This is a genomic window from Thiohalophilus thiocyanatoxydans (assembly GCF_004366735.1).
Taxonomy (GTDB): domain Bacteria; phylum Pseudomonadota; class Gammaproteobacteria; order UBA6429; family Thiohalophilaceae; genus Thiohalophilus; species Thiohalophilus thiocyanatoxydans.
Window position 1 is genome coordinate 17,501 of record NZ_SOQX01000005.1, and the last position, 56,063, is coordinate 73,563.

Consider the following 56,063-nt stretch of genomic DNA (forward strand, 5'->3'; position numbering starts at 1 on the left):
ACCTTAAGAAACGACTATAAAAAATTAAGATAATTTAGTGAATTACAACACATTCTTAACAAGAGATTATAAGTCTATGGGACATCCGATGCGGCGCCAGGGGCCCCGCTGGTCGCGCCTGCACACTGTGCTCGTGCTGGCGGTCATTATCGCTGCCGGGACCCTGCTGGCCTTTCTCTCCACCGATGTTTCCGCCTCGCGTAACGCGGCGCAACAACCCCCACTGGCCCGGGCCCTGCCGCCGGCGCAAATCACGATTCCTCTGGAACTCCCCCAGGCCGACGCCGCCGAGGCGGTCCAGACAAGGGAGGTGTCATTGCCGCGTAATCCCCTGGCCGATCAACCGGTCGTCGCCCAGCCCGACGAAAGCTGGCTGCGAATCACGGTCCGCCGGGGAGACAGTCTCGCCGCCATCTTCAAGCGCCACAAGATTCCCGCGCAGGATCTTCACGAGATAATGCAGCTCGGCCGGATCACCCGGAACCTGAGCGCCCTGCATCCCGGCGATACGGTGCGCTTCAAACTGGATGACGATCAGAAAATCCGGCAAATGGTTTTCGATATCGATCGGGTCACCTCCCTGCAGGTTACCCGTCAGCAAGACGAACAGTTTTCCGCCCGCATTGTGGAGCACGAACTGGAGAGTCGCCGTACCCAAACCAGCGGAGTCATCAACTCATCCCTGTTCAAAGCCGGCAAGGCGGCGGGCCTGAAGGACAAGCTGATCATGGAGATGACCACCATCTTCGGTTGGGATATCGACTTTGTGCTGGATATTCGTCGCGGGGATCACTTCACCCTGATTTATGAGGAACAGTATCTCAACGGCGAGAAAATCCAGGACGGTCCAATCATCGCCGCCGAGTTCGTCAACCAGGGACGCCGGTTACACGCCATTCGCTATACCGATGAACAAGGGCGCAGTGATTATTATTCCCCGGAAGGCTATTCCATGCGCAAGGCCTTCCTGCGCACGCCGGTAGACTTTCGCCGGATCAGCTCGCGCTTTGGCAAGCGTCATCACCCGATACATAACCGCATGCGCATGCACAAGGGTGTCGACTACGCGGCCCGATCCGGCACCCCGATCCAGGCCGCCGGCGACGGCAAGATTGTCTATCGTGGCTGGAAAGGCGGATACGGCCGGGTAGTCATCCTGCAACACGGGGGCCGTTACAGCACCCTCTACGCGCACATGGCCAACTTCAAGAAGGGCCTGCGGGTCGGCAGCCGCGTCCAGCAGGGCCAGACGATCGGCTTTGTCGGCAGTTCCGGCAGTGCCACCGGCCCCCATCTGCACTATGAGTTCCGGGTCAACGGAACTCACCGCGATCCCTTGAAGGTCAAGCTCCCTGACGCCGAGCCCATCAAGGCGGCCTATAAAAACGACTTCTTGCAACTGGCGGAAAAACGTCTCGCCCAGCTGGATGCCGCCCGCCCGTCGATGCTGGCCCTGAACCAACCCCGCCCCGCCGAGACACCCTGAGCAGGACAGGACCCACGCCTCTGCGTGAGCCCCCGCCTGCATCAGGAGCGGATTGTCGGCCCCGGTCGTTTTGCTTAGCATAAGCCCATGACAACCTATTACATCGGTCTGATGTCGGGTACCAGCCTGGACGGCATCGATGCCGCCTTGCTCGATTTGCGCCAACGCCCCCACCTGTTGGCACAGCACAGCCACCCGCTGCCCGACCCGCTGCGCCAGCAACTCTATCAATTGCAGACACCCGGCGAGAATGAACTAAGCACCATGATGCGCCTGGATGTGGAACTGGGCCGGCTGTTCGCCGAAGCCGTTCACGCCCTGCTGGCAAAAGCCGACAAACGCGCCGGCGAGATCGCCGCCATCGGCAGCCACGGGCAGACCTTGCGCCATTACCCCGACGGACCGACTCCCTCGACCTTGCAGATTGGCGATCCCAACCTGATCGCCGAACTGACCGGGATCACCACCGTCGCCGATTTACGCCGCCGCGATCTGGCCGCCGGCGGCCAGGGCGCCCCGCTGGTCCCCGCCTTTCATGCCGCGATGTTTCACCGGGACGGGAGCAACCGGGCGATCCTGAACCTTGGTGGCATCGCCAATCTCACCCTGCTGCCGGCGGACAACCAGGCCGCGGTCACCGGCTTCGATACCGGACCGGGCAACGGCCTGCTGGACAGCTGGATCGCCCGACACCAGCAACAGCGTTATGATCGCGACGGCGAATGGGCCGCCAGCGGCCACGTGCATCCCGGCCTGCTGGAGCGCCTCTTGCACGATCCCTATTTTGCCCGTCCCCCGCCCAAAAGCACCGGTCGTGAATACTTCAACCTGAACTGGCTGCAACCAGCGCTGGAACCCTTTGCCGACCTGGCACCCCGCGACGTGCAGGCCACCCTGTGCGAACTGAGCGCCCGCAGCATCGCCGAGGCACTGCAAGCGGCGATGGACCCGGTGGAGGAAGTGCTGATCTGCGGCGGCGGCATCCATAACCGCGCGCTGTATCAACGGCTGGAAGCGTTGCTGACCCCGGCCCGCCTCGCCAGCACCGCCGAAGCCGGCCTGGATCCCGACTGGGTCGAAGCCGCCGCCTTCGCCTGGCTGGCGAAACAAACCCTGGCTGGCGATCCCGGTAACCTGCCTTCCGTGACCGGCGCCTCGCATCCTGTCGTGTTGGGGGGTATCTACCCCGGGAAAGGGCCGAGGGCCGAGGGACGAGTAACGAGGGACGAGGAAAAGCTTCACCACGAAGACACGAAGGCTTGAAAATGAAATTCTTCATGGCCTCACGTCATGATAGCTAAACAGCGTAAAACAGCTGCCTCTGAGAACAGGGATGAAAAAAGTTCCGGGTTTCCTCGTTACTCGTCCCTCGTACCTCGGCCCTGAGAAAAGCGCTGGCGCGCTTTTCTCAGCGCTTGTTAATCGGGACGTATTTGCGGATCGGTTCGCCGGTATAGACCTGGGTGGGCCGGAAGATACGGTTGTCGGCCAGTTGTTCGCGCCAGTGGGCCAGCCAGCCGGCGGCGCGGGCCATGGCAAAGATGGCGGTGAACTGATCGGCGGGGATCCCCATCTCCGTATAGAGAATGCCGCTGTAGAAATCGACATTGGCGTACACCCCCTTGTGCGCCAGACGGTCCTCACAGACCTGCTCCACCGCCTTGGCAATATCAAACATCGGATTGACGTCGCCCGCCTTGGTTTCCATGTACTGGTCGATCAGTTTCTGCAGGATGATGGCACGCGGATCCTTGGTCTTGTATTCGCGATGCCCCATGCCCCAGATCACCTCCTTGTTGGCCAGTCGCTTGTCCACGTACTCTTCGGCCTTCTCGGGCGAGCCGATCTCTTGCAGCATTTCCAGCACCCGCTGGTTGGCGCCGCCGTGCAACGGTCCGGAGAGGGCCCCGATCGCCGAGGCGATCACGCTGTAGGGGCTGGAGAGGGTCGAGGCGTTCACCAGCACCGCGAACGTCGAGGCATTAATCGTATGCTCGGCATGCAGGATCAGACAGACATCCATGATCCGCGCCAGCAGCGGGTCCGGCTCCTTGCCGGTGAGCATCCACAGGAAGTTTTCGGCATGACTCAGATCGTCGCGCGAGTCGACCGGATCGTAACCCTCGCGAATGTGTTGCCACATGGCCACGATGGGGGCGATCCGGGCGATAATCTTGATCGACATGTTATGGATGTAATTGATGTCCTCGCAGGCGTCACTGCCGGTCAGGCATTCATTACCGGGATAGAACATCCCCAGGCTGGCCACCACCGTCTGCAGCATCTCCATCGGATGGCCTGTATTGGGCAGATTTTTCATCATGCCGCGGGTATGGAACTTGAGGCGCCGGTTCTCCTTGAGCTGGTCGCTGAAGGTCTCCAGTTCCGAACGGGTCGGCAGGCGCCCGTCGAGCAGTAACAGGGTGGTCTCCTCAAACGTACTGTGTTCGGCCAGCTGTTCGATGGGATAGCCGCGATAGGACAAAATGCCCTGTTCGCCGTCGATATCCGAAATATTGGATTTGGTGGCGGGAACGCCGGCCAGCCCCGGAAGATACTCACTCATGGAAGACTCCCTGAATTTGGTAATTAATGGTGCGCTACGTCAAGAATAACAAAAAATAGTCGCGGCATTGGCAGGGCAGAGAGAAAAGTTGCCGGATCCGGCGAGGGGCAGCCCGGGTTTTTACCCGCCGCAAACAAAAATGGCATGACCTGGAGTCATGCCATTTTGCCGTACCGTTCCGGGTCGGATGAAATCAGACGCCGAAGGACGAGCCGCAACCACAGGTGGTAGTTGCATTCGGATTGCGGATCACGAACTGAGCACCGGAGAGATCTTCCTTGTAATCGATTTCCGCGCCCATCAAATACTGGAAACTCATCGGATCGACCAGCAGGGTCACGCCCTCCTTGTCCACCCGGGTATCGCCATCCTGTTCATTCTCCTCGAAGGTAAAACCGTACTGGAAGCCGGAGCAACCGCCGCCGGTTACAAATACCCGCAGCATCAGATCCTCATTGCCCTCATCCTCGATCAGCTGACGGACCTTGTGCGCAGCGGAATCGGTGAATACCAGGGGACTCATCGTATCGACCGTCTCGTTTGTCTCGGTTGCTGTGCTGCTCATTGTGCTATCTCCACCAGAATTGACGTCTACAGGGAACCATTATGCTATTCCTGATTGTTTTAATCAAGAATCCTCTGTTCCACTGCCGGTTTCTGAAGGTGAGTGGTTACTACTCTTGTGCACCAGGTTACCATTGACTTCCGCGCCCATCGCCATCTCGATCAGGCTGTAATAAACATTACCATCAACCCGGGCATGCGCTGCCAGCTCCACATGGCCCTGGGCATGCACGTCGCCGATAATCCTGCCGTTCACCACTACATTCGGTACCTTCACTTCCCCCTCAATAGTGCCGCGTTCACTCAAAGTCAAGAGGGAGTCCTCGCCCGCGCCCTCGGCAAGCACGCTGCCCTTGATGCTGCCATCCACATGCAGCCCCCCGCTGAAAATGACATCCCCCTGGATCTCGGTATTCTGGCCGATCAACGAATCGATCTGCGCGGTTCGATTCGGCTTTTTATTCTTAGCCCACATTACCCTTTCTCCTCAATCGACCAGTCGATGGTTTTCTCGATGCTGTTGCGCGCCTTCCCTCCGGGCAAGATCCGCAGGGTCGCCCGCAGCAGATTGAAATTCTCCGGCAGCCGGATATCTCCTTCCAGCTTTTGAAAATACTTGAAGCGGTAGCTTAATGCGTTGACGGAATTCTCGGTTACATCCTTGAGCGTCAAGGATCGGGACTCCCCTTCCTGAATCCCTTCGAGCTCCAATTGTACCCGGCCGCGAGCCAGCCTGTCATTGCCCAGCACCTGGGTCAGCACCACCCGATAGCGAAACCGGCCGTCCGGCCCGTCCGGTTCGAAACTGAATTTTTGTAACTGCAAACCGGTCGAGGCTTCCCGGGGGGAGACAATGCCGCGGTAAAAAGCCAGCTCCTCCTTGAGCTCGAGTATTTCCGATTGCAGGTTTTTAATCGTACTGTCCAGATCATCATAAGCCTGGCGTTCGATTTGCCGGGCGCGTTGCAACAGGGCTTTTTCCTGACGCAGCGCGTCGTTTTTTCTTTTGATACGCTCTTTAACCTCGACCAGCTCTTTTTTGACCCGGCTGGCCTCGTCACTGTCGTAACCGGCCAGATAGCGCCCGTAATCAAACAGCGTATATCCGCCGGCCAGCATCAGCAGGGCCGCGAGTAGCCACAACGCCCGGGTCTTCCACGGGTGATGGGGTTTAACCACCAGACTCATTGATTCATCCTAGGGCATCAATCCGATTGCATTGAGGCCCGCGCGCTCATCCAGGCCGAACATGAGATTCATATTCTGCACAGCCTGGCCCGAGGCGCCCTTGACCAGGTTGTCGATCACCGACAACACCACCACCGTATCACCATCCCCGGGGCGGTGCAGGGCAATCCGGCAGTGGTTGACACCCTTGACGCTGCGGGTCTCCGGGTGCGAGTCGGGGGGCAGAATATCGACGAACGGCTCGTCGGCATAGCGTTCACTGTAGAGGGTCTGCAGGCCTTTCGTCGGGTTGGTGAGCCGGGCATAGAGCGTGGCATGAATACCCCGGATCATCGGGGTCAGATGGGGTACAAAGGTCAGCCCCACCGGCGCACCTGCGGCCCGGGTCAGCCCCTGGACGATTTCCGGCAGGTGGCGATGGCCGGCCACGCCGTAGGCCTTCATGCTTTCGCCGGCCTCCCCCAGCAGCGTCCCGATACTGGCCTTGCGCCCGGCACCGCTGACCCCCGACTTGGCATCGGCCACCAGCTGCCCGATGTCCACCAGTCCCTGCTCGATCAAGGGCAACAGACCCAGCTGGACCGCGGTGGGATAGCAGCCGGGGCAGGCGATCAAGCGGGCCTCACGGATCGCCTCGCGGTTTACCTCGGGCAGCCCGTAGACCGCCTCGGCCACCAACTGCGGCGCGCTGTGAGCCATGCCGTACCATTTTTCCCATTCGCTCACATCCTTGATGCGAAAATCGGCCCCCAGGTCGATGACCCGCACGCCCTGATCCAGCAGCTCGGCGGCGCTGTTCATCGCCACACCGTGCGGCGTCGCGAAAAACACCACATCGCACTCGGCCAGTTGCCCGGGATCGGGGTCGCTGAAGATCAGATCGACATAACCGCGCAGGTTGGGAAACATCTCCGCCACCGGCAGGCCGGCTTCGGAGCGGGAGGTGATCAGGCTCAGCTCGACCTCGGGATGCCCGGCCAGCAGCCGCAGCAACTCCACCCCTGCATAGCCTGTACCACCGACAATGCCTGCCTTGATCATGATTCCAACCCGCTTATACAAGAAACGTTAATGATAAGTGCTGGCGAGTTAAAGGAAAAGAGCGGACTGTGATGAATCTCCCGGCTTCGCTATCCGGCAGATTACAAAGCAAACAACTTTCAATTATTGCCCTTCACCGCTGCATGCGGTCCGGCGGTGTATAGGCGTATTTTGGCGGTTACCTCGTGCCGAGACGCCAGAAAGCCTCGCCCGCCAGCGGGAAAGAGAAACAAGACTAGCGCCCTTTATTGCCGCCTCGCGACCGCGAGCCGCCGTAGCGATTGTTGAAGGCATTTTTCTTTTGCCTCTCAGCACCTCTCTATTTTGTCAGTCGGCTGGAATAGGATACGGCGCGCACAAAAAAGCGGCTGAAAAGCCGCTTGAGTTGGGTCGTGCTTGATTGTTGTTATTAAGGCTTGGCGGTTACTCCCCTAAGGGATTTCTAGCCTATTCCACACATTTCGCAAGGTCAAGAGTTTTTCCGGTTATTTGCCCCGCACCGCCTGCTCGGCGTTCGGCTGCGCTGTCGGTGGTGCGCCATGCTAGAATCCGGCGTTATGTACCGACAGCACCTCAAGCGCACCAGGCGCCGGTTTTTTACCCTCAACAAGTGGAAAATGCGCCTGCTGTTCTGGGGCAGCGCCCTGAGCGTCGGGGCGATTGCCGCGCTGTTTGCCCTGGCCGCCGGGTTCGCGGATGAAAGCTTTCACCATTTACATCAGCAGCAGCCGTGGCTGACCTACCTGCTGCCGCCCGTCGGGCTGGCCTTCATCGCCTGGCTCACCCGGCGCTTTTTCCCCGGTACCGAGGGCAGTGGTATTCCCCAGGCCATCGCCGCCCTGTCGATGCGCAAGCACGCCCTGCGTCACAAAGTGCTGTCACTGAGGGTGGCCCTGGGCAAGATGCTGCTGACCACCCTGGGGCTGTTTTGCGGCGCCTCCATCGGCCGTGAGGGGCCGACTGTCCATATCGGCGCCTCACTCATGTACTCCCTGCGCCGTTTTGCGCCGCAGCCGCTGCGGGGCCAGGATATGCTGCGGGCCCTGATTCTGGCCGGCGGGGCGGCCGGCATCTCCGCCGCCTTCAATACCCCGCTGGCCGGGATTCTGTTTGCCGTCGAGGAGATGAGCCGCTCCTTCGAGCAGCGCACCAGCGGCACGCTGATTATTGCCGTGGTACTGGCCGGTCTTACCGCGCTGGTGATCCTCGGGCCCTACACCTATTTCGGCAGCACCGACGCCACGCTGCCGCTCTCCGGCGCCTGGCTGGCAGTCCTGATCTGCGGGGTGGTCGGCGGATTGCTGGGCGGTCTGTTTGCGACGGCGCTCATTCTAGGCTCGCGCCGTATCGCTCCCCTGGCCTGGCGCTATCCGGTGCGGATTGCCTTCGCCTGCGGGCTGCTCATCAGCCTGCTGGGCTTTGTCTCCGACGGCCAGAGTTTCGGCACCGGGTATCTGGAAGCGCAACAGCTGGTCGACGGCGGCGAGGCCTCACTGCTGTTTCCATTGTGGAAGCTGCTGGCCACGCTCTCCTCGTATCTGAGCGGCATCCCCGGCGGCATTTTTGCCCCCTCGTTAGCGGTCGGCGCGGGGCTGGGCGCCGATCTGGCGCTGCTGTTGCCCCATTTGCCGGTCGCGGCCCTGATCATGCTGGGCATGGTCGGCTATTTCAGCGGCGTGGTACAAACCCCGATCACCGCTTTTGTCATCGTGATGGAAATGACTGACAATTCAGGTATGCTGCTGCCGCTGATGGCCACCGCACTGATCGCCCGGGGTGTCTCGAGTCTGGTCTGTCCCCGGCCGATTTATCAGGCTCTCGCGGATGCCTATTTACATAAACAGGATACACAGGAAAACGCTGGCAAATATGAAAACCCGTGACATCTTTATCGCCGTATTTATGGTTCTGCTACTCGGCGCGCTCGCCTGGCTGTGGTTCAGCCCGTCGGGATTACAGCGCGCGCCGGATATCAGTTTCAAGAATGTCGAGGGCGAGACAATGGAACTGCAACAGCTGCAGGGACGCCCGGTGCTGGTCACCTTCTGGGCCACCTCCTGTCCCGGTTGCATCGAGGAGATGCCGCATCTGATCGAGATGTATCACGATCTGGCCCCCCGGGGCCTGGAGATCATCGGCGTGGCCATGGCCTACGACCCGCCCAACCACGTCATGCGCATGCGTGAAGAGCGCGACATCCCCTATCCCATTGTGCTCGACATCGACAGCGAGATCGCCCGGGCCTTCGGCGACGTCAAGCTGACCCCGACGCACTTTCTGATCAACCCGCGGGGTCGCATCGTCCATCACAAAATTGGCGAGCTGGACATGGACAAGGTACGCGATCGCATCCTGGCAATGCTGGAATCACGGGCGCAGGGATAAATCCGTATGCTCTGGGTCAAAGCGTGGCATATCGTATTCATGGTGACCTGGTTCGCGGGGCTGTTTTACCTGCCGCGCCTGTATGTCTATCACGCCATGAGCGAAGATAAGCCGAGTGATGATCGTTTCAAGATCATGGAACGCAAGCTGTTCTACGGGATCATGACACCGGGCGCGATAATCACTATCGTTCTGGGGTTCTGGTTGCTGGGCGATTACGCCTGGGCGGCTTACAGGGAAAGCGGCTGGCTGCACGCCAAGCTGGCGCTGGTTACGATTCTGGTGATTTATCACATCCACTGCGGCAAACTGCTTAATGACTTCAAGCATAACCGTAACACCCGCTCGCATGTTTTCTATCGCTGGTATAACGAATTTCCTGTGTTAATTCTGATAGCGGTGGTCCTGCTGGCGGTCGCCAAGCCCTTCTAATTCGCCACACTTACAGTGCACAACGAAGACAAGCCACCATCATGCATCCCAAAGATGATCTGATTCGCCACTACCGCTGGTTGCGCCAGTACGGCATCAATGACTCACACAGCGGCAACGCTTCGGTGCGCGAGGGCCATACCGTCTGGGTCACACCAACCGGCGCCTGCGCCGACACCCTGGCTGCCGACGATCTGGTGGCCTGCGATATCGACGGCACCCTGGGCGACGGCGCCTCGCTGGATGCCCGACTGCATGTGATGGTCTATCAAAAGAATCCCGCTACGCGGGCGGTATTGCATGGTCATGGCGCACACACCGTGGCGCTGACGCTCAACGGCCAGGACTTCACACCGCCGGATTTTGAAGGGAGTTATTACTTTGGCACGGTACCGGTACTGAACATCGCCTACGCGAACTATCTGGCCGAAGCCCCCGAACAGGTCTCCGCCATCCTCGCGCAACACAAGATCACCGTGGTCCGCGGCCACGGCGTCTACGCCCAGGCCGACACCATCAACCTGGCCTACAAATGGAACTGCTCACTGGAACTGTCCGCCAAAACCGCCTGGCTGGCGCAGCTGGCCGGCACACTGCCCGGCTAAAGCAGTATTTATTGCTGATGTACTCTGGAATAAAAACGCGGAGTTCGCAGAGTCGCGGAGACGCAGAGAAAATATTTGGCAATGACCAGAGATGCCATTGCCTGAATAAAGTATACAAATTCATCTTACATGCGATGCATGCATACCCCGTTATCCTCCGCGTCTCTGCGCCTCCGCGAACTCTGCGTTAAATAACCAGCATTAGAAAAATTGATAAGCAGAAAATACTAGATTTCGATCATTTCGAAGTCTTCCTTGCCCACGCCGCATTCGGGGCACTGCCAGTCTTCGGGGATATCATCCCAACGGGTACCGGGCGCGATGCCCTCTTCGGGCAGACCCTGCTCTTCATCGTAGATAAAGCCACAGACGACACACATGTATTGCTTGTATTCCATGATTACCACTACATCGTTGACTGTTTGAATCAACTATTATCGCATTTTACGCGGCCAATAGGAATCGCTTGAATTGTCCGTGCTAGACTCCATGTCGTTGGATTACAGTCATTTTTACCCAGGTTGCTATTATGTCCGAGTCTCCGATCCCCGTGGTGATGTGCTTTTCCGGGCTGGATCCCACCGGCGGTGCCGGTATCCAGGCCGATATCGAGACCCTCGCCAGCATGGGGGGCCACGCCGCCCCGATCATCACGGCACTGACCGTGCAGGATACCCGGTCGGCCCGCCGGTTCGAGGCGATAGACCCCATGCTGCTGATCGAGCAGGCCCGCGGGGTACTGGAAGACATGCCCGTTGCCGCTTTCAAGCTGGGCATGCTCGGTAGCGTCGAGGTGATCGAGGCGATCCATTCCATTCTGGCGGACTACCCGGACATCCCGCTGGTCCTGGATCCCGTGCTGGCCGCCGGTGGTGGCGGGGATCTGGCTGACGATCCCATTATTAACGCCATGAAAACCCTGTTGATGCCGCAGACCACGGTACTCACGCCCAACAGCGAGGAAGCCCGGCGCCTCGCTCCCGAGGCGGACAGCCTGGCCGCCTGCGGCCAGGAACTGCTGGATCTGGGTCCCGAATATGTGCTCATCACCGGTGGCCACGAACCGGGCCCGCATATCGACAACATGTTGTATGCCAATCATCGCCAGCTGGAGACCTTCAGCTGGGATCGCCTGCCCCATTCCTATCACGGCTCGGGCTGCACCCTGGCCTCGGGCATCGCCGGCCTGCTCGCCCAGGGACTGGACCCCTTCGCGGCAATCCACGAGGCCCAGGAATTCACCTGGCACGCCCTGCAACAGGGCTTTCGCCCCGGCATGGGCCAGCATATTCCCAACCGCCTGTTCTGGGCCCGGGGCGACGAAGAATAATGGGGGATCCGCGCCTGCAGGGGCTGTATGCCGTCACCGACGGCCGGCTCACGGGCGAACCGCTGTTCGCGGCCGTGCAGGCCGCCCTGGCCGGCGGGGTGAGGATCGTGCAGTACCGCGACAAATCCGGTGAGACACAACGCCGTCATGACGAAGCGGCCCGACTGGCCCGTCTGTGCCATGAACAGGGAGCGCTGCTGTTGATCAACGACGATACCGATCTGGCCCAGAGCGTCGGCGCCGACGGCGTCCATCTGGGCCAGAGCGATACTCCGCTGGCCGTCGCGCGTGACCAGCTGGGCCCCGACAGACTCATCGGCGTCTCCTGCAACAACCGCCTCGAGTGGGCGCTGGCAGCCCAGCAGGCGGGCGCCGACTACGTCGCCTTCGGCCGCTTTTTCCCCTCGCAGACCAAATCCGACGCCCCACAGGCCGAGCTGACGCTGCTCGAACAGGCTCGCCAGCAGCTCGACCTGCCCATCGCCGCCATCGGCGGCATCACCCCCGACAACGCCCCGCAGTTGCACGCCGCCGGCGCCGACATGCTGGCCGTGGTCCACGCCCTGTTCGGCCAGGACGACATCGAAGCCGCCGCCCGCCAGCTCAGCCGCTGCTTCGACTGAAGTCGACTGTAGTGAGATCGGCTGATAACGCAAAGGCGCAGAGTTCGCAAAGGGAATTACTCTAGAACCCGCGTGGGACAGTTCATTTTGAGGCGCCCTGCTAACGCTTGGATATATTATTCAGATTTTCTTAGCGTTCTTTGCGCCTTTGCGTCCTTTGCGTTACTTCCACCCCTCTTGCTAAGACCGCCCCTGTCGTCGCCCCGGGGATTTGGTTATCATTCAGCCTGTCCAGACCAGATTTGTCATTCTCGTAAAAATTGAAGGAACCACGTTATGTCCCGTTCGCATGATCTGTTTGTTGCCGCCCAGAAACACATCCCCGGCGGGGTGAACTCCCCGGTCCGTGCCTTCAAGGGCGTCGGCGGCGATCCGTTGTTTTTCAAGCGGGCCGAAGGGGCCTACATGTTCGACGAGGACGACAACAAGTACATCGATTATGTCGGCTCCTGGGGGCCGATGATCCTCGGCCACAACCATCCCGAGGTGATCAGGGCGGTGGAGGCGGCACTGCACAACGGGCTGAGTTTCGGCGCGCCGACCGAGCTGGAAACGCAAATGGCCGACAAGGTCTGCGAGCTGGTGCCCTCGGTGGAGATGGTGCGTATGGTCAACTCCGGCACCGAGGCCACCATGTCGGCACTGCGCGTGGCGCGCGGCTTTACCGGCCGGGACAAGATCGTCAAGTTCGAGGGTAACTATCACGGTCACTCCGACTCGTTGCTGGTCAAGGCCGGCTCCGGGGCACTCACCCTGGGCGTACCTACCTCACCCGGCGTGCCTGCCTCGCTGGCCGAGCACACCCTCACCCTCACCTACAACGACAGCGAGCAGGTACGGGAGACCTTCGACAAACTGGGCGATGAGATCGCCGCCATCATTGTCGAACCGGTGGCCGGCAACATGAACTGCGTCCCGCCGGTGGATGGCTTCCTGCAAACCCTGCGGGAAGTGTGCGACCAGCACGGCAGCGTGCTGATTTTCGATGAGGTGATGAGCGGCTTTCGCGTGGCCCTCGGCGGCGCCCAGGAATACTTTGGCGTCACGCCCGATATGACCACCCTGGGCAAGGTGATCGGCGGCGGCATGCCGGTGGGCGCCTTTGGCGGCAAGCGCGCACTCATGGAGCAGGTCGCGCCGCTGGGGCCCATCTACCAGGCCGGAACCCTCGCCGGCAACCCGATGGCCATGGCCGCCGGGCTGGCCACTTTGAATCTGATCAGCCAGCCCGGTTTCTTCGAACAGCTCGGTCAGCGGGTCGATCAACTGACCGGCGGACTGCGCCAACGAGCCAGGGCCGCTAACATCCCGTTGACCACCAACCAGGCCGGCGGCATGTTCGGCTACTTCTTCAGCGACGAGGAGACCATCACCCGCTTCGAGCAGGTCAGCAACGGCGACATGGAGCGCTTCAAACGCTTCTTCCACGGCATGCTCGAACAGGGCATCTACCTGGCCCCGGCGGCGTTTGAAACCGGCTTCGTCTCAAGTGCACATACCGAACAGGACATTAACGCGACGCTGGATGCCGCCGAACGGGTCTTTGCCGACCTCTAATCTCGGCGTCTGAATTCACCACGAAGTCACGAAGACACGAAGCGAAAGAAACTTTAGACGACTCTTGCGCCGACATCCGGACAAAACCGGATATGCGCCCAAGACCGCTGCGCGACCAATGTCATTGAACTTCGAGACTTCGTGTCTTCGTGGTTAACGCTTTTCATCGGTCTGTACTCCCTATCCGCCGTTTTCAGGTATTATCCCGCCTATGTCGATGGCCAGTTTTGTTCAGCTATTTGAGTGGTTGAGTCAGCATCCGGTAATTGCCGCCTTGCTCGTGTTTGCTATTGCGCTGAGCGAGTCGCTGGCTGTTGTCGGGCTGATCGTGCCGGGCATTTTTTTTATGGTGGTGTTCGGTGCGCTGATCACCACCGGCTATCTGGATTATGGCTGGACGGTTAGTGCGGCGATTCTCGGCGCCATCGCCGGTGATGGTATCAGTTACTGGCTGGGACGCCGCTATCACAAGCAACTCTATAATATCTGGCCATTTCGCAATCGACCGCGGCTGCTGGAGCGCGGGGTCACGTTCTTCCATCGGCACGGCGGCAAAAGCATTCTGTTCGGCCGTTTTGTCGGCCCCGTTCGCCCCATTATCCCCGCCATCGCCGGCATGCTGTCGATGCCGCGTCGGCGATTCATTTTAACCAATGTGGGGTCGGCATTGTTGTGGGGGCCGATCGTTTTGTTACCCGGCATGGCGTTTGGCCTGTCACTGGAATTGGCCGCCGAGTTTGCCGGACGTCTCTCCGCGTTACTGGTAATTCTGCTGTTACTGTTGTGGGTGACCTTATGGATTATCAAACAGCTCTACTTTTTTCTGGTACCGCGTACCGAGGTGCTGTTCAGTCACCTCATCAACTGGATTAATCGTCATCCTGTGATCGGTCGTCTGCCAGCGGCGTTGATCGATCCTCATCACCCGGAAATGCGGGTACTGACTCTGCTCGGCCTGATGCTGATACTGGCGGCTGTCGCATTCACCGCATTATCACAATTTCTTGATCAGCGCTCACTGGTACTGGGACTCAACGACCTGATTTACTTCCAGCTGCAGCAACTACACAACCCGCCTTTTGATCGTCTAATGCTGTTTTTCAGCACCCTGGGTGACGATCTTTTTCTCGCTGCCCTGGTCCTGATCCTGTTTGTCTGGACAATGCTCTATCGTAATTGGCTGGCCGGCGGGCATCTCCTGGCCGCGTTTATACTACCGCTGATTGTCGTGCAAACCCTGAAGTTTCTGTTTAACGTTCTGCCGCCGGATCTTGGCGCCAGCTATTCCAGTCTGGGTTTCCCTGGCGGGCATATTATGCTGCCTACCGCCGTGTATGGTTTTATTGCCGTGGTACTGAGCCGCGATATGCCACACATATTGCGTAGCGCGGTTTATATCAGTGCGGCACTGATTGTGCTACTCATCGGCTTTGCCCGTTTGTATCTGGGGGTGCACTGGCTGAGCGACGTAGTCGGCGGAATACTGCTGGGGCTTGTCTGGGTGGGATTGCTGGGCATCGGTTACCGTCGACATGTCGGTCTGTCGCCTCTGCCGCTCAAAAAACTCAGCTACCCGATCACGTTGATCCTGATACTGCTGGTGATTTACCCTCTGAGCCAGTTCGATAGAGGTCTACCAAAGCCAATAGGAACTACACCTCAGTATCGGATTAGTCTGGATGGCTGGAAACAAAGCGGCTGGCAGGTTTTACATCAATTTCGCACCGACTTACAGCAACAAAAAAAGTTCCCGTTTAACCTGCAATGGGTGGCCACGCAAGAACAGATCGAAACAGCTCTTGCAGTGCATGGCTGGCATCGAAGTGACGAAACAAAACTCGAGAACTGGCTGCGTTCCTCAGCGACGACGCAAGAGTTACCCATTATTCCACACTTGCATGAAGGCCGTTACGAGCGACTGCGTTTTATCCGTGTCAACGACGCGCAACAACGTATATTGACCCTGCGCCTTTGGCAGACGAATGTGTTTGTGCAGCACAATATTGATGAGCGGCCATTATGGATCGGGGAAATCTCCTATCTGAACCCAGTGCGCCTTGGGCCGTTAAGATATCTTAAAACCGAAGTCACTTTTGACCAGGCCGCCGAGGCATTCAAAGACAATATTGACCCGACATTGATTCTCGGTCAGGAAAATGCGGGCGCGTATCAATTGTTGCTGTTACGTAGCGATTCAGAAGCGAACCAGCGCCCCGAAGAATAGACCGCTACCGGATAGATCCACCTCCTCTCCGGAGCCATCATCCGGCTCGGAAGAGATAAATTTATACTCGGCGACCAGGCCAAATCGATCAAACGGGAATTCCACTCCAACCATGCCCTGCAGGCCCATGCCAGATGCATCACCACCAATCGCTCCAGACATCTCGACTCTTGAGAAACCCAGTCCTCCGCCGAAATAGGGTTTGACATGTTGTCCCATATCAAAATAGCGACGGGCGTTGACCATTAGCAACTCGCTATCTGTTTCACCGGGCGTATCCAAAACGATGAAATTCCCGGTGAAAGTGGTGTATTCAACCCCTACTCCGACATGGTCATTAATACGGTATTCGTATTCCAGGGCAAGCTCGGAATCGACATCGTCTTCATAAGTTGTTTTGTTCGAAAGAATCGTCTGACGGGTAGTGTCCAGCGTATAAATCCCTGATTTCAAAACTATAGAATGGTTTCTCTCTACCGCCGTGGCGCTCAGGGCCAACCCCAGCAAGCCCACCAATAAAACTGTTTGTTTGATACTGCTTCTCATCGTCTCATCCCTCCGGATTCTGGATATAATTACGTACATTCCCTGACGCTCACTCACCAGAGTGTTTTGACAAGACCTGAACATTGCACTCACTTACCAACAAACCTTTTCAATCAAATGGTCATTGGCAAACATCCTGTTCTCTCAATCGATTCTAACCACCAGGACACACTGTACCCGCTACTCAGGCCGCACACTGAAGCTCGACTATTTATCCCTGCTTTTTAATATTTCATCGATCTCAGCCAGCTTCTTCTGTGCGCTATCGAACATAAGCAACCTTTGTTTTAGTGAAAGATCCAGCGGGAGCAACTCGATTAACCGCGACACGACCCAGTCAGCGTCATCGAGTTGTTGCTTCATGGTCGAATAGGGCGGTTCAAGTTGACCGAGAATATTTTTTAATATTCGTGCCAGATAGTGCTGCGGCTCGGGTAACGGAAAACTTGTCACATCAGGCAATAATTCCACCTCGGCCTGCACAGACTGATCCTTACTTATATTGTGAGAGAGAATCCTGAACCGCTGTTGACCTTCCAGAGTGACCCCCAGCATCCCGTCAGGACGCCGGTTCCAGTAGCGGATCTTGCACAAGGTTCCGACATTACAGGTCTCGGCCGCCTGGCCGACTTCTTGCCCCTGCCGGATCAGCACCACACCGATGCCACAGTCAGTTCGCAGACATTGACTCACCATGTCCAGGTAACGTGGCTCAAAAATGCGCAGGGGCAATACCCCGCCGGGAAAGAGGACCGTATTCAGTGGAAAGAGGGGGATGGTCGTGTGCATACTGCGCGTTGTACCGGTGTTAACCCGGAGCTTCACCCCAGCGCGTTACCAGGGTATGCTCCACCTCAAGATGATCCAAAATGCGCGCAACGACAAAGTCCACCAGATCCTCGACACTCTGTGGCTGATAATAAAACCCGGGATTGGCCGGCATGATCGTGGCGCCGGCACGCGCCAGACGCAACATATTTTCCAGGTGGATTACCGACAGGGGCATTTCCCGTACTACCATAATCAGCTTGCGCTGCTCCTTGAGCATGACATCGGCAGCCCGTTCAATCAGGTTATCACTATTGCCATTGGCCACTGCCGCCAGTGTCCCGGTGGTACAGGGACAAATCACCATATGCCTGGCATTGTGCGAACCGCTGGCGATCGATGCGGTCCACTGTTCCCGCCCGAATACAGTTAACAGGTTGCTGTCAGCCTGGTAATACTCGCTTAACCAGGTTTGCATCTCGGCCGGCCGGCCGGGAATATCCAGGTCGGATTCCATCTGCAACACCATCTGCGCGGCCTTGGAGACCAGCAGATAGACCGGCCGCTGTTTTTCCAAGAGGCATTGCAGCAAACGCAGGGCATAGGGTGCACCCGAGGCGCCCGTCATGGCGAGAATCACGGGACGATCAACAGAATTCGACATAATTACGTGCCTTGGTAGTTATTCTTGCCAATTTTTTGTTGCAACCGCTCCAGCAGGCGCGCATGCAGATTATCGAACCCGCCGTTACTCATGATCAATACATGGGTATCGTTATCAATCTGTTGCAGAATATGTTCAAGAATCGCCTCGGTACTGCCAGCGAGCGTCACTGGTGGATCCGATTCTTCAAATATAGCAGCGATATCCCAGGATAACCCGTCCGGTTGCAAAATGATCACCCTGTCCGCCTGACTCAGGGCCGCCGGTAATGCGTCACGTTGCACGCCCATACGCATGGTGTTGGAACGCGGCTCCAGCACGGCAATGATCGGTGCGGTACCCACACGCCGACGCAAACCGTTGAGCGTGCTGGCAATCGCGGTGGGATGATGGGCGAAATCGTCATACACGGTCACACCGTTGATCTTGCCGCGAATCTCCATACGTCGTTTGATGTTGCGAAAATCGCTCAATGACTCAATCGCCAGGCCCGCCGGCACGCCTGCATGGCGGGCGGCCGCAATCGCCGCCAGCGCGTTTTCCACATTGTGTTGACCGAACAGTGACCAGTTGACCCGCCCCTGACAAACGCCCTCAAAGCTGACCTCAAACACCGAGCCGTCTTCCTCAAGTAGCTGCGCCGACCAGCCCCCGGCATGGTTGATATATTCATGGGGAGTCCAGCTGCCTCGCGCCAGCACTTCGTGCAGGGCGGGACTGTGCTGATTGACGATCAACAGGCCATTGCCAGGTACCGTTCGCACCAGGTGATGAAACTGATCCTGGATAGCCCCCAGATCCGGGAAAATGTCCGCATGATCATATTCCAGGTTGTTCATGATCAGGGTACGCGGCCGATAATGGACAAACTTGGAACGCTTGTCGAAAAAGGCAGTATCATATTCATCGGCTTCGACCACGAAAAATGGCAACTGCCCGAGGCGGCTGCTGACACCGAAATTGGCCGGTACACCGCCGATCAAAAACCCGGGTTCCAGCTTGTTGGCTTCCAGCATCCAGGCCAGCATGCTGGCCGTGGTACTTTTGCCGTGCGTCCCGGCGACGCCCAGCACCCAGCGCGAAGCGAGCACATGCTCCGATAACCACTGGGGTCCCGAGGTATAGGGGATGTCGTTATTGAGAATATGTTCCACCGCCGGGTTACCGCGCGACAGCGCATTGCCGATTACCACGCAATCGGGACGGGGTGCCAGATGTTGCGGCTCATAGCCCTCCATCAGGGTGATCCCCTGCTCTTCAAGCTGGGTGCTCATGGGCGGGTAGACATTTGCATCAGAGCCCGTCACCTTATGCCCAAGTTGACGGGCCAGTATCGCAATACCGCCCATAAAGGTGCCGCAAATACCGAGAATATGAATATGCATGGCTTGCTCAGTAACGATCCGGATTAAGTTTTAGTTCGTCGCCGGCAACAGGTAATCAAGTGCTGCCAGCCCCAGAATCAGGTAACCGATGGCAATAATAACACCTGTGAGCCGATGAACCGACAGCGCATGGGAGAGAATGTGTCCAAGAATCACCAGGCTCCAGATTTGCACCGCAATAATAATCAGCAATACCATTGTAAACTTTTCGGGATTGAGGCTGCTAATATAATTAAACGGCAGAATCAGAACGGAAAGAATGATGCTGGTACCACTGAGTGCGGTGAGAGTCTGGATAATCCGCGCCCGATAGCCAAACAGGGACAGAAGCCCGACGGTAACCAGTACCATAAACAGGGTATGTACCAGTAAAATACCCGCCAGCTGGAAGGCGGTTATCTCGGGCAACAACAAATTGGTGCGCAGGTTATCCAGCAAGTACCCGGCCACCAGCAACAGCACGAGTAGCAGCGGCGAATATGGGGTATCCTCCGGGCCCTTGCGCAACAAACAGATTTCCCAGAACCGCGATACCAGCGGCCGGGCATAAACCAATAACCGGCTATTCATGGCAACCATCCGTCTTGCATCTGTTGTCCGTGTGTAACACCATAAGTCAGTAGATAATATCTGTTGGAGCTGGTAGTGTCCTCATCCATGTCGAATTACCAATATATCGAAACTATACCGCAACTTGAAGCGGCCTGCGAAACACTTCGTCACAGCCCGGTACTGGCGCTGGACACCGAGTTCATGCGGGAGAAGACCTATTATGCCCGGCTTTGCCTGATTCAGATCGCCACCGAGCAGCAGGTTTATATCATTGACCCTCTGCGGCTCGAACATCTGCAACCACTGCTTGACCTGCTCTATAATCCGGACATTCTCAAGCTGGTACATGCCGGTCGCCAGGATCTGGAACTGTTCTACGACCTCACCGGAAAAATTCCCGGACCGATGTTCGATACCCAGATTGCCGCCACCCTGCTCGGTTTTGCCGATCAGGTCGGTTATGCCGCCATGGTGGAAAAAATCCTGGGTGTTCAGCTGGACAAATCCCATACCCGCACCGACTGGGCCCAACGCCCGCTCTCCAAAAAGCAGCTTGCCTATGCCGCCGATGACGTGGTCTATCTGATGCAACTGTACCCCGAAATACTCGAACGCCTGAAAAAACTGGGACGTGAACAGTGGTTGCAGGAAGATTTTGCCGCTCTGAGTAAACCGGAGCAGTATGTCAATGATCCGTCCAATAGCTGGCAGCGAGTCAGTGGTCATGGTCGCCTGAAACCCCGACAACTTGCAGTCCTGAAAAACCTGGCACACTGGCGCGAAAAGCGCGCCCAACAACTGGACAAGCCACGCAAATGGATTATGAGTGACGATGTTTTATTAAACCTCGCACAACGTCAACCCGATAAACCGGAAAAACTGGCCGGTATCCGGGGGCTTCCGGAGTCGATTGTTCGCGACTGTGCTGAGCAATTGATCGAACGGATACAGCAGGCCCGTAACCTGCCCGACTCGGAACTTCCTCAAGCCCGGGATCGTTTCATTCCCACCCGGGATCAGGAGCTGCTGATTGACAGCCTGCTGCTCTATCTTAAACAGCTGGCCTATGATAACCAGATCAGCCCCGCAACCCTGGCCAATCGCAAGGAAATCGAACGCCTCATTCAGGGAGAACGTGAACTTGAACTCCTCAGAGGCTGGCGGCGGCGTATTGCCGGCCAGCCATTGCTGGACATGCTCGAGGGAAAAATACGCCTGTTTATCCGGAATAATGAACTGCAAGTCGAACATCAGCATTGAATCGGTCTGCTCACGAAATACACCGATTGGGGCAAACAGTAGAATTCTACCAGGGGGTTATCCCCAGTGGCAGACCGGATGGATCCAATCTATACTTCTGAAACAAAATCGTCATCCATCATTATTTCAACATAACTATCTGCCGACCTGCTCAATTGATGACTTATGCCATCGCGTCATAACAAAACTTACCGTTTTGACTGGCATGCGGGCTGCCGATTCAGCCTGCTGATTGATGGCCAGCGGTTCTTTCCGGTCATGCTGGATGCCATCGAACAGGCAAAAACGTTTGTACTGCTCGAGCTCTATCTGGTTGAGTCGGGACATGTTACCCGGCGGTTTATTGATGCGCTGGTGGCGGCTCGCCAACGCGACGTGACCGTATATCTGCTGCTGGATGATTACGGCTCGCAGGGGCTTGCTTTGCTGGATCGGGAACGACTGCTCGCCCAGGGTGTTCAGCTGCGGTTTTACAACCCTCTGAACTATCGGCAGTTTTATCGCAGTCTGCGCCGCGATCACCGCAAGCTGCTTTTGATCGATAATCGGATCGCCTTTACCGGCGGCGCGGGATTGAGTGATGCCTTTGAACCGCCGTTCAACCCGGAAGGCGCCTGGCATGAGGTTATGCTGCAAATCGAAGGCCCCGTGGTTACCGACTGGATGCGGCAATTTTGTACAACCTGGCAATCGAGCAGCGGCAACTCACCCGAACTGCCCGCTTCACAAGAACAGTACTTCACTCCCGGGCAGCCGGGTCGCGTGGTGCTCTCCGCCGGATTAAGTCGGCAGGAGATCAAACGTGCCTTTATCACGCGCATGCGCAATGCCGGGCAACGCATCTGGCTGACCACACCTTATTTTATCCCGGCGCGCAAGGTTCGTCGGGTATTGACGCAACGCGCCAGAGCCGGGGTCGATACCCGCTTGCTGCTGCCCGGCCCGATTAGTGACCACCCCTGGGTCTCCCATGCCGCGCGCGGGTTTTATCACCGCCTGTTACGCAACGGCGTACGCATCTTTGAATATCAACCCCGCTTTGTCCACGCCAAGATCGGACTGTGTGATAACTGGTGTACCATCGGCTCAAGTAATCTGGATCGCTGGAACCAGCGCTGGAACCTGGATGCCAATCAGGAAGTTGATGCAACCGATTTCAGTTCAGACGTGGCACAGTTGTTTGAAACCGACTTTGCACAGAGCATCGAGATCACGCTGTCCCACTGGCGAAAGCGCTCAACAATGCAACGTTTGCGAGAATGGCTGGCGGCCCGGCTGGTGATGCTGATCGAGCTTGTCATTCGCGGCTATCGAAAATGACCCTGTAACCGACAAGAAAAAGGGGGCCGAAGCCCCCTTTAGCGATTAGCGCCGTTTTCTGGCGCTTTTCTTTTTGGCTTTCTTTTTCGCCTTCTTCTTGGCGACTTTTTTCTTGGCTTTCTTCTTGGCCACTTTCTTCTTCGCGACCTTCTTCTTGGCGGCCTTCTTCTTCGCGACTTTCTTCTTGGTGGCCTTTTTCTTCGCGATCTTCTTCTTGGCCGCCTTCTTCTTCGCGACCTTTTTCTTCGCGACCTTCTTCTTGGCTATCTTTTTCTTGGCAACCTTCTTCTTGGCAGCTTTCTTCGCGACCTTCTTCTTGGCCGCCTTCTTCTTCGCGACCTTTTTCTTCGCGACCTTCTTCTTGGCTACCTTTTTCTTGGCAGCTTTCTTGGTGACCTTCTTCTTGCTGCCGCTCTTTTTGGCTGCCACCTTTTTCCTGGTGGTTTTCTTACTGCCGCCAGTTTTCTTCTTCGCCGCAGTTTTCTTCTTGGCCGTCTTCTTCTTGCTTGCAGCTTTTTTGGCCGCCGGCCTCGCCGCCGCAGTTTCCGTACCGGGCAGGCTGGCCAGGATGCGCTCCACGGCAGCGAAGATGTCGCTGATCTCGCCCACGCCCTGAACAGTCCGCAATTTCCCCTGGCGACGATAGTAATCGATCAGCGGCGCCGTCTGTTCCTGATAAACATCCAGACGCTTGCGAATGGTCTCTTCGTTGTCGTCCTCACGCTGGGTCAGCTTGCCGCCACACTTGTCACACACCCCCTCGATCCGTGGCGGGGAGAAATAGATGTTATACATCTGGCCACAGGAACTGCAGGTACGGCGCCCGGTCAGGCGTTTGACCAGCACATTCTTGTCCACGTCGATCAGCAGACCGACCTGCAGGGGCTTGCCCATATCGCCGAGCAATGTGTCGAGGGATTCGGCCTGGGCCGTATTGCGCGGAAAACCGTCCAGAATAAAGCCCTTGTCGGTATCCGGACGAGAGAGACGATCGCGAATCATACCCAGGACGATGTCATCGGAGACCAGCTGGCCGGCGTCCATCGCAGCCTTGGCCTGCATACCCAGCGGGGTGCCTTTGGAAACCGCCTCGCGCAGCAGATCGCCGGTTGATATCTGCGGTATTCCGTATTTTTCTACCAGCAGTTTGGCCTGGGTGCCTTTACCGCCACCCGGCGCACCAATTAATACGATTCTCATTGTTATCTAACTCCGTTGGCTGTATTTGTCCGAATCAGGATTACATTGAAAATTCTTGTCGTTAACAGACCGGGGCCTGTTTGCATATGTTGTTTAAAACTAATCCCTGACATTGTCCAAGTCAATGTGAATCCGCCGCAATTTTGACCAGCTCGGCTAACTCAACAGCGGCGCAATCACCAGACTGACAATCGCCAGCACGTTGATCAGGATGTTCATTGAAGGCCCCGACGTATCCTTGAACGGATCACCTACCGTGTCACCGACGATCGCCGACTTGTGGCTCTCGGAACCCTTGCCCCCGAATTCGCCGCCCTCAATATACTTCTTGGCGTTATCCCAGGCACCGCCGGCATTGGACATCATCAACGCCAGCAACACGCCGGTGACCAGCGCGCCACCGAGCATCCCGCCCAGCGCCTCCGGACCGATCAGAAAACCGACCAGCGGTGGGGCCGCCACCGCCATGCCGCCGGGCAGCAACATCTTGCGTAACGCAGCATCGGTGGCAATCGTTATACAGCGCGCCGTGTCCGGTTTGGCGGTGCCTGCCATTAACCCGGGGATCTCCCGAAACTGTCGCCGAATCTCCTGAATCATCAGAGAGGCCGCGTCGCCCACGGCGGTCAGGGTCATGGAGGTAACCAGAAACGGGAAAACCCCGCCGATAAATAATCCCACCAGGACCTCCGGCTGGCCCAGATGCAGGCTGAAATCGGGCCGATTATGGGCCACTGTCTGGATAAACGCGGTGATCAGGGTCAGGGCGGCCAGCGCCGCGGCGCCGATGGCAAACCCCTTGCCAATGGCGGCGGTAGTGTTACCGACGCGATCCAGCGCATCGGTGATCTCGCGGGTCTCTTCGCCCAGCTCCGCCATCTCGGCGATGCCGCCGGCGTTATCCGCCACCGGTCCATAGGCATCGATGGCCATGGTCATGCCGACGGTGGCCAGCATCCCCACCGCGGCAATCCCCACACCATAGAGTCCGACCCAATGGCTGGCGAGGAAAATAATCACCGCAATACTCAGCACCGGAAACAACACGGAGCGAAAGCCGGTCGCCAGACCGGTAATCACAACAGTCGCCGCCCCGGTCAGGGAGGCCTCGGCCAGATGTCGTACCGGTTTGCCGGCGGTATAATATTCCGTGGACAGCCCGATCACCATCCCGCCGGCGGCCCCCAGCAAGACACAGAACCAGACATCGATATGCACATCGAGCGCGCGGATCACAAACCAGGCGCCGAGCATGAACAACAAGGCAGTGCCGAGCAACGAATAACGAATCGCCTGCTGGGCGCCCCGGTTCTGATAGAGGCGCATCGCGGCGATCCCGACCAGTACACACAACAGTCCCATACTGCTCAACGCCAGCGGCAGGAACATCAGGGTTGACTGGGTTCCCAGCCGGGCCAGGGCGGTATCGGACATGACCGCCGCCAGGGCCAGGGTGGCGATCATCGCCCCGCAATAGGATTCAAAAATATCCGAGCCCATGCCGGCGACATCACCGACATTATCGCCCACGTTATCGGCGATCACTCCGGGGTTACGCGGATCATCCTCGGGGATACCGGCCTCGAACTTGCCCACCAGATCTGCCCCGACATCGGCCGACTTGGTATAGATTCCCCCGCCGACACGGGAGAATAACGCCACCGACGAGGCCCCCATGCCGAAGCCGTGAATGACATGGGAACCCTGGGGATCGCCGCCATAAACCACAAACAGGACACCCAGTCCCAGCAGTCCCAGCGCCGCGACGGTCAGTCCCATTACCGCCCCGCCGGAGAAGGCCACGCTCAGCGCCCGGCCGGCACCAAACGTGTTGGCAGCGTGGGTGGTGCGCACATTGGCATAGGTGGCCGCCTGCATGCCGATATAGCCGGCACCGGCCGAACAGACGGCCCCGACCACGAATGAGACCGTGGTGCCCACGCCCAGATAGATATAGAGAAGTACCGCTACCACCACGGAAAACAGAGTCAACTGCAGGTATTCGCGGCGCAAAAACACCATGGCGCCACGATGGATTTCTCCTGCGATTTCCTGCAGACGACTATCGCCGGCCGGATGGCGACTGATGCGATAGAAAACCAGCAGCGCCGCTATCATACCAAAGGCCCCGACAATCGGTGGTACCAGTGTGAGCGACATATCTCCCCCTTATGATGAATTTTATTATTGATTCGGACGGGTACGGCGATACGGCTTCTCCACATTACCCAAAGGGAGACCGGCTGGCAATCACCCGGCGTTTCTGTTTTGGCCCCGGGCTGGTAGAATGCCCTCTTTTGCTGCCCGTCGCGCCGGACCTTCTGCCGAGTTCGCGGCCCTGGCAGCCCATCAGACACCATTTCGAGGCTTGAGCAATGAATCTGGACAGAGTCGATCCCGGCAAGCATATTCCCGAGAACATCAATGTAATTATCGAGATACCGGCACACAGTGACCCGGTCAAATACGAGGTGGACAAGGACACCGGCGCCATGTTCGTGGATCGGTTCATGAACACCGCCATGCACTATCCGTGCAACTACGGTTACGTTCCCCATACCCTGTCCGAAGACAGCGATCCGGTCGATGTACTGGTGGTGACGCCTATGCCCCTGATCAGCGGCTCGGTTGTACGCTGCCGTCCCGTTGGTATCCTGAAAATGACCGATGAAGCCGGCCCCGACGCCAAGCTGCTGGCCGTGCCAATTACCAAGTTGTGCCAACTCTACGAAAAGGTCGACGCCCCCAAAGACATGCCGCAGCAACTGCTGGACCAGATTGCGCACTTTTTCGAGCACTACAAGGATCTGGAAGAGGGCAAGTGGGTCAAGATCGACGGCTGGGGCGACAAGCAGGCCGCCCATCAGGAAATTCTGGATTCCATCGAACGCTATAATAACGCCCCGGAAAAACCGTGCTTCTGATATGAAAGTCTGTATCGTCTCGGACAGCCACGATAACCGCTTTTTGCTCAAGGCGGCGGTGGAAGATGCCAAACAGCGCGGTGCCGAAGCGGTATTGCACTGCGGTGATGTGGTCGCCCCCACCACCCTGCGCATTCTCAATCCCATCGGCCTGCCGGTCCATGTGATTCACGGCAACAACACCGGCGACATGTACAGTATGGCGCGGCTCTCCCACGATCCCGACAGTGTGATCCAGTATCACGGCCAGGACGCCGGTCTCGAACTGGCCGGGCGCAAGATCTTCATTGTCCACTATCCCCACTACGCCCGGGCCATGGCTACCACCGGCGAGTGGGATCTCGTCGGCTGCGGCCACGATCATCGGGCCCTGATCGAACCGATCGTCAACATCCGCGGGGGCCATACCCTGTACGTCAATCCCGGCACCGTCGGCGGCGTCGGTGCCGAGCCGACCTACGCCATGGGCAATCTGGACACTCTGGAATTCGAGATCCTGCCGGTCCCGGTGGGCGAAAGCCTCCAGGTCAACAAAGTCTCCGTCACCCCGCACGACTAGAGCCGCCAAACACGGACTCTGCTCAACCCCGGATTAAAACGCGGAGGTCGCAGAGGCGCAAAGACGCGGAGGAAAAACAGGTTTTGTTTTGGTGACTGCTCAGGCCGATTAACATTCTTCAAGACACTGTTTTTTTATCTCTGCGACTCCGCGGCTCTGCGACCTCCGCGTTAAATAACAGGTTTTGAAAAAAGAATCTTACCCTGACGACCACCCCATATCGGTCAATAACCGGCAGTGTTGTTTTCGACCCAGCGTTGGCCCTCGGAGGTCTGTTCTTTTTTCCAGAACGGGGCTCTGGATTTGAGTTCTTCCATCAGGTAACGGCTGGCTTCGAAGGCGTCCTTGCGGTGCGTGGACCAGACGGCCACCAGGACGATGGCGTCATCGGGTTTGACCCGCCCGACGCGGTGGAGGATCAGGCTGTTGATCAGATCCCACCGGGCGGCGGCCTGTTCGCCGAGGTTGTGCAGGTACTTTTCGGTCATCCCGGGATAGTGTTCCAGCTCCATGGCCGTAACGGTCTCATCCTCGTTGAACTCACGCATGCTGCCAACGAAGACCGCGGTCGCCCCGTAACGCCCGGCAGCGTGCATGGCCTGCTGGTATTTGAGCAGCTCGGCATAAGGCTCGAACGGTTGCTCGCGAATTTCACTGTGCATCGTCAGCCTCCGGTCACCGGCGGGAAAAAAGCCACTTCGTCGCCATCGTTGACCGTCGTGTCGGCGGTCACATATTCCATGTTCAGCGCCATCAGCACATTGGCCGGCATCTCGGCATTGTCAGTTGCCTGCGACCAGACCTCGGCCACGCTCATCGGCCCTGCGGCCGTCAGGCGGGTCTCACCACGGCCCAGCTGTTCACGCAGGCTGGCAAAGAATTTCACCTCGATCGTCATCGTTCCTGTACCGGATTGCGGGCGGGATTGCCCAAACGGGGCAGGCAGCCTATCATGGATTTTGGCACACTCCCAACCGGATAGACTCTACTATCATTATATTATGAGCGAACTGACCCATTTCAATCAGGACGGTGACGCCCACATGGTCGATGTGGGAGAAAAGTCCGTCACCCTGCGCGAGGCAGTGGCCGGCGGCGCGATCCAGATGCAGCCTGACACCCTGCAGCTGATTATCGAGGGCGGCCATAAAAAAGGCGATGTACTGGGCATCGCGCGTATCGCCGGCATCATGGCCGCCAAACGCACTGCCGATCTGATCCCCCTGTGTCATCCGCTGATGCTGACCCATGTGGAAGTGGAACTGACGCCCGATCCGCAACACAACTGCGTGCACTGTCGCAGTATTGTCGAAACCCGGGGTCAGACCGGTGTGGAGATGGAAGCCCTGACCGCCACCCAGGTTGCACTGCTGACCATCTATGACATGTGCAAGGCAGTGGATCGAGGCATGCAGATGCAGAACATTTGCCTGCTGGAAAAAAAGGGTGGCAAATCAGGCCATTGGCAACGAGACACGGCCTGATCGTTCTTCCCGGACTCCCCGTCCATACGCTGCCCGTAATTCAGTATTCGGGCCGATTGAATAAAATTACTAAAATAGCGGGGTTATCTGCCGACAGTACAAAGAGCGCCATCACACCAGGAGGAGGTGAGCCATGCGTCGTTCACTGATCAGGCAACTGCTGTCCCTCAGTCTGCTCGGTTTCTCCCTGATCACCCCGCAACCCGCGCTGGCCAACAGTTCGGACTGGTTACAGGTCGAACGCTTCAAGGAAGTATTGGAGGAGGCCGAAAAAGGCAAACTCCAGGCCATGTATGAAGTGGGACTCAAATACCAGCGGGGCCGGGGAACCGAGCGTAATATCCCAAAAGCCGCCGAATGGTATGGCAAAGCGGCCGAGGCCAACCACGCGCTTTCCATGGCCCGGCTCGGTATTCTGTATGTTGAAGGAAACGGTGTTGAGCGCAATCTGAACAAGGCGATCGAACTGTTGAGCAAGGCCGCTGATCAGGATATTGCCAGCGCCCGATATCAGCTTGCCAATATGCATGAACTGGGCACGGGATTCGACAAGGATCTCGAGCAGGCAATTCGTTTATACCGCCAGGCCGCCAACGGCGGGTACTATCCGGCACAGGACAAAGTGGAAGAACTGTCGGCCCTGCTCAAGCAGAAAAAGCGCCGCAACGCAGCGGTTAGTACACCGCAACCGCAACCACAACCACAATCACAACCAGAGACCACTGTTGCGATTTTAAAGGGTAACTGGCAACGCAGTGGTCGTTACGCCGCTTACCTGCCCTCCAACATCAGTCGGTGCCGGGAACAGGACGACATTATAAAATGCATCTCCACCCCCCAGGAACGCAGTACCGGCGCGCAAATCATCACCTACAATACCGAGGCCACCCTGTCGAACTTCAACGAGAAACAATTCCATATATCTTATGTGAACAACGTACTGGAAGTTGAACAACAGGAAAACACCCGGATAGACGTGTACGGCGAGGGGGAAGCCCGGACACCCACCAACAGTGGCATCCAGCCCGGCCAAAAGAGCTCTCCCCATCAACTGGAATGCACACTGGAAAGTCGCGATACTGTCAGTTGTGTAAAAGATCAGTACCGCCAGGTTAGTTTCACTAGCCAGTAATACCTGGCTGAAACGGATTCGGGGATTTACAATAGCGGGCATGTCACGCTCCGCTTACACTACACCACCGGACAGTGAGCAGGCGCTTCTGGAACGCGCACGCGCGATCGCCGGCCAGCGGTTTGCCGAACTGGCCGAACAACTCGGCGAGCCGGTGCCCGCCGAACAACGCCATGCCAAGGGCTGGATTGGCCAGTTACTGGAACGGGCCCTGGGCGCCAGTGCGGCCTCCCTGCCCGAACCCGATTTTCAGCAACTGGGCGTGGAACTCAAAAGCCTGCCACTGAACGCCAATGGCCTCCCGCGCGAGTCCACCTACGTCTGTACGGTCCCCATGAACGAGACCAACCAGCTGCGCTGGGAGCGTTCCTGGCTGCGTCTGAAATTGCAGCGAGTGTTATGGATCCCGATTGAAGCCGATCCCCGACTGCCGTTGGCGCAGCGCTGTATTGGTAACGCCCTGCTCTGGTCGCCAAGTCCCGGCCAGGAAGCGATGTTACGGGATGACTGGGAAGAGTTGATGGAGCTTGTTTGTCTGGGCCGCTGGGAAGAGTTATCCGCCCGCCACGGCCGCTATTTGCAAATCCGTCCCAAGGCCGCCCATTCGCGTGTACTCACTGAAGCCCATGACAGTGAGGGGAATCTGTGCCGGATTCTGCCGCGCGGTTTTTATCTGCGTACCGACTTCACCCGCCAGATTCTCGAACAACATTATGCCGGCTGATTCAAGAGACTCGTCTTTTGTAAAGCCCGCTCACCCGTAACCGTCTCTCGCTGAACCCTGAAAACCCTGTTTGTCGATGCAGCGAGTCCCGGCCACTAGCCTCCGGAAGGAAACAGGTTGAACTCCCGCACCTGGCCGGTTTGCTGCAGGGACTCCGACAGGGTGTGAAAGTTTTCGGGGTTGAGGGTAAACATGGTCAGCTTGTACTCACCCATCCTGTCTTTTTCATACATGTGATAGCTCATATTGGCACAGGTAATCTTGTGTTCCTTGAGTATCTCAATCAATCGCGTGCGAGAGAGGCCTTCATCGCGGTTATACCGAATTGACAAGCTGGCAAAATGGCGGTTCGGCATGACTCTTTCACTCCAGCCAAACAGACCCAGAACGATCAAGGCAATCAGGGTAGTCAGCAGGCTCGCACTATAGAACCCCATGCCGACCATAATGCCAATGGCGGCGGTCATCCAGATAGAAGCCGCCGTGGTCAGGCCGCGAACCGTCAGTTTCTCCTTCATAATCACCCCGGCTCCCAGAAAGCCGATCCCGGTCATAATCCCCTGGGCCATACGCGTGGGATCCACCCGAATGGTTTCCACCGGCACTCCGGCCAGCAAATCCCATTGATAGACCGTTAACAACATCAACAAACAGGAAGACGTGGACACCAGTGCGTGGGTACGCAGCCCCGCGGGCCGCCCGTGAAAGGCCCGCTCCAGTCCGATAGCACTGCCGATAACCAATGCCACCAGCAGTCGACTGACCATGGGTAAATAATCCTGCATATATAAATCCCTTCCTGATTACGGGTTATAGACTGGTGTCATGCCCGTGTTCGACAACCCGATCCGGTATCCGGACGCGCGCAAGCACCTGTAAAAATCGACGAATAGTCATTATAATATCGCCCTTAATATGGCATATACACACAACGATTGCACGGGGGTTAGTGATGAGCGACTTTGAGATTGATGAGGCCATGTTCGGCAACAAGGCCCAGGCTGCTCACCCCGAAATGTCACTGGAGGAGCAGCTTCAGCTGCATCAGCAGCATGTAGCTGAGTTGCCCGAAGATGCTCCAGCAATAGATCGGGCACGCGCCCGGCTGGATGTCGCCGAACTGTTGCTCGCGCTGGAACGCAAGGATGAAGCCTGGCAGGAGGGCCGGGATATCATTGATACATTTCTGAATGAGGAAGCCTGGCAGGATGCAGTGGAAACATACAACGTCCTGTTTCAGTGCGAACAGCCTGCATCACTCTCTGCTCTGGGCCAGGGTGTCTGGCTGGCGGTTACTTTTCCGATTATGCCGCAAACCACGATTACCATGCTAAACCATATTATCGATGAAACTCCCGCCGATGCGGACGGCGCCGCCGTGGCCGCCATAACCTCGCATTATATTGCGGATCTTCGCGCCCCCGAAGACAAGCATGAAAGCCTGACCTTTCTGACTTCGAAAATCCTGGCTGATGTCGCCCGGCGTCATAGTAACGTGGAGAGTCAGGAGCAGATGGATATGTGGCTCAAGAAGCTGGAGCTAGAGGATCCGAAGGCGTTTCTACCACGCCTGTCGATGGTTATTGATGTGCTGGTACAGGATGACTGGTGGTTTGATCGGGAAGCCGTGCGAGAAAAACTGCCAGTACACTAAAGCCGCTGTCACGCGAAACAGCATGCTCTATTCATCCGTTGACATCACTTAATTGACGAATTGCCCGTATCATGCGCTCTTAGCTGATCCTGTCTATCCAGTACGATCTGGTTACGGCCCAGGCGCTTGGCTTCGTACATGGCCTCATCCGCCCGTTTCAGTAATGACTCGGGATTGTCAGCTTCATGCAGCATCGCCACACCGGCGGAAAATGTTGGTGCCGGCACATCGACATCGCCGCAATGACAGGTCGTTGACCTCGCCTCTCTTTGCACTTTATGCAACGCGGACAATGCGCCTTCGAGATCGGTGTTAGGCAGAATTACCGCGAACTCCTCGCCGCCATAACGTGAGACCATATCATGATGACGGAAGGTCGACAGAATCCGTTCTGCGTAACAGGTTAATACCGCATCACCAACCGCATGGCCGTATTCATCATTAAGGTCCTTGAATGAATCAAGATCCAGCAGCGCCAGACTCAACTGAAACCCGTAACGCTGGGAACGGCTCATTTCGTCCTCGAGGCGTCGCATCAGGGCCCGTCGGTTGGGTAAATCGGTAAGTTCGTCGGTCATGCTAAGCAAGCGTACTCTGGCCAGCTCTTCACTCAGATTCTGACTGTCTTTTTCGATCAACTTGAGATATGTTTTGGCGTCATTCAGCTTGCTGAGCAGGGCTTGATAGGTTCCACCAAGCTTTTCGACATCTTCCATCAGGCTCTGGCGTAACAGCTTTATATCATCAATTTCCTGCGCCTCCACCAGCCCCAACTTGACATTTTCCAGCATATCCCCGAACTGCTTGTTCTCATCAATAGTTTCCTGGATATGCTGCATCAATTTAGCCTGAACTTTCTCGGCCTCTCTATGCTGCGTATTAAGATACTTACGATATTTGGAGGCCAGTTTTTGTTCCGTTTCCTGATCATTGTGCGGCAGCAGCTCCTCTATCAGACTTCGGATCAGTTCCCGTTGAGTTTCATGACCCGAAGCGACACTCTCGCCCTCTTCCTGAGGGATTTGCTCGTTTTCCTTCATCCCAGGATAAGTATCATCACTGTAGTATGAAAGTATCGGCTCCAGTGCCCGGCGCAATACGGCCTCATCGATTCCCTCCATGCGCGAAATGTGCCTGGCATACAAATCAATATGCCTTTGAATATCTTGCAGTTCATGACTGGTATGCGGCATTTGCAATTGTTTCTGCGACAACTTGACATGCACATGCATGGCGCTTCCCGGGCTCAGATGTTTGGCATAAACATCCAGTAATGAACGCAACCAGAAGCGCAGGACTCTGTCCCGCTCCCCATGCTCCTGGTCCATCGTGGTCAACATGCGTTCAACGTACTGATAGATCACATTGCCGGATGAGGAGGACTTCAAATCATCCAGCAGGTTCAAAATATGAGGAATGGCAGAGGAAGAAACGGGGGCTTTGGAATCATTACGCCGAGAATCTTCCAGCGCATCGGGGACGGCCTTGTTATCAGATTCTGACATCACCTTTCCTTATGTGACGGCTGTTGTTATATCTTGATGGCAGTTGCCTGGCATTATTGGCTTGCCATTTTGACTCATGGCAACACCGGCCGCAGGGGAACAGTGTAGTCAGCCAAGCCAAACTATTTCATTTGACATTATCCTATGCCCCCAGCTCATGCAAGCGTCCCGACCCCGCCTGGATTCAAAGTCAGGCGACTCCCCGAGGCATTCTGATACAGAGACTTAGGTAAAATTTATAAACTTCTTGATTAATTATGGGTTATAACAATTTGAGAATGTAACAGGACCCCGATCGGAACTGATATACCTGACAGGTCGACTCCACGGGTTCCCCCTTAACCAGTTCCCCTGTCTGGAGGTCACCATGTATAAAATTTTCCTCGCTTTTCTTGTACCGGGGCTCATTGCCGCCTGCCAGGCCCCGTCCTTTTCTACCGACTCGCCACTCACCCCGGTACCGGCCGAGTCCCGGCTGATACTTAACGAACCGTTGTCCATCCCGCCCGGCAAGCTCAGCCTCTGGTTTCAGGAGGGCGAGCGGATGGCGCAGCACGAGCTGGATCGTTATTACCCGCACTGCAAATTCGAGACGCTTGAGTTCCAGGAAAACGAGAAAATCATCCAGCCCGACACCTTCATAATCCACAAGGTCGTACGCTGGCAGGACTATGCCCTGACTTCCATCCGCGTTGCATCGGCTGGCGCAGTGCTCGATATCCTTGCAGATGGCGGTGGCGGCCCCGCCCATGTAACTCCGACCACGGAGATGTTCCTGCACTCCGAACAACAAGCGAATGTCTACCGACTGGCTTGCAGTCAGTGGGAAGACCCTTATGATGCCAACCAGGTCACGATTGACCCGATCCGAAGAGCCCTGGGTAACACCTTTACCCTGAAGTTGCCTGAGCATCTGGAAGAGAAACAAAGTGCCGCTCAATAACCCTGCGGCCCAACATAAAAGGTCCGGGCATTTGCCACGCCTGTTTCGACCTCAGTCCACGTAGGGTCCCCACTGGCGAATCGGTTCGCCGTGAGGCTGTCCCATAACCAGCATAAAACGGCTCTCGGCCTGCCCTTTCACCCCCAGCGTTTTCTCTGTCTCAAAGAACAGTGCCTGTCCCGGGTTCAGTTCATGACCATTGATTTCGATTGCACCGTGCATCAGGTAAAGTAGTCCACGAAAATCCTGCGGTACATTTTCTGTGTAAATCCCGCCGCCCGGCAAACTGACATCGTAATAACGTATATCGGTTGAGAGTTTCATGGGGGATGATTCACCGACGATCACCCGTATCCGGGCATCCTCTTTTTGCTCCACCGGAACCTGATCCCTGTCGACCTGTTGATAACCGGGTTCGATCTGCTTGAGGCGCTGCGGCAGGTTAATCCATAACTGAATCCCGCTGCTCTGCCCTTCGGCCGCCGGCATTTCCGAATGCTCGATGCCGCGCCCGGCGGTAAACCGCTGCGCGCCACCAGCCGTTACCGTCGACGCATTACCCAGATTGTCCTTGTGCTGCATACTGCCCTCGAACATATAGGTAATCGCCTCGAAACCACGATGGGGATGGGTCGGAAAGCCATTGCCCGGTTCGATGGTAAAATGATCCCATAAGACGAAAGGATCAAAGTTCATCATGCGCCGCACAATGGGAAACAGCCGCTGTACCTCGGCGCCATCGCCTTCCTGCATCAACAGGGCATCGGTGACAAACAGGGATTGCGCACTCATGTCAGTTCTCCACGGTTGTGTGGCTGTAATAAATCCTGCACCGGCCCCTTGGGCACGATGCGGGTCGGGTTCAGCTCCACATGACTGTAATAATAGTGTTGCTTGATATGTTCGAAACGGGTTGTGTCGGCAATACCCGGCATCTGGTACAGCTCAAGCAGATAGTTGAACAGGTTCGGATAATCGGCGATGCGCTGTTTATTGCATTTGAAATGGCCCACATAGACCGGGTCAAAGCGCAGGAGTGTAGGAAACAGGCGCCAGTCGGCTTCGGTCAGCTGGCTGCCGAGCAGATAACGTTGTTTCGACAGCCGTTGCTCCAGTTCATCCAGCGCGGCAAACAGGGTATCGAAGTTTTTTTCATAGGCTTCCTGCGTACTGGCAAAGCCGGTGCGATAAACCCCGTTATTGACCGGCTCATAGACTGCCTCGTTGATCTCATCAATTGCCTCGCGCAAAGCCGCGGGATACATGTCCACGCTGTCGTCCGCCCACGCATCAAAGGCGCTGTTGAACATGCGAATAATTTCCGCCGACTCATTGTTGACAATGGTCTCGTGCTGTTTGTCCCACAATGCCGGCACGGTCACGATACCGCTGTAGTGCGGATCGGCCCGGGTATACAACTGATGCATATAGTCATAGCCATACAGCGTGTCACCGGTCGCATCGGGATAATCCCGAAAGTCCCAGCCCTTCGGCCCCATGTGCGGATGGACGACCGAGACGCTGATAATATCCTCCAGTTTTTTCAGCTTGCGGAAGATTAGTGTGCGGTGCGCCCAGGGGCAGGCATAGGAGACATACAGGTGATAGCGCCCCGGCTCGGCCGCAAAGCCGCCCTCGCCGCTCGGGCCCGGGGAACCGTCGGGCGTCACCCAGTGGCGAAACTGCGAATCCTGGCGCACGAATTCGCCGTCTTCGGTTTCGGCATCGAGCCAGTCCTCGTGTAACTGACCGTTTATCATCAAACTCATCGTTGGCTCCTCGTTGTGTCACAGGTATCGCGGCGCAGCCACGCCAGTCTGGCGGGAGCGACTGCGCGTACGATCAGCGTCTTTACCGCTTGTCCAGACTCAATCCACCCGCACCGTGTGCCGCCAGCACCAGCAGGCCACCGGCCATGGCCAGGTTTTTCATGAACAGGATTGACTGCATCTGATCGGCAAAGTTGCTGTGGAAAATGATCGCCGCGACCACCGAGAACGCGGCCAGCGCCCAGGCCGCCAGGCGGGTCTGCCAGCCGACGATCAGCGCCAGCGCGCCGCCGATTTCCAGCAGAATAACCAGCGGCAACAACATGCCCGGCACGCCCACCGATTCCATGTAGCCCTGGGTCCCGGCATAGCCGCTGATCTTGGTGATGCCCGAAAGCAGAAAAATATGGGCCAGCAGAATCCGGCCAACCAGTGTCTGATATTTGTCCATTTGCTCTCTCCTCTCACACGTTGAGTTATCCAGTGCGTGAAACATAGCCCCGAATTAATCGATAAAAAAGTTCAAATAACTGTCCATTCTTATCTAATTTATTGATATATTTGGCCGATGCGCCCCCCTCACATCAGTCTGGATCAGTGGCGAGTTTTTCAGGCCATCGTCGACCACGGCGGTTACGCCCAGGCCGCCGCGGCCCTGCATCGCAGCCAGTCTTCCGTCAGCTATGCGATCAAACAGTTACAAATGCAGCTCGGGGTGTCCCTGCTGGAGGTGCGCGGCCGCAAGGCGCAGTTGACCGGGGCGGGCGAGGCGCTGCTGGGCCGCGCCCGGCAACTGCTGGCAGAGGCCGTGGCCCTGGAAGAGCTGGCACATCACCTGGAACAGGGCTGGGAGGCGGCGATCCGGCTGGTGGTGGACGCGGCCTTCCCCTCGGCGCTGTTACTCGACGCCCTGCAGGCCTTCGCGCCGCAGGATCGCGGTACCCGGGTGCTGCTGGAAGAGGTGGTATTGTCCGGGGCGCAGGATGCCCTGGAACAGGGTCAGGCGGATCTGATCATCGGGGCCGAGCTGCCGTCGGCCAGCCTGGCCGATCCGCTGCTGGAAATTGAATTTGTGGCCGTGGCTCACCCCGATCACCCTCTGCACAGGCTCGAACGCAAACTGAAGATGGCCGACCTGGAAAGGGAGATGCAGGTGGTGGTCAAGGACTCGGGGCAGCAATCGCCGCGTGACTTTGGCTGGCTGGGCGCCGAGCACCGCTGGACCGTCAGCAGTATCGATACGGCCGTGACCACGATTCACCACGGACTGGGTTACGGCTGGCTGCCCCGGCATCAGATTCAGGCCGAGCTGCAAAAGGGTCAGTTACTTCCCCTGCCGCTGACTAGCGGACAAATCTACCGCACCCACCTTTATCTGGCCTTCGGCCAGGAACACCCCGGGCCCGCCACGCAACTGCTGAGCGATCTGATACGCCGACAGGTCAGCCTCTGGTAATCCGGTTTCACCGCCCGGTTCCAGAATGTGTTTGAGATAATCGGGATGGTTGGCCGCCGGATAACGGTGGATCTTGCGACGGCTGGAGATCAGCCGGCAGAGAGCACCCTGTTTGGAAAGTAATCCGCCAATCCGCTCAAATGATTCGGATGGCGTGTTAATGTCGCAGGGTTCGGCCAGCCCCGGGAGGCATTTAGCGTCCTCTGCTGCGGCCTTCATTGACCTGCTTGAGAATTTTATCGGGAATAATTCTGGTTATTGACTATGCGCGAATCTGAAATCCGCCTGCTCTATATCAACCTCGATCCGGCAAAAATCGACCCGGAGACGCTGGCGGCATGGCTCGGACAACTGCCAGAACGCAAGCAGGCACAGATCCGCAAACACCAGCACCATGCCAACCGCGTCCAGTCAACACTGGGCTGGCGACTGGTGGAACAGGCCATGCACCAGCTCGGTTTTGCCGATTTCACTCTGGCAGCGGTCGATTTCAATAGCCCACACAAATCCGGTTCTGCCTTTCCCGCTGATTTCAATATCAGCCATTCGGGTAACCTGGTGTGCGCCGCCGCGCTGCGCGACGCTCGACTCGGTATCGATGTGGAGCGGATCCGGCCGCTGAAAAGCGATGTCATTCACAAGTATCTCAACGGGAATGAGGCACAGCAGTGCGAGAACGAACCGGCGCGTTTCTTCGATTTCTGGACGCAAAAGGAAGCAATCATCAAGGCCCATGGCCAGGAAGGCATCGTCCGCCTGCGCGAGGTCGAGCTGCTGAACGATCAGGGCCGCTTCGCCGATAAAACCTGGTACCTGACCCCGCTGCACCTGGCCGACGGCTACGCCGGCCACATCGCCACCGATTGCCCGACAACCCGACTCGAGATCGAGAAAGTCGATCCGTATCAAGTCCGCAAATAAACGCCAATACACGCCAATATAAATTAACGTGTATAAACCAGAGGTTGGCTCACCGTTTCTTCGTTATTCTGGCCAAGCCAATTAATCGCGGCTATTGGCGTCCATTTGCGGACTGTTCTGCCACAATAGCGTTGCCGCACCACAAGCCGTTATACTGGCTGGCATCCCCCTGTCACGCTAAATCGTTATGAAACTGCGCCGTCGTCTGCTGTACCTGTTTGCCGACACAACCCGGTGATTCCCTGTTACTGGCATCCTCTCACAAATGAGCGGTGCTCCCATCCTGCCAATCTCCCGAACAGCAGCCGCTACTGCCTGCTCGCTTTCCGGGATCGTTTTTATTATTCCCAAACCTTCTGCCCGTATAGTCATCGCAGTGGGCGAGCCATGCCATATCGAACGCCAGATCGGCATGAGCGAACTGGAACCGATGCAACAGACACTGCACGCTCTGGAGAAATAGGCCCCCGAACAATGATTGCGTACCTGACGCGGCACAGGACCTTTGCCGACGTCGCTGCCGGGTCCTGAACACGACATCCCGCGGGTTTCCGGCATACGCTCGGCATCCTGGAACTGCGTCACAAATTCAACCTGCAAATATTGAGCACGTTGCACCGATTCTGGGCCTGTGCGATGTGCTGCAAACTATCTCAGTGACCACAGTCACAGATCCCGGGCCGGTTGCCCGCCTCTGGCTGCCGGCTCCCTATAATCAGAAACATGCGAATCCCCCACGCCATCACCCTCGCCGCCCTGTTCCTGCTGAGTCACCCGGCCCTGGCCGGCGATGTCATCAAGATTGGCGTATTCAGTCCGGCGGGTTTCGAGAGGGGAATCTATCGCTGGCAACCCACCGCAGATTACCTGCAATCCCGTATCCCCGAAAAGCGCTTTCAGATGCTGCCCTACCGGAAGCTGGCCGAGTTGGAACAGGATGCACAACGGGGCAAGTTTGATCTCATCCTGACCCACCCCGCCTCATTCGTCCGCCTGGAGCAACAGGCCGGACTGGTCCAGCTCGTCTCCCGTGCACAACAGGATCGGGGGCAGATACACCGCCATGCCGCCACGGTCATCTTCACCCGGGCGGATAATACCGGGCTTGACAGCCTCACCGATTTCACCCGAACACCGTTTGTCAGCACCCGGGAACAGGACTACAGCGCCTGGCAACTGGTGAAGCTGGAACTGCTCCACCGTCAACAGGATCCGGACAGCGCCTTCTCCCGGGTAGATTTTGCCGGCAGCGCGGAAGGCGTGTTGCAGGGCGTCATGGCCGGCGACTACCCCGGAGGCGCCATGGCCGCCCGCGATTTTGACCGTTTTTTACGTGAGGGTCGCATCACGCCGCAGGCCGTACGGATTCTTGAGGGGAAAGAGACGCCGGGATTCCCGTTCCACTACAGCGGCACACTCTATCCCCAGTGGCCGCTGGGCGCCCTGCCGGACACCTCGGCACCCCTGCGCAGCGCCGTCACCGAGGCGCTGCTGGCCATGCCGGCCGGGCACCCGGCCGGACAGGCCGGTGAGTATGCCGGCTGGGTCGAATCCGCCCGTTATCAGGCCGTGCGCCCACTGCTGGACAAAAGCCTGACTCAACATGTGGTCGAACGCCAGTTGAGTGTCGCCCATCTCTGGGTGCAGCAAAACTGGCACAGCCTGTTGATGAGTCTGGGTATCACACTCCTTGTCTGGTTGTTGCTGCGTCTGCTGGGCGGATCACCGCCACGCAGCGCACGTACCTGAAATCCGGTTTTTTTGCCGCCTCCTCCCAAGCTGTTACAATAGGCGCGGTTTCAACAACATATCGCGCTATGACAAACGACGACGAGACGAAAAAATATTCCGGTGAACTGCATCAGGGTGAGGATCGCTCCGCCCCCTATCCGGTCAGCCGACTGGCGCCCGCATTCGAGCTGGTGGATCTGGCCAAGCAGATCAGCGAAGCGGACAAGATGATCAACACCCGTGTCAGTTCCAAGTTGAATGTGATCGCCGATCAGATCCGCCATCTGCAGGAAGAGGCCCGCCAGGTCCTCGAAGACACGCAGAAGGATCAACAACTGCATCAGGCAGCCTGCAATTTCCAGCGCCAGCCGGGGCATATCTATCATCTTTACCGCAAGCCCGACGGGCGGACCTGGTTCTCCATGCTCTCGCCCGATGACTGGCGGGGCCAGCCACCCAACGAATATGTCGGTTCCTATCGTCTGGAGGCCGACATGTCCTGGACCGATATGGCCACGGTCAACGAACACGACAACGACGACACCCGTGAACTGGTTAAACGGCTGCTGGAAGGTCACGGACTCTGACGCCGAACGAATCCCGCCTTTCCCTGTCTGGTTAAAACATCCCTGAGAGGAATACCCTGTGTCGCTGCACGTGAAGCTGATTGCCCTGCTGCTCCTTGCGACAGCGTCGCCGCTCGCCGCGGATCCGGCAACGCTGACCCTGGATGTCCAGGATGAGGAGTTCGAGCTACGCCACTATCCCGCCGAGGGCGAAGTGCTGGCCCTGTGGCTTGCCCCGGACAACGGGTTTGGTGAGCGCCATGATCAGGTCGCCCGCGCTTTGCAACAGCAGGGCATCGAGTCCTGGCAGGTGGATCTGCTGGAGAATCTGTTTTTACCTCGCGGCTCGGCCAGTATCCGCGAGATTGACCCCGCGCTGGTCGGCAGCCTGATTGAACGGGCCCAGCGCCGCAGCGGTAAACCCGTCGTGCTGCTCAGTAACTCCTATGGAGCGATTCCGGCCCTGCGCGGCATGCGCGCCTGGCAACAAGACCACCCCGGCGATCCGGCCCTGATCGGGGCCATTTTGTTCTCGCCCGACACCCATCAGGGGATTCCGTCACTGGGCCTGCCACCCCAGTACGTGCCTGAAACCTACGCCAGCAACATGCCGCTGATGATTCTGCAAAGCGCGCGCAACGGTAACCGCGGGCAACTTGATGATCTGATCGCGGCATTGCGTACCGGTGGCAGTCAGGTGTTCGTGCAAATGATGCCCGGCGCCACCTCGCTTTTTTATGAAGAAGACAAGGCCCAGGCGACGCTCGCTCATCTGCAGCAGGCACCGGCGCGAATTGTTCGCGCCATTCATCTGCTGGACAAGCTGCCAAAACCGGAGAAGGTCGCGGCCCTGCCCGAGGAAACGCCGGTGAGGGGGGACGAGCAGCTTGGTCTGGACATCGGCCTCAAACCATTTCGTGGCGACTGGTCCCCGCCGGTGCTGGATCTGGAAGACGCCAACGGCAGGCAGCATCTCATTGACGACTACACCGGCAAGGTCCGGGTTATCAACTTCTGGGCTACCTGGTGCCCCCCCTGTGTGGAGGAGATCCCTTCGCTGAACCGCTTGCGCGAACAGTTCGACAGTGAAAACTTTGAACTGATCTCGGTCAACTACGCCCAGCGGGCTGACGAGGTCAAGGAATTTCTGCAGGAAGTGGAAGTCAACTTCCCGGTCTTAATTGATCAGGACGGCACCGAGGCGGACCGCTGGCAGGTAATCGCTTTTCCATCGACCTATGTCATCGATGCCGAGGGCAGGATTCGTTATGGCGTTAATGCGGCAATTGAATGGGACGATCCGCAGGTCATTGACGCCCTGCGGCAACTGATCAGGGAAACACCGTAATTAGCAAGCCGGGAAATCGGAGCCCGCTAATAAACGCAACTGCACGCAAATTTTAACCGGTAGTCCGGTTCGGTTTAATTTGCGTGCAATTGCGGATGGTTTATTGTTCCTGCCTTTCGACGAACAACGGTTAGTCGAAGATTTCCTCGAAGAACTCAAGCATCGATTGCCAGGATTTTTTGTCCGCCTGCTCATCGTAGGCCAGAGGCAGCTCGAATTTCTCACCCAGCTCGGTGGCGCCGGGGTTGGTGAAAGCGTGCTTGGCACCGGGATAGGCCGTAAATTCATAGTCCACGCCGGCCTTGTTCATCTCCTGCTTGAACGCTTCAACGGCTTCAGGCTTGACGAAGGGATCGTCGGCGCCATGATAAACCCGGATCCGGGTTTTGATATCGCCCTCGCCCGCCGGGCTCTGCGTTCCCAGGGTGCCGTGAAAACTGGCCACACCATCAATATCCATACCCCGGCGCGCCATCTCCAGCACGATGCCACCGCCAAAACAGTAGCCAATGGCGGCAATATTATCGTCTTCACTCAGGGGATGGTCTCTCAATTCCCGAAGCGCCGCATGAAACCGGGATTCGGCGACTTCCATATTTTCACGCACCGCACCGGCGAACTTGCCGGCATCATCCGGATGACTGGCAGTTTTGCCGTCACCATACATATCCAGTGCAAACGCTATATAACCTTCTTCGGCCAGCATGCGGGCCCGCTCACGGGGGTATTCGTTATGTCCCCACCATTCATGGACCACGAGAACCCCCGGGCGCTCTCCTTCGATGCTGTCGTCATAGGCCATATAGCCTTTCATCTCGGTGCCGTTATCGCGGTAGGTCACCGTTTCGGTTTTAATCGCCGCCGACGCCAACGAACTGACCAGCAGCAGACTCGTCAATAAAAAAATCATCCGCTTCATCATTCGCTCCTTGTATTTTTGTCAGTTTTTACCCGGGTCTGCCGTCGACCCGCGGCTTGATGAGTACAGGCGCATACTCAATCACAAACAGCACAAATGCAACCAGCCAGAGTGTGGCCGACCACACAATACTGTCACTATAGCCGCCTCCGGCAAAGATACCACCGACAACCCGGACAATCGCCGCCAGCAATAAACAGACAAACGCCAGAACGGTCAGGCGCGATGCGCCGATCGTTCGGCCACTGTGTCCCTGACTGACCCGTGCCATCATACCCAGGGTCATCATCCCCAGGGCACCGACGGTAAAGGCGTGCACCTCGACCACGGCCGGAACCCAGTCGAGGTGTGCCAGCAGGCCAAACAGCAGACTTAATACCAGCCACGCATAAGCCAGATGCAACACCCAGAGCATCGGCACGCGCCAGAGCCCGGGATGCTGCCAGCTCAGCCAGCGCGCGGCATGACTCAGAAAAGCCAGCCCCGCCAGCAATATGCTCGCCTGCTCACCCAGGCTGAACAGCTCCACCAGGGCATAACCGAGCAAGGCGAGAATGGCGAGCCGATCCAGCCAGGGATAGCGCTTCAGCTTGATTCCGCCCAGACCGGTTTCAGTAAAAAACGGCAGGACCCGACCGGCCATAATGGCAATCAGTAACATAACCAGAAAAACCATCAGCTGAATACCGGAGCCGGTCAGGGAGCGAACGACACCGTGATCCAGATGAGACAACAGATTGGCCAGCGTCATCAACCCGAGCACCCCGACAAAGATCAGCAGATTGGGATATTGACGCGCCTTGAGTAACGGCACGGCAATGGCCAGCGCCAGCAAGGGCAGGAAGGCGACATCGACCACCAGCACCAGCATGGGCGGCAAAACATCCCCTGTCGCAATCACCACCCGTCCCGCGAGCCAGACCAGTGCCAGCAGCATCAGGGGCAAATGTATCGGAGTCGGTGTGCCGGTCCAGTTTTTAACCGCGGTCAGCAGAAAGCCGGCGATCACGGCCACGGTATACCCGAACAACAGCTCATGGCTGTGCCAGAAAGCGGGGTTGGCGAAATAGGGAGCCGTCATATAGCCAAGATAAATCAGCAGCCAATGGACCATCAGAATAACGGCCGCCAGGCCGCCAAGCAGAAAAAATGGCCGGAACCCGAGTTGCCATAATGCAAAGGCAGAAGACGGGCCGCCGGTCTGTTGATTATCGAGGTTTAGCGACATGGATATTCCCCTGCTTTATTCCGGACAATAAGATTCCGGCATACCTGCTAGCGAAGCGGAAAATGAAATACTGATCCTGACCACATCCTTACCGTTCGGGTTTGATGCACATCAAGGTGACCTTAACGAATTATCATATATCCAGCCATAGACCCAGACCGATATAACGCTCGTCATCCTGAAAAAACTCGCCCAGCTGCGCTTTACCGTCATACGCCTCGAATCCGACCCGCCAGGTACGGCTCCGGGTCGGAATCAGCCAGCCGAACTGGAAGGTAATATCTTTTTGCCAGTCCCGTTCTTCACTACCACCGAGATTCAGGCCCGCATACCACTGCAACCGGTCTCGTGACTTATCCGAGCGGTATTGCAGACCGCTCTGCGCACGCCAGGGTTTCTGCGCCTGGGTGTTGAGTCGAACATAGGCCCATCCCGTCTCGACATACCATTGCAGGTTATCAGTCAACGACAGATTCATCCCTGCCTGCAACTCTTCCCGGGTGTAGCTGAGCCGGGTACGTCCGGTACGCTCGATATACTCATCACCAAGATGGGCGGAGAGATGATGGACGCCGAGCTTGAATGCCATGCGCGGATCGGGCCGATAGGAGAGCATCAGCGCATAACTCCCGTCCCAGCCGATGTTGTCCTGGCTGGATGTAATATCAAACTGGCCATGAAATCCTGCATCCAGACTCAGCAACCAGCCCAGCTGGTCATCCTTGTCGCGTGATACGTGCAACAGACCGAGGCGACCGCCCAGCTTGAGATCGAAACGACGGTCACCGCCCTGGTCGATACTGGTGCGATCAAAATAGAGTGTTTTGGCGGAGAACTGGATGCGCCGCGGATCGGCCAGGTTTACCGGATAGATCTGCTGCTCCGGGAACAGGATCACCTCGTCCGCCAGAACCGGTTGTACCAGCGAAAGGCTCAACAACAAGGCGCTCGAGGGAATCGAAAGGAAGGATAATAACCTGCAGGTCATGCAACACACGGCTTAATAACCGAACTCACCCTGCCATTGTCCATGTCGATAATCGATGTGCAACCAATGCGGGGTAAAAGCCGCCGGCTTCTCAATGGGAAAATCGGTCAGCGGCGGCTCATCACCTTCATAGTCATTACCGCACCGGGCCGTCATGACCGGCCGAAAACGCAGCTGCAATTTGTCATTGACCGTGACGCCAGTGCTACCGGCCTGCTCGTGGAAACGAACCTTGTAACGGATCAGACAACTGAAATAGAGTTCCATCTCCGCCAGCAAGGGCCGGGGGCGCTGTACCAGGGCCCGCTCGGCGGCCCCGGACAGATGCACCTCAACCGACTTGCCATTCAGTTCTACCCGGGTTCGGCTCACCTCTGGCTGCCCGGGCGCTACGCGGACGGAACAACATTGGTGGCATGCAGCCCCTTGGGACCTCGCTCGGCATCAAAGGAGACCGGTTGTCCCTCCTTGAGGGTTTTGTACCCTTCGGCACTGATGGCCGAGTAATGGACGAAAACATCCTCCCCACCTTCTTCTGCCTGAATAAAACCGTAGCCCTTGGAATTGTTAAACCATTTTACTGTACCGTTCACCATTTTCCTCCAACCTCTGCTTCTTGTGTACTGCCGTTTTTATCCGTCATACGGGAAAATGCAGCGTCAACAGGCTTGCCCTTCCCCCCGGACAAAGCGTGTCCTAAAGTATAGACCAAGTATTTTATGAATAAATATACTGATAGAATTTTTCCGCCCATGCGGCACAAATCACTGGATTATTAACAAACCGTAATATATAAAATCGTCTGACGGGAAATAAAAACAGAGACTTATCCAGGCATGCCCGCAAAACCCGCAAAAAAGACCCGGAAAATTGACGCCTTCAATCTGGCCCCCGGACGGGTGCTGGCACGCAAATACGAGGTCATCCGGCAGCTGGGCGCCGGCTGGGAAGGCGAGGTCTATCTGATCCGCGAGCTGGCCACCGGCATCGAGCGCACCGCCAAGCTGTTCTTCCCGCAGCGCAATCTGCGTGACAAAAATACCCACTTCTATGCCACTAAACTGCACAAGCTGCGCCACTGCCCGATCGTCATCCAGTACAGCCACCAGGACACCATCACCGTCCAGGGCGAGCCGGTGACCCTGCTGATCTCGGAGTATGTCGAGGGCGATCTGCTCAGCCAGTTTATCCAGCGCCATCCCGGCAAACGCCTGCCCCCTTTCGAGGCGGTTCATCTGCTGCATGCGCTGGCTTCGGGAATGGAGTGCATCCATGCGCTGGGCGAATACCACGGCGATCTGCACTCGGACAACATCATCGTGGAAGGCTTCGGCCTGCGCTTCGATCTCAAGCTGGTGGATCTGTTCCACCTCGGCGCCCCGACCCGGGAACATATCCGCATGGATACCGTCGATATGATTCATGTGTTTTACGAGGCGCTCGGTGGTCAAAAGCACTATGCCCGTCAGCCGCCCGAAATCAAGTACATCATCAACGGCCTCAAGCGCAGCCTGATTCTGAAAAAATTCAAATCGGCCGGACAACTGCGCCAGCACCTTGAAACCATGCGCTGGAGCTGATCATGGCCATCCATAACTACATGATTAAAGGAGCCTGGCTCTGACGGCAACACAGCTTTTCAGCAAACAGGACTTCGAGAGCCCGCAAAACGTCAGACTGGGTAACGGGGAGGTGGTGTGCTACACCCATCGCTCACCGGACAAGGAGACAGTCAACGAAGACAGCCTGGCACTGGTGGATATTGCCCCGGACACCTCGGTACTGATGGTGGCTGACGGCCTCGGCGGCCAGCCCGGCGGCGCCACCGCCTCGGAAATCGCCATCCAGGCCCTGGCCCATTCACTGGAACGCACTGACCGCACACCCCGTGAAGCGATCCTGGAAGGTTTTGATCGCGCCAACCACCAAATCAGGGACAACGGCGCCGGGTCAGCGACCACGCTGGCCGTGGTCGAAATCCAGGCAAACCGGTTGCGGCCCTACCATGTCGGAGATTCGATGATTATCGTCACCGGTCAGCGCGGCAAACAAAAGCTGTTCACTGTCTCCCACTCACCGGTGGGGTATGCCGTGGAAGCGGGCCTGCTCAACGAGGAAGAGGCGATACACCATGAAGAGCGTCACCTGATCTCCAATGTCGTGGGAGCCGAGGACATGAATATCTCCCTGGGTTCGCTGATCACCCTGGCACCCCGTGATACCCTGTTGCTGGCCAGTGACGGCCTGTTCGACAATTTGTACTACGAAGAGATCGTCGCGCTGATTCGCAAGGGTCCACTGCGCTCTGCCGCCCGTCGTCTGGTGGAACTTGCGCATCACCGCATGGCATGCCGGGATAACGCCCAGCCCTGTCACCCTGACGACTTGAGTTTTATTCTGTATCGTCCGACACCCCGGCAATAACGAGGTTTTGATTAACTATGGCACGCGTTACTATTTACAGCACCGGTAATTGTCCGATTTGCGACAACACCAAGAAACTACTGAACAAATGGCGGATTCCGTTTGATGAGGTCCGGGTAGATATGGAGCGGGACAAACTCAAGGAGATGCTCGATTTGACCAACCATGCACGGAGCGTGCCCCAGATCGCGGTCGACGGCAAATGGATCGGCGGTTTTACCGAGCTGACGGAAATGCATATGGACGGCGAGCTGAACGAACTGGTGGAGCACCAATAACCGCTTCAGGGGGTTAACATGCAACCTTTCACAAAAATCCGCAAAGCATCATAACGAGGCGCAAGGTCAGTTACCGCTCTTTTCCCGGTACATATTCTGATCGGCGACATGTAACAGATTCTCGATGCTCTCGCCATCATCGGGAAATACCGCAACACCGATGCTGACTCCGGCATAGACTTCGTGGCCGTTAATAATAAACGGCGCCTCGAGGCATTTGACCAGCTTTTCCCTGATTTGTTTGATCTCTTCATGACCGCTACCCCCTTCCAGCAAAATAATAAACTCATCTCCCTGGTAGCGGCATACTGTATCTTCTTCACGAGTGCAATCCTTGAAGCGTTGAGCAACTTTCCGTAGCAGCTCATCGCCTGAAGCATGACCAAATTCATCGTTAATTGCCTTGAAGTTGTTCATGTCCATGAATACCACGGCAAAACGATCTCCCCTGCGTTTCGCACCGGCCAATACCTGACGCAACCGTTCGAGCAGGAAGTTCCTGTTCGCCAGCCCGGTCAGACTGTCGTTATTGGCGAGATGATAGAGGCGGCTCTCGTACTGGAGCCGTTCCATCTCGTGGCGATGATGCAACCTCGAAAACAGCAACACAACCCAGAAAGAGATTGTTCCGATAACCAGAACGGCTGCAATCAACCCTGTATTTATATCGCCAAACCCGATCTGTTTCTCTATCGTCAGGGCAAAGGGCTGCCCCGGATTGGTGATCATGCGTTCGTACTTCAAACGGGGGAACAGTCGGCTCTCCACAGCGCCGGCACGACGGCCGGACTGATAATACAGTTCAGTATCGTTCAGATCACTGTTGTAATCACGATGATACAGCCGGGCCATCAAGTCATCACGCTGCACAAGTTGCGCCGGTATCATCTCGTTTGTCTTGACCGACAGAATTGCAAACTGCGCGGGTTGCTGCGATTCAGTAACGTCCTGCCTGACTGTGCGGTGCAACAAGAACCCGCGCTCCCCTTCGATCAGGGTAAAGGGCAGGCTGGCCACCGGTATATTCATCAATCTGGATTGGTGCAGCGCCTCCCGAAACAGTCGATGCGCACCCAGATCCAGGCCGAGAATCGCACGGTTATCCGCCTGCATGGGTTCCATAAACACAATCGGGTAGTAACTCTCCCGCGGGACAACATTCAACCACTGACGTTTTTCAGTGAAGTCGAAGCGGGCGAGGCGAAACCCGGGATCAATATTTTCACGCATATCAGCGATAAATTCCGCCAGATTGTCATCACTGACCTCCCTGGCTATCTCGAACGTATGAATATGCGGGTAACGTTGCAATATACGCTGCGCGTACTCACGCAGTTGTCGCCATTCATGTTGTCGGCTGCTTGCCAGCAGACTGGCAAAGCCTTCGATCACTGATGCGTTAATCTCCGCCCAGTTACTGATCTGCTGGAACAGGGCATCGCCACTATGCTGGAATTGCTGCTCTCTTTCCCTGAGCTCGCTGTTGATAATAAAACCGACCAGCACTGTGACAAACACAAACCAGACAATCACGATCAGCAGATACAGTCGCGTGAGCGGCCTGAGCCGGGGAGCCGTCGCCAATAGTCCGGAAATTCCCATACTAATTTTAATACCGCCATTGCCAAAGAGTTTATTCCCTGCGACCCATTTTGCGATGGTACCCACCATTCGGGTATCAGGGGAAACCCCTAGTACAGGGTATTTTCTGTCGATCCCGGTGCAAAATCCGGAAATAAGCGTTTATCTCTTACCGCTCTGTTCGCCGGCTATCGCGATCCCCCTGTAATTGAGATTTATCTCCGTTCTCGTTAGTATTCCCTCTGTTTTGGTTTTATGTACCGGGTGCCTGCCCGGATTCTCCTGGATGTTACTGGAATACAATTATGCGTAAGCGTCTGATACTGGCCATTTTGCTTCTTGCTCTGTTTCTGGCCGCCCTTTTCGGCATCAAATACTGGCAAAACGTACAACAGGCCGCCCAGATGGCCCAGCCCCAGCCCCCGGCCACCATCGCCTCCACCGAAGTGCGCGAAGAGCGCTGGCGCCCGATGCTCGATTCGGTGGGTTCCCTGGTGGCCATCAACGGCACCGCCGTCACGACCGAAGTCGCCGGACTGGTCAGCGAGATCCAGTTTGAATCCGGCAGCCGGATTGAAGCGGGCAAGGTATTGTTGCAGCTGGATGACTCGATCGATCAGGCCGCCCTGGAAGCCTTACGCGCCGAACGCCATCTGGCGGAGATCAAATTCAAACGCGCCGAGGATCTGCTCAAACGCCAGGTCATGTCCCGGTCCGAGTATGACGAAGCCCGCGCCAGCTTTGATGCGGCCACCGCCCGGGTCAAACAGCAGGAAGCGACCATCCGCCGCAAGGCGATCCGTGCTCCGTTCAGCGGCCGGCTGGGGATTCGCCAGATTAATCTCGGCCAGTTCCTTGAACCGGGTCAGCCCATCGTCCAATTGCAGGCGCTGGATCCGATTTACGTGGATTACACCCTGCCGGAACGCTATCTGCCGCAACTGAGTACGGGACAGGAGATTCGTGTGCGGGTCAGTGCCTTCCCGGATAAAGCCTTCAACGGTGAGATTACGTCCATCGAGTCGGGGGTGGACGCCGGTACCCGGACGATTAAACTCCGCGCGACGCTGGACAACCCTGAAGGCCAACTGCAGCCGGGGATGTTTGCCAAGGTCAAAACCCTGGAGGCTGAAGACAAAACCGTCCTCACCGTGCCCCGCACCGCAGTCAGTTACAACCCGTACGGCGACTTCATTTACCTGATCAAAAACAACGACGGGGACAAGACAGTCGTCGAACGTCTGCAGGTGGAAACCGGGGAAGTCCGTGACGGTTACGTCGCCATTCTCGAGGGTGTGGAGGCCGGACAGAAAGTGGTCCGAACCGGCCTGGTCAAACTGCGTGACGGCATGGAGGTCAAGATCGATAACAGCGTTGAGCTGGAAGACGACAAGGCCGACAGCGAATGAAATTCACCGACACGTTCATCCACCGTCCCGTCCTGGCGACGGTTGTCAGCCTGTTGATACTGCTGATCGGCCTGCGTTCGCTGGGCATGCTGGAGGTACGCCAATACCCGGAAATGAAAAATACGGTGGTCACCATCACCACCACTTATCCCGGTGCCAGTTCCGACCTGGTCAAAGGCTTTGTCACCACGCCGATCCAGCAGGCCGTGGCCGAAGCCAATGGCATTGACTACATCACCTCCACCAGCTCCCAGGGACAGTCCACGATCGAAGTCTATATGGAACTGGACTACGACCCGAATGCGGCCGTCGCCGAGATTCAGGCCAAGGTAGCCAGCAAACGCAACGAGCTGCCCGCCGACGTGGAAGATCCGGTCATTGATTCGAGTACCGGTGACACCACAGCGTTGATGTACGTCGCGTTCTTCAGTGAGGACGTTGCACGCTCACAAATTACCGATTATGTCCTGCGCGTCACCCAACCGCAGATCCAGGCCCTGTCCGGTGTCGCCAAGGCCCGCCTGTTCGGTGAGCAGTTCGCTATGCGTATCTGGCTGGATCCCGCCCGGATGGCCGCCCAGGGCATAACCGCCGGGCAGGTGGCCGAGGTACTGCGTGCCAACAATTACCTGGCCGGGATTGGTTCGACCAAGGGCAAGTACGTGGCGATGAATCTGACCGCCACCACCGATGTCAGTGAGCCGGATGACTTTCGCAAACTGGTGGTGCGCAGTGAAAACGGCACGCTCGTGCGTCTGCAGGATATCGCTCGCACCGAACTGGGCGCCGAAGACTACAACACGACTGCCTGGTATAAAGGCATCCCGGCCGCCTTTATCGCGGTGGAACCGGCACCGGGCTCCAACCCCATCGATGTCGCTGATCGGGTCAATAATTTGATCCCGCAAATTCGCGACCAGTTGCCTGACGGCGTCGAGGTCAAGATTCCTTACGATGCCAGCCAGTTCATCAAAAACTCGATCACGGAGGTCTACAAGACCATTGCCGAAGCGGTCTTGATCGTACTGGTGGTGATCTACCTGACCCTGGGCTCTTTCCGCGCCGCCGTAATCCCGGCCGTGGCGGTGCCCCTGTCGCTGATCGGTGCGGCCTTTGTGATGCTGACGCTGGGCTTCTCACTGAACTTGCTGACTCTGTTGTCCATGGTCCTGGCCATCGGGCTGGTGGTGGATGACGCCATCATCGTGGTGGAAAACGTGCACCGACACATCGAGGAGGGGGAAAGCAACCTGCAAGCCGCCCTCAAGGGGGCACGCGAGCTGGCGGTGCCGATTATCGCCATGACCACCACCCTGCTGGCTGTGTATGCCCCGATCGGCTTTCTCGGTGGGCTGGTGGGCAGCCTGTTCACCGAATTCGCCTTCGCCCTGAGCGGCGCCGTCTTGATCTCCGGGGTCGTCGCCCTGACCCTCTCGCCGGTATTGTCCAGCGCGGTACTCAAGCAACACGGCAGCCAGGGCCGCTTCGAACAACAGGTTGAAAAATTCTTCAACTGGTTGTCGACCCGCTATCGCCAGACCCTGACCAGCTCATTGAATACAGTCGGAATATCCCTGCTGGTTGGCGCGGTCATCCTGGCTTCCAATTACTTTATGTTCGCCAACAGCAAATCGGAGTTGGCCCCGACCGAGGATCAGAGCATCCTGTTTTTTAACGGGACCGGACCACGCACCGCCACGCTGGATTATCACAAGGCCTATTCAAACCAGATCAAGGAAATATTCGAAGGCTTCCCCGAATACAATGACAGTTTCTTTATTCTGGGACGTACCCAGGATACGGTATTCGGCGGCTTCAAGATGGTCCCGCAAGATCAGCGCGAGCGATCACAGATGGCGATTAAGCCGGAACTTGGCGCCAAGCTGAACAATGTCGCCGGGTACCAGATCGGGGTCTTCCCGCGCCCGAGTATACCCGGCTCCAGTCGCGGTTTGCCGGTGCAGTTCGTCATCACCTCGGATAGCGGCTATGAAGAGATGGTCAATGTCGCCAACCAGATAATCGGGCGCGGCATGGAAAGTGGCAACTTCCAGTTTCTTAAAAAATCCATCGAGCTCGATCGTCCCACGGTGACTATTGATGTGGATCGGGACCGGGCCGCCGATCTCGGCATCAGCATGCGGGAGGTTGGCACCAACCTCGGGACCCTGCTGGGTGGCGGTTATGTCAACCGTTTCAGCATGGAGGGGCGCAGCTACAAGGTCATCCCGCAAGTGGAACGTGAATTCCGTCTGGATGCCACGATGTTGAATAATTATTATCTGCAAACCGCTACCGGCGAGGAGATCCCCTTGTCGAGTATTGCCTCGCTGAAACAGGAAGTCGAACCGTCCGACCGCACCCAGTTCCAGCAGCTCAATTCATTAATCATTGAAGGCAACCTGGCCCCGGGGGTAACCATGGGCGAGGCGCTCTCTTATCTGGAATCCCAGGCCGATGAACTTCTGCCACGCGGCTTTGATTACGACTACCTGGGCGACTCACGCCAGTACGCCAGCCAGAGTGGTGCCTTGATGCTGACTTTCTTCCTGGCCCTGCTGGTAATCTATCTGGTCCTGGCTGCCCAGTTTGAAAGCTGGCGCGATCCGATCATCATTCTGGTCTCGGTCCCGCTGTCCACCGCCGGGGCACTGATCTTTATCATGCTCGGTGTCGCTGATGCCTCGATTAATATCTATACCCAGGTGGGACTGATCACCCTGATCGGCGTGGTCGCCAAAAACGGGATTCTGATCGTCGAATTCGCCAACAAGTTGCAGATCCAGGAAGGCAAGAACCGCTTCGACGCGGTGGTGGAAGCCGCTACGATTCGCCTGCGTCCCATCATCATGACCTCCATCGCGTTGATCGTGGCAATGATCCCGCTCATCGCCGCCACCGGCCCGGGTGCGGTCAGCCGTACCCATATCGGTATGACCATCGCTGCAGGACTCGGCATCGGTACCCTGTTTACCCTGTTCGTGCTTCCCGCCGTCTATCTTCTGCTGGCGCGGGACCATTCGGCCCACACCCGGCAGGCAGCCTGAAGCGGGGCCACCGTCTCCGCCTGGTTTATTGAACCTGGCGGGATCGATGGCACGGCGTTACCTCCTGTTGTCGGCCCGGTTCGTCCACGAACACCGGGTCCGTCTCGTCGCTGAACCACAGCGGAAGAAAAACGCTGGACAACCCGCCCTGCTCAACCAATAATCAGCCGGGTATCGCCCGACCCCAACCTGCCTGGGAACGAGCCGAGCTATCCGCGATATCAGCAGGACCTTTTTCAACAGAGGCAAACATTGTGACAATCCAGTCCCTGGCGAATTTTGTTTCCAATGACTCGATGATTACCCGCCAACTGGCCCGGACCGGTTATGCGGTGGTGGACAATTACCTGCCCGGCGGGCAGATCACAACAATTCGTGAGGAAATGGCCCGCGCCTGGCAAAACGGCAGCTTTCGCAATGCCGCAGTAGGTCCGGGTATAAAGCGGGCGCTGCAGCCGGCCATTCGCAATGACAGGATTCTATGGCTGGAGGAAGCGGCATGTTCATCGGCCCAGCAGAGGTATCTTGCCAGTCTGGAGATCTTGCGCAAGAGGCTCAACCGCGAATTACTACTGGGGCTGTTCAACTTTGAAGGGCATATGGCGGTCTATCCGCCCGGCGCCCGCTATCAGCGACATATCGATCAGTTTCGCAACACCCGGACCCGTCGGGTCAGTTCGGTTTTATACCTGAACGATGGCTGGGATATGGATGACGGCGGCGCCCTGCGTCTGTATCTGGATAACGACAAGCTGCAACCGTACCAGGATATTTACCCCTATGCGGGTCGACTGGTCACCTTTCTCAGTGATCGTTTCTATCACGAGGTGCTTCCCGCCAGGCGGGCACGCTACAGTATTGCCGGCTGGTTCCGCCAGCGGGACAACACGTTGGCAGGTTAAGGCCGCAACAGCGCACCACCCCTAAATCACCAGTTGATCCAGCACTTCCCGCATCTGCGCCTCGCCGACCGGCTGGACGAGAATCGCTTCCAGCTGAAACAACGCCGCCAGCTTGTCGACATACTGACGTTCGGCTTTTTCCACCATCACGATCACTCGGGCCTGTGGCGCATACTTCAGCAGGCTGTGTAAAAACACATCCAGGTTACTGATATTGATTCCCGCGTAATTATTACCATAACCATAGAAAAATTCGGCAACCACCAGATCCGGCGGCTGTTTGCGCAACTGACTGATAGCCTTGCGCATGGAATTCAGACAGACCTGCTCCCAACCCAACTCTCGATAAAGGGATGAAAAATCCGGATGACCGGGTGACTCAACGATCGAATAAACAACAGTTTTACTCATAACTTTTCAACACTGCTCCCAGGGCAGTCCGGCAAATCGCCAGCCTCCTTGAGAACTGCGATGATGGTGTTCATCCAGCTCCCCTTCAAAGCCCTCTCGAACGTTATAGACCCGATCAAACCCTTCCTGCAGCAACAGTTTCCCCGCCTCCAATGAGCGTTTGCCGCTGCGGCAAATCAATACCACCGGCACACGTTGGCCGCCCGTATCGTCATGCGCCAGACCGCCCAGTAACAGTTGGCGTAACTCACGGACGAAATTCGGGTTCACTTCCCAGTCGGGCTCATCGATCCAGGGGATGTTGATCGCCCCGACCGGGTGGCCGATGAACAGAAACTCCATGTGCGAGCGCACATCCACCAGGACGGCTTTGGGCTCGTCGAGCAGCAATTGATACGCCTGCTGCGGGGTCAATTCATCGACACTGGATTCTGACACAGCATTTCCCCTCTGTTTTTACTGCC

At 57.1% G+C, this 56,063-nt stretch carries 58 protein-coding genes and 1 pseudogene; 31 read left to right on the forward strand and 28 right to left on the reverse strand.

Annotation, left to right across the window (positions count from 1 at the left end):
• Positions 1-76: 76 nt before the first annotated feature.
• Together EDC23_RS09605 and EDC23_RS09610 are read left to right on the forward strand one after the other, a co-directional pair.
• On the forward strand, positions 77-1,486 hold the full coding sequence (locus tag EDC23_RS09605; RefSeq protein WP_134083967.1) for an OapA family protein: 1,410 nt from the start codon (positions 77-79) through the stop codon (positions 1,484-1,486).
• Positions 1,487-1,573: 87 nt separating this feature from the next.
• Entirely contained in the window at positions 1,574-2,749 is a 1,176-nt protein-coding gene (locus tag EDC23_RS09610) for an anhydro-N-acetylmuramic acid kinase (protein ID WP_134083969.1), read from the forward strand.
• Positions 2,750-2,894: 145 nt separating this feature from the next.
• Here the strand turns inward: EDC23_RS09610 and EDC23_RS09615 are convergent, their stop codons facing one another.
• From EDC23_RS09615 to argC, 5 genes are all read right to left on the reverse strand, one after another.
• A complete protein-coding gene (locus EDC23_RS09615; protein ID WP_134083971.1) occupies positions 2,895-4,052 on the reverse strand; it encodes a citrate synthase in 1,158 nt (385 codons plus the stop codon).
• 193 nt (positions 4,053-4,245) lie between these two features.
• Positions 4,246-4,617: an iron-sulfur cluster insertion protein ErpA gene (erpA, locus tag EDC23_RS09620; RefSeq protein ID WP_134083973.1), complete on the reverse strand. Its 372-nt coding sequence runs from the start codon at positions 4,615-4,617 to the stop codon at positions 4,246-4,248.
• 63 nt (positions 4,618-4,680) lie between these two features.
• Positions 4,681-5,091, reverse strand: coding sequence for a bactofilin family protein (locus tag EDC23_RS09625; protein WP_134083975.1), 411 nt, complete (start codon positions 5,089-5,091; stop codon positions 4,681-4,683).
• Positions 5,091-5,804 carry a DUF6776 family protein gene (locus tag EDC23_RS09630; RefSeq protein WP_134083977.1) on the reverse strand — a complete coding sequence of 238 codons (714 nt, stop codon included), beginning with the start codon at positions 5,802-5,804 and terminating at the stop codon, positions 5,091-5,093. The genes EDC23_RS09625 and EDC23_RS09630 overlap by 1 nt, the downstream gene beginning before the upstream one ends.
• Before the next feature lie 9 nt (positions 5,805-5,813).
• Positions 5,814-6,845, reverse strand: coding sequence for an N-acetyl-gamma-glutamyl-phosphate reductase (argC, locus tag EDC23_RS09635; RefSeq protein WP_134083979.1), 1,032 nt, complete (start codon positions 6,843-6,845; stop codon positions 5,814-5,816).
• Between the two features lie 539 nt (positions 6,846-7,384).
• Between argC and EDC23_RS09640 the strand changes: the two genes are divergently transcribed.
• Genes EDC23_RS09640 through EDC23_RS09655 form a run of 4 tightly spaced genes read left to right on the forward strand, consistent with a single transcriptional unit; the run spans position 7,385 to position 10,267 of the window.
• The gene (locus tag EDC23_RS09640; RefSeq protein ID WP_208321340.1) at positions 7,385-8,728 is read left to right on the forward strand and encodes a chloride channel protein; all 1,344 of its coding nucleotides are present in this window, start codon (positions 7,385-7,387) and stop codon (positions 8,726-8,728) included.
• Positions 8,715-9,230: a peroxiredoxin family protein gene (locus tag EDC23_RS09645; RefSeq protein WP_134083982.1), complete on the forward strand. Its 516-nt coding sequence runs from the start codon at positions 8,715-8,717 to the stop codon at positions 9,228-9,230. The genes EDC23_RS09640 and EDC23_RS09645 overlap by 14 nt, the downstream gene beginning before the upstream one ends.
• 6 nt (positions 9,231-9,236) lie before the next feature.
• On the forward strand, positions 9,237-9,662 hold the full coding sequence (gene hemJ, locus EDC23_RS09650) for a protoporphyrinogen oxidase HemJ (RefSeq protein ID WP_134083984.1): 426 nt from the start codon (positions 9,237-9,239) through the stop codon (positions 9,660-9,662).
• Positions 9,663-9,703: 41 nt separating this feature from the next.
• On the forward strand, positions 9,704-10,267 hold the full coding sequence (locus EDC23_RS09655) for a class II aldolase/adducin family protein (protein ID WP_134083986.1): 564 nt from the start codon (positions 9,704-9,706) through the stop codon (positions 10,265-10,267).
• A gap of 227 nt (positions 10,268-10,494) precedes the next feature.
• On the opposite strand, the gene EDC23_RS09660 is transcribed toward EDC23_RS09655, so the two are convergent.
• Positions 10,495-10,665: a rubredoxin gene (locus tag EDC23_RS09660; RefSeq protein WP_134083988.1), complete on the reverse strand. Its 171-nt coding sequence runs from the start codon at positions 10,663-10,665 to the stop codon at positions 10,495-10,497.
• Between the two features lie 131 nt (positions 10,666-10,796).
• Between EDC23_RS09660 and thiD the strand changes: the two genes are divergently transcribed.
• The 4 genes from thiD (at position 10,797) to EDC23_RS09680 (ending at position 16,001) form a co-directional block, all read left to right on the forward strand.
• On the forward strand, positions 10,797-11,597 hold the full coding sequence (gene thiD, locus EDC23_RS09665; protein ID WP_134083990.1) for a bifunctional hydroxymethylpyrimidine kinase/phosphomethylpyrimidine kinase: 801 nt from the start codon (positions 10,797-10,799) through the stop codon (positions 11,595-11,597).
• Complete coding sequence (gene thiE / locus EDC23_RS09670) at positions 11,597-12,220, forward strand: thiamine phosphate synthase (protein WP_208321341.1); 624 nt, start codon at positions 11,597-11,599, stop codon at positions 12,218-12,220. The genes thiD and thiE overlap by 1 nt, the downstream gene beginning before the upstream one ends.
• A 276-nt stretch (positions 12,221-12,496) precedes the next feature.
• A complete protein-coding gene (gene hemL, locus EDC23_RS09675) occupies positions 12,497-13,777 on the forward strand; it encodes a glutamate-1-semialdehyde 2,1-aminomutase (RefSeq protein ID WP_134083994.1) in 1,281 nt (426 codons plus the stop codon).
• 211 nt (positions 13,778-13,988) lie between these two features.
• Complete coding sequence (locus tag EDC23_RS09680; protein ID WP_134083996.1) at positions 13,989-16,001, forward strand: bifunctional DedA family/phosphatase PAP2 family protein; 2,013 nt, start codon at positions 13,989-13,991, stop codon at positions 15,999-16,001.
• On the opposite strand, the gene EDC23_RS09685 is transcribed toward EDC23_RS09680, so the two are convergent.
• The 5 genes from EDC23_RS09685 to EDC23_RS09705 form a co-directional block, all read right to left on the reverse strand.
• Entirely contained in the window at positions 15,972-16,547 is a 576-nt protein-coding gene (locus EDC23_RS09685; protein WP_166668824.1) for a porin family protein, read from the reverse strand. The two genes, EDC23_RS09680 and EDC23_RS09685, sit on opposite strands and share 30 nt — an antisense overlap.
• A gap of 207 nt (positions 16,548-16,754) precedes the next feature.
• Positions 16,755-17,336, reverse strand: coding sequence for an LON peptidase substrate-binding domain-containing protein (locus EDC23_RS09690; protein WP_134084000.1), 582 nt, complete (start codon positions 17,334-17,336; stop codon positions 16,755-16,757).
• Positions 17,337-17,355: 19 nt separating this feature from the next.
• Complete coding sequence (locus EDC23_RS09695; protein ID WP_134084002.1) at positions 17,356-17,979, reverse strand: flavin prenyltransferase UbiX; 624 nt, start codon at positions 17,977-17,979, stop codon at positions 17,356-17,358.
• A gap of 2 nt (positions 17,980-17,981) precedes the next feature.
• On the reverse strand, positions 17,982-19,364 hold the full coding sequence (mpl, locus tag EDC23_RS09700) for a UDP-N-acetylmuramate:L-alanyl-gamma-D-glutamyl-meso-diaminopimelate ligase (RefSeq protein WP_134084004.1): 1,383 nt from the start codon (positions 19,362-19,364) through the stop codon (positions 17,982-17,984).
• Between the two features lie 30 nt (positions 19,365-19,394).
• Positions 19,395-19,934 (reverse strand): YIP1 family protein, encoded by a 540-nt coding sequence (locus tag EDC23_RS09705; RefSeq protein WP_166668825.1) that lies wholly within the window; start codon positions 19,932-19,934, stop codon positions 19,395-19,397.
• An 87-nt stretch (positions 19,935-20,021) separates the two neighbouring features.
• Here EDC23_RS09705 and rnd point away from each other — a divergent pair, with 87 nt between their 5' ends.
• Entirely contained in the window at positions 20,022-21,176 is a 1,155-nt protein-coding gene (gene rnd / locus EDC23_RS09710; protein WP_134084008.1) for a ribonuclease D, read from the forward strand.
• 165 nt (positions 21,177-21,341) lie between these two features.
• Positions 21,342-22,496, forward strand: a complete 1,155-nt coding sequence (locus EDC23_RS09715) for a phospholipase D-like domain-containing protein (RefSeq protein ID WP_134084010.1) — start codon at positions 21,342-21,344, stop codon at positions 22,494-22,496.
• A 570-nt stretch (positions 22,497-23,066) separates the two neighbouring features.
• Here the strand turns inward: EDC23_RS09715 and EDC23_RS14275 are convergent.
• Both EDC23_RS14275 and EDC23_RS09725 read right to left on the reverse strand, forming a co-directional pair.
• Positions 23,067-23,696, reverse strand: a pseudogene (locus EDC23_RS14275) (adenylate kinase); the annotation flags it as partial.
• Positions 23,697-23,852: 156 nt separating this feature from the next.
• Complete coding sequence (locus EDC23_RS09725; RefSeq protein WP_134084014.1) at positions 23,853-25,856, reverse strand: sodium-translocating pyrophosphatase; 2,004 nt, start codon at positions 25,854-25,856, stop codon at positions 23,853-23,855.
• A gap of 215 nt (positions 25,857-26,071) precedes the next feature.
• Between EDC23_RS09725 and ppa the strand changes: the two genes are divergently transcribed.
• Positions 26,072-26,620, forward strand: a complete 549-nt coding sequence (gene ppa, locus EDC23_RS09730; protein ID WP_134084016.1) for an inorganic diphosphatase — start codon at positions 26,072-26,074, stop codon at positions 26,618-26,620.
• Position 26,621: 1 nt separating this feature from the next.
• Positions 26,622-27,179 (forward strand): metallophosphoesterase family protein, encoded by a 558-nt coding sequence (locus EDC23_RS09735; protein ID WP_134084018.1) that lies wholly within the window; start codon positions 26,622-26,624, stop codon positions 27,177-27,179.
• A gap of 224 nt (positions 27,180-27,403) precedes the next feature.
• On the opposite strand, the gene EDC23_RS09740 is transcribed toward EDC23_RS09735, so the two are convergent.
• Both EDC23_RS09740 and moaD read right to left on the reverse strand, forming a co-directional pair.
• Positions 27,404-27,841, reverse strand: coding sequence for a molybdenum cofactor biosynthesis protein MoaE (locus tag EDC23_RS09740; protein ID WP_134084020.1), 438 nt, complete (start codon positions 27,839-27,841; stop codon positions 27,404-27,406).
• 2 nt (positions 27,842-27,843) lie between these two features.
• Positions 27,844-28,077 (reverse strand): molybdopterin converting factor subunit 1, encoded by a 234-nt coding sequence (moaD, locus tag EDC23_RS09745; protein ID WP_134084022.1) that lies wholly within the window; start codon positions 28,075-28,077, stop codon positions 27,844-27,846.
• Positions 28,078-28,180: 103 nt separating this feature from the next.
• Between moaD and moaC the strand changes: the two genes are divergently transcribed.
• The 3 genes from moaC (at position 28,181) to mutH (ending at position 30,519) form a co-directional block, all read left to right on the forward strand.
• Positions 28,181-28,663, forward strand: coding sequence for a cyclic pyranopterin monophosphate synthase MoaC (gene moaC, locus EDC23_RS09750; protein ID WP_134084024.1), 483 nt, complete (start codon positions 28,181-28,183; stop codon positions 28,661-28,663).
• Between the two features lie 133 nt (positions 28,664-28,796).
• On the forward strand, positions 28,797-29,795 hold the full coding sequence (locus EDC23_RS09755) for a tetratricopeptide repeat protein (RefSeq protein ID WP_134084026.1): 999 nt from the start codon (positions 28,797-28,799) through the stop codon (positions 29,793-29,795).
• A gap of 40 nt (positions 29,796-29,835) precedes the next feature.
• Positions 29,836-30,519: a DNA mismatch repair endonuclease MutH gene (mutH, locus tag EDC23_RS09760; RefSeq protein ID WP_134084028.1), complete on the forward strand. Its 684-nt coding sequence runs from the start codon at positions 29,836-29,838 to the stop codon at positions 30,517-30,519.
• A 95-nt stretch (positions 30,520-30,614) separates the two neighbouring features.
• On the opposite strand, the gene EDC23_RS09765 is transcribed toward mutH, so the two are convergent.
• Entirely contained in the window at positions 30,615-31,304 is a 690-nt protein-coding gene (locus tag EDC23_RS09765) for an MgtC/SapB family protein (RefSeq protein ID WP_134084030.1), read from the reverse strand.
• Positions 31,305-31,471: 167 nt separating this feature from the next.
• Here EDC23_RS09765 and EDC23_RS09770 point away from each other — a divergent pair, with 167 nt between their 5' ends.
• Positions 31,472-32,173 (forward strand): hypothetical protein, encoded by a 702-nt coding sequence (locus EDC23_RS09770; protein WP_134084032.1) that lies wholly within the window; start codon positions 31,472-31,474, stop codon positions 32,171-32,173.
• A gap of 44 nt (positions 32,174-32,217) precedes the next feature.
• Here the strand turns inward: EDC23_RS09770 and EDC23_RS09775 are convergent, their stop codons facing one another.
• The gene (locus EDC23_RS09775; RefSeq protein ID WP_134084034.1) at positions 32,218-33,678 is read right to left on the reverse strand and encodes a GGDEF domain-containing protein; all 1,461 of its coding nucleotides are present in this window, start codon (positions 33,676-33,678) and stop codon (positions 32,218-32,220) included.
• 367 nt (positions 33,679-34,045) lie between these two features.
• Between EDC23_RS09775 and EDC23_RS09780 the strand changes: the two genes are divergently transcribed.
• On the forward strand, positions 34,046-34,621 hold the full coding sequence (locus EDC23_RS09780) for a hypothetical protein (protein ID WP_134084036.1): 576 nt from the start codon (positions 34,046-34,048) through the stop codon (positions 34,619-34,621).
• Between the two features lie 51 nt (positions 34,622-34,672).
• Here EDC23_RS09780 and EDC23_RS09785 read toward each other — a convergent pair whose 3' ends face one another.
• The 3 genes from EDC23_RS09785 to EDC23_RS09795 form a co-directional block, all read right to left on the reverse strand.
• Positions 34,673-35,413 carry a pirin family protein gene (locus EDC23_RS09785; RefSeq protein ID WP_134084038.1) on the reverse strand — a complete coding sequence of 247 codons (741 nt, stop codon included), beginning with the start codon at positions 35,411-35,413 and terminating at the stop codon, positions 34,673-34,675.
• Positions 35,410-36,390 (reverse strand): glutathione S-transferase family protein, encoded by a 981-nt coding sequence (locus tag EDC23_RS09790; RefSeq protein ID WP_134084040.1) that lies wholly within the window; start codon positions 36,388-36,390, stop codon positions 35,410-35,412. Before EDC23_RS09790 ends, EDC23_RS09785 begins: the two co-directional genes overlap by 4 nt.
• 82 nt (positions 36,391-36,472) lie before the next feature.
• The gene (locus EDC23_RS09795) at positions 36,473-36,841 is read right to left on the reverse strand and encodes a DoxX family protein (RefSeq protein ID WP_134084042.1); all 369 of its coding nucleotides are present in this window, start codon (positions 36,839-36,841) and stop codon (positions 36,473-36,475) included.
• Positions 36,842-36,958: 117 nt separating this feature from the next.
• Here EDC23_RS09795 and EDC23_RS09800 point away from each other — a divergent pair, with 117 nt between their 5' ends.
• The 6 genes from EDC23_RS09800 (at position 36,959) to EDC23_RS09825 (ending at position 42,412) form a co-directional block, all read left to right on the forward strand.
• Complete coding sequence (locus EDC23_RS09800; protein WP_134084044.1) at positions 36,959-37,846, forward strand: LysR family transcriptional regulator; 888 nt, start codon at positions 36,959-36,961, stop codon at positions 37,844-37,846.
• Positions 37,847-38,110: 264 nt separating this feature from the next.
• Positions 38,111-38,767, forward strand: a complete 657-nt coding sequence (locus tag EDC23_RS09805; protein ID WP_134084046.1) for a 4'-phosphopantetheinyl transferase family protein — start codon at positions 38,111-38,113, stop codon at positions 38,765-38,767.
• A 265-nt stretch (positions 38,768-39,032) separates the two neighbouring features.
• Positions 39,033-39,230, forward strand: coding sequence for a lysophospholipid acyltransferase family protein (locus EDC23_RS09810; protein WP_134084048.1), 198 nt, complete (start codon positions 39,033-39,035; stop codon positions 39,228-39,230).
• A 260-nt stretch (positions 39,231-39,490) separates the two neighbouring features.
• Positions 39,491-40,516: a phosphate/phosphite/phosphonate ABC transporter substrate-binding protein gene (locus tag EDC23_RS09815; protein ID WP_134084050.1), complete on the forward strand. Its 1,026-nt coding sequence runs from the start codon at positions 39,491-39,493 to the stop codon at positions 40,514-40,516.
• A gap of 68 nt (positions 40,517-40,584) precedes the next feature.
• Positions 40,585-41,085 (forward strand): DUF2452 domain-containing protein, encoded by a 501-nt coding sequence (locus tag EDC23_RS09820; protein WP_134084052.1) that lies wholly within the window; start codon positions 40,585-40,587, stop codon positions 41,083-41,085.
• A 58-nt stretch (positions 41,086-41,143) separates the two neighbouring features.
• Entirely contained in the window at positions 41,144-42,412 is a 1,269-nt protein-coding gene (locus EDC23_RS09825; protein WP_134084054.1) for a TlpA disulfide reductase family protein, read from the forward strand.
• Between the two features lie 130 nt (positions 42,413-42,542).
• Here the strand turns inward: EDC23_RS09825 and EDC23_RS09830 are convergent, their stop codons facing one another.
• The 5 genes from EDC23_RS09830 to EDC23_RS09850 all read right to left on the reverse strand — a co-directional run bounded on the left by EDC23_RS09830 (position 42,543) and on the right by EDC23_RS09850 (position 46,143).
• Entirely contained in the window at positions 42,543-43,331 is a 789-nt protein-coding gene (locus tag EDC23_RS09830; protein WP_134084057.1) for a dienelactone hydrolase family protein, read from the reverse strand.
• Between the two features lie 28 nt (positions 43,332-43,359).
• Complete coding sequence (locus EDC23_RS09835) at positions 43,360-44,559, reverse strand: NnrS family protein (RefSeq protein WP_134084059.1); 1,200 nt, start codon at positions 44,557-44,559, stop codon at positions 43,360-43,362.
• A gap of 133 nt (positions 44,560-44,692) precedes the next feature.
• Positions 44,693-45,496 (reverse strand): DUF1207 domain-containing protein, encoded by an 804-nt coding sequence (locus EDC23_RS09840; protein WP_166668826.1) that lies wholly within the window; start codon positions 45,494-45,496, stop codon positions 44,693-44,695.
• A gap of 63 nt (positions 45,497-45,559) precedes the next feature.
• A complete protein-coding gene (locus EDC23_RS09845) occupies positions 45,560-45,919 on the reverse strand; it encodes a hypothetical protein (protein WP_134084063.1) in 360 nt (119 codons plus the stop codon).
• A 17-nt stretch (positions 45,920-45,936) separates the two neighbouring features.
• Positions 45,937-46,143, reverse strand: a complete 207-nt coding sequence (locus tag EDC23_RS09850) for a cold-shock protein (RefSeq protein ID WP_134084065.1) — start codon at positions 46,141-46,143, stop codon at positions 45,937-45,939.
• A 240-nt stretch (positions 46,144-46,383) separates the two neighbouring features.
• Here EDC23_RS09850 and EDC23_RS09855 point away from each other — a divergent pair, with 240 nt between their 5' ends.
• From EDC23_RS09855 to EDC23_RS09865, 3 genes are all read left to right on the forward strand, one after another.
• Positions 46,384-47,127: a protein kinase domain-containing protein gene (locus tag EDC23_RS09855; RefSeq protein WP_134084067.1), complete on the forward strand. Its 744-nt coding sequence runs from the start codon at positions 46,384-46,386 to the stop codon at positions 47,125-47,127.
• A gap of 115 nt (positions 47,128-47,242) precedes the next feature.
• Positions 47,243-47,971 (forward strand): PP2C family protein-serine/threonine phosphatase, encoded by a 729-nt coding sequence (locus tag EDC23_RS09860; protein WP_166668827.1) that lies wholly within the window; start codon positions 47,243-47,245, stop codon positions 47,969-47,971.
• A 17-nt stretch (positions 47,972-47,988) separates the two neighbouring features.
• Complete coding sequence (locus EDC23_RS09865; protein ID WP_134084071.1) at positions 47,989-48,249, forward strand: glutaredoxin domain-containing protein; 261 nt, start codon at positions 47,989-47,991, stop codon at positions 48,247-48,249.
• Between the two features lie 66 nt (positions 48,250-48,315).
• Here EDC23_RS09865 and EDC23_RS09870 read toward each other — a convergent pair whose 3' ends face one another.
• The gene (locus EDC23_RS09870; protein ID WP_166668828.1) at positions 48,316-49,851 is read right to left on the reverse strand and encodes a diguanylate cyclase domain-containing protein; all 1,536 of its coding nucleotides are present in this window, start codon (positions 49,849-49,851) and stop codon (positions 48,316-48,318) included.
• A 284-nt stretch (positions 49,852-50,135) separates the two neighbouring features.
• Here EDC23_RS09870 and EDC23_RS09875 point away from each other — a divergent pair, with 284 nt between their 5' ends.
• The 3 genes from EDC23_RS09875 to EDC23_RS09885 all read left to right on the forward strand — a co-directional run bounded on the left by EDC23_RS09875 (position 50,136) and on the right by EDC23_RS09885 (position 55,188).
• Complete coding sequence (locus EDC23_RS09875) at positions 50,136-51,239, forward strand: efflux RND transporter periplasmic adaptor subunit (protein WP_134084075.1); 1,104 nt, start codon at positions 50,136-50,138, stop codon at positions 51,237-51,239.
• Positions 51,236-54,286: an efflux RND transporter permease subunit gene (locus EDC23_RS09880; RefSeq protein ID WP_134084077.1), complete on the forward strand. Its 3,051-nt coding sequence runs from the start codon at positions 51,236-51,238 to the stop codon at positions 54,284-54,286. The genes EDC23_RS09875 and EDC23_RS09880 overlap by 4 nt, the downstream gene beginning before the upstream one ends.
• A gap of 254 nt (positions 54,287-54,540) precedes the next feature.
• Entirely contained in the window at positions 54,541-55,188 is a 648-nt protein-coding gene (locus EDC23_RS09885; protein WP_134084079.1) for a 2OG-Fe(II) oxygenase, read from the forward strand.
• A 21-nt stretch (positions 55,189-55,209) separates the two neighbouring features.
• On the opposite strand, the gene EDC23_RS09890 is transcribed toward EDC23_RS09885, so the two are convergent.
• Together EDC23_RS09890 and EDC23_RS09895 are read right to left on the reverse strand one after the other, a co-directional pair.
• Positions 55,210-55,599, reverse strand: coding sequence for a hypothetical protein (locus tag EDC23_RS09890; RefSeq protein ID WP_134084081.1), 390 nt, complete (start codon positions 55,597-55,599; stop codon positions 55,210-55,212).
• Positions 55,600-55,605: 6 nt separating this feature from the next.
• Complete coding sequence (locus EDC23_RS09895; RefSeq protein ID WP_243830764.1) at positions 55,606-56,037, reverse strand: rhodanese-like domain-containing protein; 432 nt, start codon at positions 56,035-56,037, stop codon at positions 55,606-55,608.
• Positions 56,038-56,063: the final 26 nt, after the last annotated feature.

Excerpts from the sequence above, each read along its gene's own strand:
- EDC23_RS09605 (WP_134083967.1), top strand. The coding sequence starts at position 77 with ATGGGACATCCGATGCGGCGCCAGGGGCCCCGCTGGTCGCGCCTGCAC.
- EDC23_RS09610 (WP_134083969.1), top strand. The coding sequence starts at position 1,574 with ATGACAACCTATTACATCGGTCTGATGTCGGGTACCAGCCTGGACGGC.
- EDC23_RS09615 (WP_134083971.1), bottom strand. The coding sequence starts at position 4,052 with ATGAGTGAGTATCTTCCGGGGCTGGCCGGCGTTCCCGCCACCAAATCC.
- erpA (WP_134083973.1), bottom strand. The coding sequence starts at position 4,617 with ATGAGCAGCACAGCAACCGAGACAAACGAGACGGTCGATACGATGAGT.
- EDC23_RS09625 (WP_134083975.1), bottom strand. The coding sequence starts at position 5,091 with ATGTGGGCTAAGAATAAAAAGCCGAATCGAACCGCGCAGATCGATTCG.
- EDC23_RS09630 (WP_134083977.1), bottom strand. The coding sequence starts at position 5,804 with ATGAGTCTGGTGGTTAAACCCCATCACCCGTGGAAGACCCGGGCGTTG.
- argC (WP_134083979.1), bottom strand. The coding sequence starts at position 6,845 with ATGATCAAGGCAGGCATTGTCGGTGGTACAGGCTATGCAGGGGTGGAG.
- EDC23_RS09640 (WP_208321340.1), top strand. The coding sequence starts at position 7,385 with ATGCTAGAATCCGGCGTTATGTACCGACAGCACCTCAAGCGCACCAGG.
- EDC23_RS09645 (WP_134083982.1), top strand. The coding sequence starts at position 8,715 with ATGAAAACCCGTGACATCTTTATCGCCGTATTTATGGTTCTGCTACTC.
- hemJ (WP_134083984.1), top strand. The coding sequence starts at position 9,237 with ATGCTCTGGGTCAAAGCGTGGCATATCGTATTCATGGTGACCTGGTTC.
- EDC23_RS09655 (WP_134083986.1), top strand. The coding sequence starts at position 9,704 with ATGCATCCCAAAGATGATCTGATTCGCCACTACCGCTGGTTGCGCCAG.
- EDC23_RS09660 (WP_134083988.1), bottom strand. The coding sequence starts at position 10,665 with ATGGAATACAAGCAATACATGTGTGTCGTCTGTGGCTTTATCTACGAT.
- thiD (WP_134083990.1), top strand. The coding sequence starts at position 10,797 with ATGTCCGAGTCTCCGATCCCCGTGGTGATGTGCTTTTCCGGGCTGGAT.
- thiE (WP_208321341.1), top strand. The coding sequence starts at position 11,597 with ATGGGGGATCCGCGCCTGCAGGGGCTGTATGCCGTCACCGACGGCCGG.
- hemL (WP_134083994.1), top strand. The coding sequence starts at position 12,497 with ATGTCCCGTTCGCATGATCTGTTTGTTGCCGCCCAGAAACACATCCCC.
- EDC23_RS09680 (WP_134083996.1), top strand. The coding sequence starts at position 13,989 with ATGTCGATGGCCAGTTTTGTTCAGCTATTTGAGTGGTTGAGTCAGCAT.
- EDC23_RS09685 (WP_166668824.1), bottom strand. The coding sequence starts at position 16,547 with ATGAGAAGCAGTATCAAACAAACAGTTTTATTGGTGGGCTTGCTGGGG.
- EDC23_RS09690 (WP_134084000.1), bottom strand. The coding sequence starts at position 17,336 with ATGCACACGACCATCCCCCTCTTTCCACTGAATACGGTCCTCTTTCCC.
- EDC23_RS09695 (WP_134084002.1), bottom strand. The coding sequence starts at position 17,979 with ATGTCGAATTCTGTTGATCGTCCCGTGATTCTCGCCATGACGGGCGCC.
- mpl (WP_134084004.1), bottom strand. The coding sequence starts at position 19,364 with ATGCATATTCATATTCTCGGTATTTGCGGCACCTTTATGGGCGGTATT.
- EDC23_RS09705 (WP_166668825.1), bottom strand. The coding sequence starts at position 19,934 with ATGAATAGCCGGTTATTGGTTTATGCCCGGCCGCTGGTATCGCGGTTC.
- rnd (WP_134084008.1), top strand. The coding sequence starts at position 20,022 with ATGTCGAATTACCAATATATCGAAACTATACCGCAACTTGAAGCGGCC.
- EDC23_RS09715 (WP_134084010.1), top strand. The coding sequence starts at position 21,342 with ATGCCATCGCGTCATAACAAAACTTACCGTTTTGACTGGCATGCGGGC.
- EDC23_RS09725 (WP_134084014.1), bottom strand. The coding sequence starts at position 25,856 with ATGTCGCTCACACTGGTACCACCGATTGTCGGGGCCTTTGGTATGATA.
- ppa (WP_134084016.1), top strand. The coding sequence starts at position 26,072 with ATGAATCTGGACAGAGTCGATCCCGGCAAGCATATTCCCGAGAACATC.
- EDC23_RS09735 (WP_134084018.1), top strand. The coding sequence starts at position 26,622 with ATGAAAGTCTGTATCGTCTCGGACAGCCACGATAACCGCTTTTTGCTC.
- EDC23_RS09740 (WP_134084020.1), bottom strand. The coding sequence starts at position 27,841 with ATGCACAGTGAAATTCGCGAGCAACCGTTCGAGCCTTATGCCGAGCTG.
- moaD (WP_134084022.1), bottom strand. The coding sequence starts at position 28,077 with ATGACGATCGAGGTGAAATTCTTTGCCAGCCTGCGTGAACAGCTGGGC.
- moaC (WP_134084024.1), top strand. The coding sequence starts at position 28,181 with ATGAGCGAACTGACCCATTTCAATCAGGACGGTGACGCCCACATGGTC.
- EDC23_RS09755 (WP_134084026.1), top strand. The coding sequence starts at position 28,797 with ATGCGTCGTTCACTGATCAGGCAACTGCTGTCCCTCAGTCTGCTCGGT.
- mutH (WP_134084028.1), top strand. The coding sequence starts at position 29,836 with ATGTCACGCTCCGCTTACACTACACCACCGGACAGTGAGCAGGCGCTT.
- EDC23_RS09765 (WP_134084030.1), bottom strand. The coding sequence starts at position 31,304 with ATGCAGGATTATTTACCCATGGTCAGTCGACTGCTGGTGGCATTGGTT.
- EDC23_RS09770 (WP_134084032.1), top strand. The coding sequence starts at position 31,472 with ATGAGCGACTTTGAGATTGATGAGGCCATGTTCGGCAACAAGGCCCAG.
- EDC23_RS09775 (WP_134084034.1), bottom strand. The coding sequence starts at position 33,678 with ATGTCAGAATCTGATAACAAGGCCGTCCCCGATGCGCTGGAAGATTCT.
- EDC23_RS09780 (WP_134084036.1), top strand. The coding sequence starts at position 34,046 with ATGTATAAAATTTTCCTCGCTTTTCTTGTACCGGGGCTCATTGCCGCC.
- EDC23_RS09785 (WP_134084038.1), bottom strand. The coding sequence starts at position 35,413 with ATGAGTGCGCAATCCCTGTTTGTCACCGATGCCCTGTTGATGCAGGAA.
- EDC23_RS09790 (WP_134084040.1), bottom strand. The coding sequence starts at position 36,390 with ATGAGTTTGATGATAAACGGTCAGTTACACGAGGACTGGCTCGATGCC.
- EDC23_RS09795 (WP_134084042.1), bottom strand. The coding sequence starts at position 36,841 with ATGGACAAATATCAGACACTGGTTGGCCGGATTCTGCTGGCCCATATT.
- EDC23_RS09800 (WP_134084044.1), top strand. The coding sequence starts at position 36,959 with ATGCGCCCCCCTCACATCAGTCTGGATCAGTGGCGAGTTTTTCAGGCC.
- EDC23_RS09805 (WP_134084046.1), top strand. The coding sequence starts at position 38,111 with ATGCGCGAATCTGAAATCCGCCTGCTCTATATCAACCTCGATCCGGCA.
- EDC23_RS09810 (WP_134084048.1), top strand. The coding sequence starts at position 39,033 with ATGAGCGGTGCTCCCATCCTGCCAATCTCCCGAACAGCAGCCGCTACT.
- EDC23_RS09815 (WP_134084050.1), top strand. The coding sequence starts at position 39,491 with ATGCGAATCCCCCACGCCATCACCCTCGCCGCCCTGTTCCTGCTGAGT.
- EDC23_RS09820 (WP_134084052.1), top strand. The coding sequence starts at position 40,585 with ATGACAAACGACGACGAGACGAAAAAATATTCCGGTGAACTGCATCAG.
- EDC23_RS09830 (WP_134084057.1), bottom strand. The coding sequence starts at position 43,331 with ATGAAGCGGATGATTTTTTTATTGACGAGTCTGCTGCTGGTCAGTTCG.
- EDC23_RS09835 (WP_134084059.1), bottom strand. The coding sequence starts at position 44,559 with ATGTCGCTAAACCTCGATAATCAACAGACCGGCGGCCCGTCTTCTGCC.
- EDC23_RS09850 (WP_134084065.1), bottom strand. The coding sequence starts at position 46,143 with ATGGTGAACGGTACAGTAAAATGGTTTAACAATTCCAAGGGCTACGGT.
- EDC23_RS09855 (WP_134084067.1), top strand. The coding sequence starts at position 46,384 with ATGCCCGCAAAACCCGCAAAAAAGACCCGGAAAATTGACGCCTTCAAT.
- EDC23_RS09865 (WP_134084071.1), top strand. The coding sequence starts at position 47,989 with ATGGCACGCGTTACTATTTACAGCACCGGTAATTGTCCGATTTGCGAC.
- EDC23_RS09870 (WP_166668828.1), bottom strand. The coding sequence starts at position 49,851 with ATGGGAATTTCCGGACTATTGGCGACGGCTCCCCGGCTCAGGCCGCTC.
- EDC23_RS09875 (WP_134084075.1), top strand. The coding sequence starts at position 50,136 with ATGCGTAAGCGTCTGATACTGGCCATTTTGCTTCTTGCTCTGTTTCTG.
- EDC23_RS09880 (WP_134084077.1), top strand. The coding sequence starts at position 51,236 with ATGAAATTCACCGACACGTTCATCCACCGTCCCGTCCTGGCGACGGTT.
- EDC23_RS09890 (WP_134084081.1), bottom strand. The coding sequence starts at position 55,599 with ATGAGTAAAACTGTTGTTTATTCGATCGTTGAGTCACCCGGTCATCCG.